General features: G+C 68.1%; 54 protein-coding genes (2 of these 54 only partly in view). 24 read left to right on the top strand and 30 right to left on the bottom strand.

All coding sequences use genetic code 11. The features are described from left to right. Positions 1-24 carry the start of a transglutaminase-like cysteine peptidase gene (locus ABGI63_RS10255; protein ID WP_349742325.1) on the bottom strand. Its footprint begins 636 nt before the window's first position, so the window shows 24 of its 660 coding nt (coding positions 1-24); the start codon lies at positions 22-24; its stop codon lies off the left edge, out of view. Between the two features lie 159 nt (positions 25-183). Here ABGI63_RS10255 and ABGI63_RS10250 point away from each other — a divergent pair, with 159 nt between their 5' ends. After that, positions 184-1,050, top strand: a complete 867-nt coding sequence (locus ABGI63_RS10250) for an HDOD domain-containing protein (protein WP_349742324.1) — start codon at positions 184-186, stop codon at positions 1,048-1,050. 17 nt (positions 1,051-1,067) lie between these two features. Here the strand turns inward: ABGI63_RS10250 and ABGI63_RS10245 are convergent, their stop codons facing one another. Genes ABGI63_RS10245 through ABGI63_RS10230 form a run of 4 tightly spaced genes read right to left on the bottom strand, consistent with a single transcriptional unit; the run spans position 1,068 to position 2,703 of the window. Beyond that, positions 1,068-1,532, bottom strand: coding sequence for a DUF6152 family protein (locus ABGI63_RS10245; protein WP_349742323.1), 465 nt, complete (start codon positions 1,530-1,532; stop codon positions 1,068-1,070). Positions 1,533-1,544: 12 nt separating this feature from the next. Then, a complete protein-coding gene (locus ABGI63_RS10240) occupies positions 1,545-1,964 on the bottom strand; it encodes a hypothetical protein (protein ID WP_349742322.1) in 420 nt (139 codons plus the stop codon). Positions 1,965-1,972: 8 nt separating this feature from the next. Then, positions 1,973-2,335 carry a VOC family protein gene (locus ABGI63_RS10235; RefSeq protein ID WP_349742321.1) on the bottom strand — a complete coding sequence of 121 codons (363 nt, stop codon included), beginning with the start codon at positions 2,333-2,335 and terminating at the stop codon, positions 1,973-1,975. After that, the gene (locus ABGI63_RS10230; RefSeq protein WP_349742320.1) at positions 2,332-2,703 is read right to left on the bottom strand and encodes an ankyrin repeat domain-containing protein; all 372 of its coding nucleotides are present in this window, start codon (positions 2,701-2,703) and stop codon (positions 2,332-2,334) included. The genes ABGI63_RS10235 and ABGI63_RS10230 overlap by 4 nt, the downstream gene beginning before the upstream one ends. A gap of 99 nt (positions 2,704-2,802) precedes the next feature. On the opposite strand from ABGI63_RS10230, the gene ABGI63_RS10225 reads away from it, so the two are divergent. Then, complete coding sequence (locus ABGI63_RS10225) at positions 2,803-3,402, top strand: hypothetical protein (protein ID WP_349742319.1); 600 nt, start codon at positions 2,803-2,805, stop codon at positions 3,400-3,402. On the opposite strand, the gene ABGI63_RS10220 is transcribed toward ABGI63_RS10225, so the two are convergent. Next, positions 3,390-4,307, bottom strand: a complete 918-nt coding sequence (locus tag ABGI63_RS10220; protein WP_349742318.1) for a LysR family transcriptional regulator — start codon at positions 4,305-4,307, stop codon at positions 3,390-3,392. The genes ABGI63_RS10225 and ABGI63_RS10220 overlap by 13 nt on opposite strands. A gap of 89 nt (positions 4,308-4,396) precedes the next feature. Between ABGI63_RS10220 and ABGI63_RS10215 the strand changes: the two genes are divergently transcribed. Further along, positions 4,397-5,032 (top strand): FMN-binding negative transcriptional regulator, encoded by a 636-nt coding sequence (locus tag ABGI63_RS10215; RefSeq protein ID WP_349742317.1) that lies wholly within the window; start codon positions 4,397-4,399, stop codon positions 5,030-5,032. Between the two features lie 48 nt (positions 5,033-5,080). On the opposite strand, the gene lpdA is transcribed toward ABGI63_RS10215, so the two are convergent. From lpdA to aceE, 3 genes are read right to left on the bottom strand one after another with little or no spacing between them, the layout of a single operon-like run. Next, entirely contained in the window at positions 5,081-6,871 is a 1,791-nt protein-coding gene (gene lpdA, locus ABGI63_RS10210; protein ID WP_349742316.1) for a dihydrolipoyl dehydrogenase, read from the bottom strand. A 16-nt stretch (positions 6,872-6,887) separates the two neighbouring features. After that, positions 6,888-8,531, bottom strand: a complete 1,644-nt coding sequence (gene aceF / locus ABGI63_RS10205; RefSeq protein WP_349742315.1) for a dihydrolipoyllysine-residue acetyltransferase — start codon at positions 8,529-8,531, stop codon at positions 6,888-6,890. Between the two features lie 25 nt (positions 8,532-8,556). Beyond that, positions 8,557-11,268 carry a pyruvate dehydrogenase (acetyl-transferring), homodimeric type gene (gene aceE / locus ABGI63_RS10200; protein WP_349742314.1) on the bottom strand — a complete coding sequence of 904 codons (2,712 nt, stop codon included), beginning with the start codon at positions 11,266-11,268 and terminating at the stop codon, positions 8,557-8,559. 158 nt (positions 11,269-11,426) lie between these two features. Between aceE and ABGI63_RS10195 the strand changes: the two genes are divergently transcribed. From ABGI63_RS10195 to ABGI63_RS10180, 4 genes are all read left to right on the top strand, one after another. Continuing rightward, positions 11,427-13,979 (top strand): PAS domain-containing sensor histidine kinase, encoded by a 2,553-nt coding sequence (locus tag ABGI63_RS10195; protein WP_349742313.1) that lies wholly within the window; start codon positions 11,427-11,429, stop codon positions 13,977-13,979. Further along, positions 13,976-14,599, top strand: coding sequence for a response regulator transcription factor (locus tag ABGI63_RS10190; RefSeq protein WP_137944538.1), 624 nt, complete (start codon positions 13,976-13,978; stop codon positions 14,597-14,599). The genes ABGI63_RS10195 and ABGI63_RS10190 overlap by 4 nt, the downstream gene beginning before the upstream one ends. Positions 14,600-14,661: 62 nt before the next feature. After that, complete coding sequence (gene folD, locus ABGI63_RS10185) at positions 14,662-15,522, top strand: bifunctional methylenetetrahydrofolate dehydrogenase/methenyltetrahydrofolate cyclohydrolase FolD (protein WP_349742312.1); 861 nt, start codon at positions 14,662-14,664, stop codon at positions 15,520-15,522. Positions 15,523-15,526: 4 nt separating this feature from the next. Beyond that, entirely contained in the window at positions 15,527-17,539 is a 2,013-nt protein-coding gene (locus tag ABGI63_RS10180; RefSeq protein ID WP_349742311.1) for a M3 family metallopeptidase, read from the top strand. A gap of 54 nt (positions 17,540-17,593) precedes the next feature. Here ABGI63_RS10180 and ABGI63_RS10175 read toward each other — a convergent pair whose 3' ends face one another. Continuing rightward, positions 17,594-18,094 carry a DUF192 domain-containing protein gene (locus ABGI63_RS10175; RefSeq protein WP_349742310.1) on the bottom strand — a complete coding sequence of 167 codons (501 nt, stop codon included), beginning with the start codon at positions 18,092-18,094 and terminating at the stop codon, positions 17,594-17,596. 153 nt (positions 18,095-18,247) lie between these two features. On the opposite strand from ABGI63_RS10175, the gene ABGI63_RS10170 reads away from it, so the two are divergent. Next, positions 18,248-19,159: a dienelactone hydrolase family protein gene (locus ABGI63_RS10170; RefSeq protein ID WP_349742309.1), complete on the top strand. Its 912-nt coding sequence runs from the start codon at positions 18,248-18,250 to the stop codon at positions 19,157-19,159. Positions 19,160-19,187: 28 nt separating this feature from the next. On the opposite strand, the gene ABGI63_RS10165 is transcribed toward ABGI63_RS10170, so the two are convergent. From ABGI63_RS10165 to ABGI63_RS10155, 3 genes are all read right to left on the bottom strand, one after another. After that, entirely contained in the window at positions 19,188-21,461 is a 2,274-nt protein-coding gene (locus ABGI63_RS10165) for a TonB-dependent receptor (protein ID WP_349742308.1), read from the bottom strand. 242 nt (positions 21,462-21,703) lie between these two features. Then, positions 21,704-22,891: an MFS transporter gene (locus tag ABGI63_RS10160; protein WP_349742307.1), complete on the bottom strand. Its 1,188-nt coding sequence runs from the start codon at positions 22,889-22,891 to the stop codon at positions 21,704-21,706. Then, positions 22,888-24,360: a DNA recombination protein RmuC gene (locus ABGI63_RS10155; protein ID WP_349742306.1), complete on the bottom strand. Its 1,473-nt coding sequence runs from the start codon at positions 24,358-24,360 to the stop codon at positions 22,888-22,890. The genes ABGI63_RS10160 and ABGI63_RS10155 overlap by 4 nt, the downstream gene beginning before the upstream one ends. Positions 24,361-24,492: 132 nt before the next feature. On the opposite strand from ABGI63_RS10155, the gene ABGI63_RS10150 reads away from it, so the two are divergent. Further along, positions 24,493-25,074, top strand: a complete 582-nt coding sequence (locus ABGI63_RS10150) for a P-loop nucleotide/nucleoside kinase family protein (RefSeq protein ID WP_349742305.1) — start codon at positions 24,493-24,495, stop codon at positions 25,072-25,074. On the opposite strand, the gene ABGI63_RS10145 is transcribed toward ABGI63_RS10150, so the two are convergent. Then, positions 25,069-25,464 carry a VOC family protein gene (locus ABGI63_RS10145; protein ID WP_349742304.1) on the bottom strand — a complete coding sequence of 132 codons (396 nt, stop codon included), beginning with the start codon at positions 25,462-25,464 and terminating at the stop codon, positions 25,069-25,071. The two genes, ABGI63_RS10150 and ABGI63_RS10145, sit on opposite strands and share 6 nt — an antisense overlap. Before the next feature lie 184 nt (positions 25,465-25,648). On the opposite strand from ABGI63_RS10145, the gene ABGI63_RS10140 reads away from it, so the two are divergent. From ABGI63_RS10140 to ABGI63_RS10120, 5 genes are all read left to right on the top strand, one after another. Beyond that, the gene (locus tag ABGI63_RS10140; RefSeq protein WP_349742303.1) at positions 25,649-26,020 is read left to right on the top strand and encodes a hypothetical protein; all 372 of its coding nucleotides are present in this window, start codon (positions 25,649-25,651) and stop codon (positions 26,018-26,020) included. 53 nt (positions 26,021-26,073) lie between these two features. Then, complete coding sequence (locus ABGI63_RS10135) at positions 26,074-26,481, top strand: GNAT family N-acetyltransferase (RefSeq protein WP_349742302.1); 408 nt, start codon at positions 26,074-26,076, stop codon at positions 26,479-26,481. 135 nt (positions 26,482-26,616) lie between these two features. After that, positions 26,617-26,892, top strand: coding sequence for a VOC family protein (locus ABGI63_RS10130; protein ID WP_349742301.1), 276 nt, complete (start codon positions 26,617-26,619; stop codon positions 26,890-26,892). Then, positions 26,889-27,515 carry a 3'-5' exonuclease gene (locus ABGI63_RS10125; RefSeq protein WP_349742300.1) on the top strand — a complete coding sequence of 209 codons (627 nt, stop codon included), beginning with the start codon at positions 26,889-26,891 and terminating at the stop codon, positions 27,513-27,515. The genes ABGI63_RS10130 and ABGI63_RS10125 overlap by 4 nt, the downstream gene beginning before the upstream one ends. Positions 27,516-27,531: 16 nt before the next feature. Next, entirely contained in the window at positions 27,532-28,119 is a 588-nt protein-coding gene (locus tag ABGI63_RS10120) for a DUF1877 family protein (RefSeq protein ID WP_349742299.1), read from the top strand. A 43-nt stretch (positions 28,120-28,162) separates the two neighbouring features. On the opposite strand, the gene ABGI63_RS10115 is transcribed toward ABGI63_RS10120, so the two are convergent. From ABGI63_RS10115 to ABGI63_RS10105, 3 genes are read right to left on the bottom strand one after another with little or no spacing between them, the layout of a single operon-like run. Continuing rightward, complete coding sequence (locus tag ABGI63_RS10115) at positions 28,163-29,005, bottom strand: HpcH/HpaI aldolase/citrate lyase family protein (protein WP_349742298.1); 843 nt, start codon at positions 29,003-29,005, stop codon at positions 28,163-28,165. Continuing rightward, positions 29,002-30,165 carry a CaiB/BaiF CoA transferase family protein gene (locus ABGI63_RS10110; RefSeq protein ID WP_349742297.1) on the bottom strand — a complete coding sequence of 388 codons (1,164 nt, stop codon included), beginning with the start codon at positions 30,163-30,165 and terminating at the stop codon, positions 29,002-29,004. The genes ABGI63_RS10115 and ABGI63_RS10110 overlap by 4 nt, the downstream gene beginning before the upstream one ends. A gap of 13 nt (positions 30,166-30,178) precedes the next feature. Then, positions 30,179-31,153 (bottom strand): Bug family tripartite tricarboxylate transporter substrate binding protein, encoded by a 975-nt coding sequence (locus ABGI63_RS10105; protein ID WP_349742296.1) that lies wholly within the window; start codon positions 31,151-31,153, stop codon positions 30,179-30,181. A 129-nt stretch (positions 31,154-31,282) separates the two neighbouring features. Between ABGI63_RS10105 and ABGI63_RS10100 the strand changes: the two genes are divergently transcribed. After that, positions 31,283-32,206 carry a LysR substrate-binding domain-containing protein gene (locus ABGI63_RS10100; RefSeq protein ID WP_349742295.1) on the top strand — a complete coding sequence of 308 codons (924 nt, stop codon included), beginning with the start codon at positions 31,283-31,285 and terminating at the stop codon, positions 32,204-32,206. Between the two features lie 22 nt (positions 32,207-32,228). Here the strand turns inward: ABGI63_RS10100 and ABGI63_RS10095 are convergent, their stop codons facing one another. The 7 genes from ABGI63_RS10095 to ABGI63_RS10065 form a co-directional block, all read right to left on the bottom strand. Then, complete coding sequence (locus ABGI63_RS10095; RefSeq protein WP_349742294.1) at positions 32,229-34,244, bottom strand: putative bifunctional diguanylate cyclase/phosphodiesterase; 2,016 nt, start codon at positions 34,242-34,244, stop codon at positions 32,229-32,231. 163 nt (positions 34,245-34,407) lie between these two features. Then, complete coding sequence (locus tag ABGI63_RS10090) at positions 34,408-36,432, bottom strand: 3'-5' exonuclease (RefSeq protein WP_349742293.1); 2,025 nt, start codon at positions 36,430-36,432, stop codon at positions 34,408-34,410. Next, positions 36,429-37,424, bottom strand: a complete 996-nt coding sequence (locus ABGI63_RS10085) for a 2-hydroxyacid dehydrogenase (RefSeq protein ID WP_349742292.1) — start codon at positions 37,422-37,424, stop codon at positions 36,429-36,431. The genes ABGI63_RS10090 and ABGI63_RS10085 overlap by 4 nt, the downstream gene beginning before the upstream one ends. 28 nt (positions 37,425-37,452) lie before the next feature. Continuing rightward, positions 37,453-38,850 (bottom strand): sodium:proton antiporter, encoded by a 1,398-nt coding sequence (locus tag ABGI63_RS10080; protein ID WP_349742291.1) that lies wholly within the window; start codon positions 38,848-38,850, stop codon positions 37,453-37,455. A 5-nt stretch (positions 38,851-38,855) separates the two neighbouring features. Continuing rightward, the gene (locus tag ABGI63_RS10075) at positions 38,856-39,569 is read right to left on the bottom strand and encodes a nitroreductase (protein ID WP_349742290.1); all 714 of its coding nucleotides are present in this window, start codon (positions 39,567-39,569) and stop codon (positions 38,856-38,858) included. Then, the gene (locus ABGI63_RS10070) at positions 39,566-40,009 is read right to left on the bottom strand and encodes an acyl-CoA thioesterase (protein ID WP_432767392.1); all 444 of its coding nucleotides are present in this window, start codon (positions 40,007-40,009) and stop codon (positions 39,566-39,568) included. The genes ABGI63_RS10075 and ABGI63_RS10070 overlap by 4 nt, the downstream gene beginning before the upstream one ends. 13 nt (positions 40,010-40,022) lie before the next feature. Beyond that, positions 40,023-40,949, bottom strand: coding sequence for a histone deacetylase family protein (locus ABGI63_RS10065; RefSeq protein ID WP_349742288.1), 927 nt, complete (start codon positions 40,947-40,949; stop codon positions 40,023-40,025). A 255-nt stretch (positions 40,950-41,204) separates the two neighbouring features. On the opposite strand from ABGI63_RS10065, the gene ABGI63_RS10060 reads away from it, so the two are divergent. Then, complete coding sequence (locus ABGI63_RS10060; RefSeq protein WP_137944515.1) at positions 41,205-41,759, top strand: phasin family protein; 555 nt, start codon at positions 41,205-41,207, stop codon at positions 41,757-41,759. 104 nt (positions 41,760-41,863) lie between these two features. Here the strand turns inward: ABGI63_RS10060 and ABGI63_RS10055 are convergent, their stop codons facing one another. Further along, positions 41,864-42,499: an LON peptidase substrate-binding domain-containing protein gene (locus tag ABGI63_RS10055; protein WP_349742287.1), complete on the bottom strand. Its 636-nt coding sequence runs from the start codon at positions 42,497-42,499 to the stop codon at positions 41,864-41,866. A 197-nt stretch (positions 42,500-42,696) separates the two neighbouring features. On the opposite strand from ABGI63_RS10055, the gene ABGI63_RS10050 reads away from it, so the two are divergent. Next, positions 42,697-43,425: a substrate-binding periplasmic protein gene (locus tag ABGI63_RS10050; protein ID WP_349742286.1), complete on the top strand. Its 729-nt coding sequence runs from the start codon at positions 42,697-42,699 to the stop codon at positions 43,423-43,425. A 10-nt stretch (positions 43,426-43,435) separates the two neighbouring features. On the opposite strand, the gene ABGI63_RS10045 is transcribed toward ABGI63_RS10050, so the two are convergent. Beyond that, complete coding sequence (locus ABGI63_RS10045) at positions 43,436-44,368, bottom strand: patatin-like phospholipase family protein (protein ID WP_349742285.1); 933 nt, start codon at positions 44,366-44,368, stop codon at positions 43,436-43,438. Between the two features lie 293 nt (positions 44,369-44,661). Between ABGI63_RS10045 and ABGI63_RS10040 the strand changes: the two genes are divergently transcribed. Both ABGI63_RS10040 and ABGI63_RS10035 read left to right on the top strand, forming a co-directional pair. Then, a complete protein-coding gene (locus ABGI63_RS10040) occupies positions 44,662-45,129 on the top strand; it encodes a hypothetical protein (protein WP_349742284.1) in 468 nt (155 codons plus the stop codon). Between the two features lie 64 nt (positions 45,130-45,193). After that, entirely contained in the window at positions 45,194-45,523 is a 330-nt protein-coding gene (locus ABGI63_RS10035) for a cupin domain-containing protein (RefSeq protein WP_349742283.1), read from the top strand. On the opposite strand, the gene ABGI63_RS10030 is transcribed toward ABGI63_RS10035, so the two are convergent. Continuing rightward, on the bottom strand, positions 45,524-46,063 hold the full coding sequence (locus ABGI63_RS10030; RefSeq protein ID WP_349742282.1) for a DUF1993 domain-containing protein: 540 nt from the start codon (positions 46,061-46,063) through the stop codon (positions 45,524-45,526). It abuts the gene before it with no gap. Between the two features lie 41 nt (positions 46,064-46,104). On the opposite strand from ABGI63_RS10030, the gene ABGI63_RS10025 reads away from it, so the two are divergent. Continuing rightward, positions 46,105-47,034 carry a DUF4399 domain-containing protein gene (locus ABGI63_RS10025; RefSeq protein WP_349742280.1) on the top strand — a complete coding sequence of 310 codons (930 nt, stop codon included), beginning with the start codon at positions 46,105-46,107 and terminating at the stop codon, positions 47,032-47,034. Positions 47,035-47,044: 10 nt separating this feature from the next. Here the strand turns inward: ABGI63_RS10025 and ABGI63_RS10020 are convergent, their stop codons facing one another. The 3 genes from ABGI63_RS10020 to ABGI63_RS10010 all read right to left on the bottom strand — a co-directional run bounded on the left by ABGI63_RS10020 (position 47,045) and on the right by ABGI63_RS10010 (position 50,805). Beyond that, a complete protein-coding gene (locus ABGI63_RS10020; RefSeq protein ID WP_349742279.1) occupies positions 47,045-50,011 on the bottom strand; it encodes an HD domain-containing phosphohydrolase in 2,967 nt (988 codons plus the stop codon). Positions 50,012-50,106: 95 nt separating this feature from the next. Next, on the bottom strand, positions 50,107-50,247 hold the full coding sequence (locus ABGI63_RS10015; protein WP_171018094.1) for a hypothetical protein: 141 nt from the start codon (positions 50,245-50,247) through the stop codon (positions 50,107-50,109). A gap of 48 nt (positions 50,248-50,295) precedes the next feature. After that, a complete protein-coding gene (locus ABGI63_RS10010; protein ID WP_349742278.1) occupies positions 50,296-50,805 on the bottom strand; it encodes a DUF1993 domain-containing protein in 510 nt (169 codons plus the stop codon). A gap of 71 nt (positions 50,806-50,876) precedes the next feature. On the opposite strand from ABGI63_RS10010, the gene ybiB reads away from it, so the two are divergent. The 4 genes from ybiB to ABGI63_RS09990 form a co-directional block, all read left to right on the top strand. Further along, the gene (ybiB, locus tag ABGI63_RS10005) at positions 50,877-51,830 is read left to right on the top strand and encodes a DNA-binding protein YbiB (protein WP_349742277.1); all 954 of its coding nucleotides are present in this window, start codon (positions 50,877-50,879) and stop codon (positions 51,828-51,830) included. 76 nt (positions 51,831-51,906) lie between these two features. Further along, a complete protein-coding gene (locus ABGI63_RS10000; protein ID WP_137940931.1) occupies positions 51,907-52,677 on the top strand; it encodes a sulfite exporter TauE/SafE family protein in 771 nt (256 codons plus the stop codon). A gap of 7 nt (positions 52,678-52,684) precedes the next feature. Then, positions 52,685-54,382, top strand: coding sequence for a nitrite/sulfite reductase (locus tag ABGI63_RS09995; RefSeq protein ID WP_349742276.1), 1,698 nt, complete (start codon positions 52,685-52,687; stop codon positions 54,380-54,382). An 11-nt stretch (positions 54,383-54,393) separates the two neighbouring features. Further along, positions 54,394-54,781, top strand: partial view of a DUF934 domain-containing protein gene (locus ABGI63_RS09990; RefSeq protein WP_349742275.1) — the 5' portion only. Its footprint extends 110 nt past the window's final position; the window shows 388 of its 498 coding nt (coding positions 1-388); its start codon is at positions 54,394-54,396; the stop codon falls past the right edge of the window.

Genomic DNA, 54,781 nt, shown 5'->3' with positions numbered 1-54,781 from the left:
CACCGCCGAGCGGTATTCCTGCATGGGAGCGCGCCAACGGTGGAGGTTCTGGACTTTGGCCTGGGCCATACTTCGTTGCACTTTACCGTGCGACCTCGCCTGCGCCGCCTCCTGCGGCCGCGCAGCCCGGATAATCAGCGGCAACAATCCTCGGCAGACGCGCTTGATGCGCGTCTTGCGCTTATGAATTCCCAATCGATACGTCAAGAGCTGGACAGCGCCCGCCGCAATGGCCCGCTGCGCCAGATCCATATTCCGCCCTGTCCGGAGCTGCTGCAGCGGCTGCAGGCCGCGATGGCCCATGCCGAACCCGACCTCAACGAGGTGGCCCGGATCGCGGCCAGCGATGTCGCGATGTCGGCCACCCTGCTCAAGCGCGCCAACAGCCCGGTCTACAAGGAGCCCGGCGGTCTGCCCTGCACCACCGTGGGGCAAGCAATGAACCGCATCGGACTCGACGAAACCGCGGCGGTGATGACGGGCTTTTTGCTGCGCAACACCATCCCGGTCAACAGCCCTCATCTGCTGCGCTTCTGGGAGCGCTCCAGCAAGCGCGCGGTCGCGATGGCCTTCATCGCCCGCCAGCTGGCCGGGCTGTCGCCCGATCTGGCCCACACCTACGGGCTGTTCTGCCATGTCGGCATGCCGGTGCTGCTGCAAAGCGTGCGCGGCTATGGCTCGACCATGGTGGAGGCGGCCGCCCGCATCGACCGCCCCTATATCGCCACCGAGAACGCCAATCACAAGACCGACCATGCGGTGGTCGGCGCGCTGGTGATACGGGCCTGGAATATGGCGCCGGAGCTGATGTCCGCGATCCGGCTGCACCATGACTTCGAGTCACTGGGCCATGCCGGCATCGACCCCGACGTCCACACGCTGGTGGCGGCCGGCCTGGTGGCCGAGCACCTGATGCGCCGCCACGAGGCCCTGCCCGAAGACCTGGACTGGGCCGTCAACCATGCCGCCGCGCTCGACTGGCTGCAGATCGACCTGGACGAGGTCGAGCAATGGGACGAGCTGCTGCGGCCGCTGCTGGACGAGGCTTAAACCTAGACCCTGAGCGCTCAGGCCGGCGAGGAGCGCAGGCCGTAGACCTTGTCGCCGAGGAATAGATACTCGGCGCGCAGGATCGCCTCGCCCTTCTCGCCGCTGAAGCTGAAGCCCAGCACACCCACGGTCGCGCCGGGCTTGATCTCCTCGACCCCCCAGGCCGCCAGCCGGGTCAGCGGCGCCAGCTCGATCTGCCATTGGCGGTCGCGACGGGTCGGCAGTTGGGCCTTGGCGAGCAGGGCCGGGCCGTCCACTGCCGCGCTCTGTCTGGGCAGCACACGCTGCTTCAGATCGGCCGGCAGCCGCGGCTTCTCGGGCAGCTCCAGCACCAGCTCGCCATGCGGGTTGCGCCACATCACCTGGGTCGCGCGGCCTTCGAGATAAAGCGGGCGCTCCTGGTCGAAGCTGCTCCAGCCATGGTGGGCCCAGGCCGGCAGGGTCAGGCCCAGTCCGGCGGTCAGCACAAGTCGTCGATCCATCGCGCGTCTCCTTCAGGCGTAAGCAATCCATCGGCCGCAGATGATGACAGCCATCCAAAACCCCAGTGACAGCATGCATTGCAGCCGGGCCAGCCCGTCATCGGCCGACACGCCGCTGCGGGCATGGAAAAAGGCCGCATTGCCGCCGGCCAGGCAGATCAGCAGCAGCTTGAGGCGGAAGGCCGGATTGGCCAGCAACTCCTGCGGCTGGGTCGCGAACATGGTCAGCCCGGTGGCGGCGCACAGACCGAAACCGAGCAGGGCCGGCAGCAGGGTCAGCCGCGCCAGCGCCGCCGCCGGCAGCTCGCGCGCCAGGCCCAGCGCCCGCAATTCGAACACCAGCAGGCCACCGAACAGCATCGCGATGCCGACGATGTGCACGGCCTCCAGCGCCGGATAGGCCCAGGGGTGGGAGGCCAGGCCTTGCAGCACGGCGCGACTCAGCCGGGGTACTGGACCAGCTGCAGCTGGTTGCCGGCCGGATCGACCAGGGTGGCCAGCCAGCCACCCCAGGGCTGCTGCTCGGGCGCACCGCTGAAGGGCACACCCGCCGCACGCAGTTCGGCATGGCGGGCGCGGATGTCGGCAGCGACAAAGGACAGGCCGGTGAAGCGGCCCACCAGGGCCTGCTCCGGCGCGTCGCTCGCCACGCTCTCCAGCACCAGATCTGCCGAGCCGGCATCGAAGACGCAATAGCCGGCGCCGGCATCACCGTGCTTCAGCTTGAAGCCCAGCGTCTGCTGATAGAAGACCTGGGCCGAGACCAGATCGCGCACAAACACGCGCACGGCGGCGAGCCTCATGGGCTGATGCTCCGTTGACGCGGTGAATGCAGGGCCTGCAGCCAGCGCCGCCAGAAGCCGGCCTGCGGCGGCACCAGCTCGGCCTGCGGGTCGATCAAGCGAAGCAGCTCGGCGCTGCGCCGGTGGCGGGCCGCCTGCAGCGGCGTCATACCGTCGGTCTCGGACAGCAGCTGCCGGTCGGCGCCGTAGTCCAGCAGCAGGGCCGCCGCTTCCTGCTGGCCGGCCAGGATGCAGGCCACCAGCGGCGTGCTCATGAACTCAGGGTGCTGATAGTTCGGGTCCACGCCCGCGCGCAGGTGGTAGCGCAGCAGCTCGATATCGCCATCGACCGCCGCAGCAAACATCTCTTTCCAGTCTCCGCCCGACATGGCCGCCTCCCCTGCTTTGCCGTCCCGTGCTTGTACCACCGCCGGCAGCTCGCCGGAAAGCCCCGGCGCGCCGATCCGGCCCGTGGACAATGCGCAAGCATGACCATCGCTCTTGGACGCATCGCCGGCGGCAGCCTGGCCCGCCGACGCGGGGTCTTGCTGCTGCTGATCGCGCTGCTGGCGCTGCCGCTGGGCTGGCGCCTGTTCGGGCCGCGCGGTGTCGATGTGGAGCTCACGCGCAAGACCTGGCGCTTCGAGATCAAGGTCGAGAAACGGGTCGATGAAAGCGGCTCCGCCTGGTGCGAGGAGATGCCGGCCGGCGCGCGCGAAATCGAGCGCCGCCGGCTGGACGCCCCCGGCGGCGGCGCCGACCATTGCCGCTTCATGCAGCCGCAATGGCGCAGCCAGTACACAGTGCGCTCAGAAGGCGACGCGAGGACGCCGGCGCAATGGCCGCAGCCGGTGCTCAGCGAGCTGCCGTCGGACCGGCTCGGCGCCCAGCGATTGGGTCAGCGCCAGGCCTTCTTCGAGGTGCATCTGCGCGCCGACGAGGGTCAGGTCTGGACCTGCAGGCTCAGCGAGGCGCACTGGTCGGCACTGGCGCTGGGCACCAAGCTGCGGCTGCAGATCGATCGCCGGGGCGTGGCGGACTGCGCGAGCCTGGTGCCACGCGCTCCTGCGCCGACTCAGTCCGGCTGAGGTCGCTGCCCCTCCAGCAAGGGCAGCCAGGCCCGTGTGCCCTCGTACAGATGATCGAACAGCGCCTTGATGCGCGGCACGGGGCGCAGCTCGACGCGGGTCAACAACCAGAGTTCGCTGCGCCAATCGCGCGGCGGCTCGAAGACGCGCCGCAGGTTCGGATCGGCGTCGCCGAGATAGCAGGGCAAGGCGCCGAGACCGACGCCAGCGCGCAGCAACTGACGCACATTGACCAGCGAGTTGGTCCGCATCGCCACCTGGCGCGCCAGGCCCTGGCGCTCAAGCCAGCGGGCCGAGCTCAGATGGGCCAGTTGCTCGTCGACACCGACCCAGGGCAGGCTGTCGAGCCGGTCCGCATGCACGCCGCCGAGCTTGCGTGAGCAATAGACCGTGGCCTCGACCCGCGCCAACCGCCGCCCGACCAGGGACTCCGGCGGCTTGCCGCCCGAGCGCAGCGCAACATCGATCGCCCCCTGCTGCACATCGTCCATCGCATTGCCGCTGCCCAGGCTCAGCTGGACCTGGGTGCGCGCCTGGTAGCTTGCCAGCAGCGGCGGCAGCAGCTCCTGCATCCAGGTATCGGCCGCGCTGAGCCGCACCAGACCGCCGGGCCAGGCCTGCCGGCCGCGCAGGCCTTCAGTGACCGTCTGCAGCTCGCTGCCCATGCGTTGCGCGAACTCGACCAGCTCGGCCCCGGCGCGGGTCGGTGCGTAGCCTGCACGCAGCCGCTCGAACAGCTGCACGCCCAGACGCGCCTCCAGTGCGCGCAGGCGCCGGAACAGGGTCGCATGGCTCACCCGGCCGGCCTCGGCGGCGGCGGCGAGACGCCCATGGCGGGCAATCTGCAGCACCACGCGCAGATCATCCCAATCGAGGTTGGAATTGGCAGCAGTGGAAACGGTCATATTTGCAATGCTAGCGTTCAAATCTGCCGATCTGCGCCAGGTCTTGCGTTTCTAGACTGCGAGCATCGCAACCGCAGCACCGAATCCCCATGTCGATGTACGAAAGCCTGCCCTTCCAACCTGCCGCCGACAGCGAGATCGAGCGCCTGGTCGCCGCCCATCCGCTGGCCACCCTGGTCAGCAGCGACGCGGGCCGCATGCTCGCGACGCCTCTGCCGCTGATACTGCAGCGCGATGCGGACGGCAGCCGTGTCTTCATCGGACATCTCGCCCGTCGCAACCCGCAGCACGAGATGCTCAAGCGCAATCCGAGAGCGCTGGCGACCTTCACCGGCGCACAGGGCTATATCGCCAGCAGCTGGCTGCGCAACCGCCGCTACGCGCCGACCTGGAACTACGAGTTCGTGCAGTTCGAGCTCGATGTGGCCCTCATCGACACGCCCGAGGAAACGCTGTTCGCGCTCGACACGCTGATCGAGCATGTCGAGGCACCCTACCCGAACCCCTGGCGCAGCGCCGAGATGGGCCCGCGGCGCGAGCAGCTCGCGCAATACATCGTGCCCTTTCGTGCGCGCGTGATCGAGGCTCGCGCGCAGTTCAAGCTCGGCCAGGGCGATTCGAGCGATGCATTGGCGGACACTCACGCGGCACTTGCGCGCTACGGGCAGTTCGAGCTGGCCGAGGCGATGCGCAGGCATGAGCGACTCCTTGCCGCGCAAGGCTGACAAGAAAAAAGGCCGGCAATGCCGGCCCTTCTGACGAGGCGGATGAACTCAGCGCCGCGCCGGCGGCACATCCGTGCAGGAGCCGTGCGCCACTTCCGCCGCCAGGCCTATGCTCTCGCCCAGCGTGGGATGCGGGTGGATGGTCTTGCCGATGTCCACCGCATCGGCGCCCATCTCGATGGCCAGGGCGATCTCGCCGATCATGTCGCCGGCGTGGGTGCCGACGATGCCGCCGCCGATGATGCGGTGCGACTCTTCGTCGAACAGCAGCTTGGTGAAGCCCTCGTCGCGGCCGTTGGCGATGGCGCGACCGGAGGCCGACCAGGGCAGCAGGCCCTTCTTGACCTTGATGCCCTTGGCCTTGGCCTCGTCCTCGGTGATGCCGACCCAGGCCACTTCCGGATCGGTGTAAGCAACGCTCGGGATCACGCGCGCATCGAACTGGGCCTTGGCCAGCTTCTCGTCGCCCAGCAACTCGCCGGCAATCACCTCAGCTGCCACATGGCCCTCGTGCACGGCCTTGTGCGCCAGCATCGGCTGGCCCACCAGATCGCCGATCGCGAAGATGTTGGCGACATTGGTGCGCATCTGCACATCGACCGGGATGAAGCCGCGGTCGCTGACGATGACGCCGGCCCTGTCGGCGGCGATCTTCTTGCCGTTGGGCGTGCGGCCCACGGCCTGCAGCACCAGGTCATAGACCTGCGGCTCCTTCGGTGCGCCCTCGCCCTCGAACGTGACCTTGATGCCCTCGGGCGTCGCTTCCGCGGCCACCGTCTTGGTGTTGAGCATGATGTGGTCGAAGCGCGGCGCGTTCATCTTCTGCCAGACCTTGACCAGATCGCGATCGGCGCCGGTCATCAGCGTGGGCAGCATTTCGACCACATCCAGCCGTGCGCCCAGGGTCGAGTAGACCGTGCCCATCTCCAGGCCGATGATGCCGCCACCGACGATCAGCATGCGCTTGGGCGCCGTGTTCAGCTCCAGCGCGCCGGTCGAATCGATGACGCGCGGATCGTTGGGCATGAAGGGCAGGCGCACGGCCTGAGAACCGGCCGCCAGGATGATGCGCTTGAACTTCAGCGTCTGGGTCTTGCCGGTCTTCTCCTGGCCCTCGCCCGCCGTCTCTTCGACGCTCAGGTGATTCGCATCCAGCAGCGAGCCGTAGCCACGCACCACCGTGACCTTGCGCATCTTGGCCATCATGGCCAGACCACCGGTCAGCTTGCCGATGACCTTCTGCTTGTGCTTGAGCAGCTTGGGCAGCTCGACGGTGGGTTCGCTGAAGGTCACGCCCAGATCGGCGAAGTGCTTCACCTCGTCCATCACGGCCGCGACGTGCAGCAGGGCCTTGGACGGAATGCAGCCCACGTTCAGGCACACACCACCGAGTGTGGTGTAGCGCTCGACCAGGGCGACTTTCAGACCCAGGTCGGCGGCGCGGAAGGCGGCCGAATAGCCACCAGGGCCGCCGCCCAGCACGATCACGTCGTACTCGCCGTCGGCACTGCCCGCAAAGCTGGCAGCCGTCGGCGCCGTGACGGGTGCAGCAGGCGCTGCTGCCGGAGCAGCCGCAGGTGCGGGCGCTGGCGCAGCCGCTGCATCCGACTCCAGCATCAGCACCAGCGTGCCGGTATTGACCACGTCGCCGATCTTGAGCTTCATCTCCTTGATGACGCCCGCATGGGTCGAGGGGATCTCCATCGAAGCCTTGTCGCTCTCGACGGTGATCAGGCTCTGCTCGACCTTGATGGTGTCGCCGGCCTTGACCATCACCTCGATCACAGCCACATCCTTGGAGTCGCCGATGTCCGGGACCTTCACTTCAATCAATGCCATGTTTTTCGCTCCCGTTTCAGAGTGCAATGCGGCGGAAGTCCGCCAGCAAGGACGCGAAATAGACATTGAAGCGGGCCGCAGCCGCGCCGTCGATCACGCGGTGGTCCCAGCTCAGGCTCAGCGGCAAGATCAGGCGCGGCTGGAAGGCCTTGCCGTCCCAGATCGGTTCGATGCTGCTCTTGCAGACGCCCATGATGGCGACTTCGGGGGCGTTGATGATGGGGGTGAAGTACTTGCCACCGATGCCGCCCAGCGACGAGATCGAGAAGCAGCCCCCGCTCATGTCGGCAGGCCCCAGCTTGCCGTCGCGTGCCTTCTTGGCCAGCTCGCCCATTTCCTGGCTGATCTGGAAGATGCCCTTCTTGTCCGCGTCCTTGATGACGGGTACGACCAGGCCGTTGGGCGTGTCGGCCGCGAAGCCGATATGGAAGTAGTTCTTCAGCACCAGGGTGCCGTCACCGTCCAGCGAGCTGTTGAACTCGGGGAATTTCTTCAGCGCCGCGACGGCCGCCTTGATCATGAAGGCCAGCATCGTGACCTTGATGCCCGACTTCTCGTTTTCCTTATTGGTCGCGACGCGGAAGGCTTCCAGCTCGGTGATGTCCGCATCATCGTGATTCGTCACATGCGGAATCACAACCCAGTTGCGATGCAGATTGGCGCCGCTGATCTTCTTGATGCGCGACAGCTCCTTGCGCTCGACCGGGCCGAACTTCTCGAAGTCGACCTTGGGCCAGGGCAGCAGGCCCGGGAGAGCGCCACCGGCGGCAGCGGCCGGGGCGGCGGCCTTCTGCGCGGCGGTCTGAACGCTGCCGGCCATCACGGCCTTGACGAAGCCCTGCACATCGGACTCGGTGATGCGGCCCTTGGCGCCCGAGCCCTTGACCTCGGCCAGCGGCACACCCAGCTCGCGTGCCAGCTTGCGGATGCTGGGCGAGGCATGCGGCAGCTTGCCGCTGGGGGAGCTCGGCTCATGGGCGGGCAAGGCAGCCGCAGCCGCTGGCGCGGCAGCGGCAACAGCCGGTGCCGGTGCGGGTGCGGCAGCCGGTGCAGGTGCCGCAGCCGGTGTCGCAGCGGCCGGTGCCGGGGCAGCGCCCTTCACCTCCAGCAACGCCAGCAGCGTGCCCTTGGCCACCTTGTCACCGACCTTGACCTTCAGGTCCTTGATCACGCCGGCGTGCGAGGACGGGATCTCCATCGAGGCCTTGTCGCTCTCGACCGTGATCAGGCTCTGCTCGACCTTGACGGTATCGCCGGCCTTGACCATCACCTCGATCACGGCCACTTCGTCGAAGTCGCCGATGTCGGGCACGACCACTTCGACCGTGCCGCTGGCGGCCGGCGCGGCAGCGGGTGCCGGCGCAGCAGCCGCTGGAGCGGGCGCCGCGGTGGCTGCCGGTGCCGGGGCCGGCGCAGCCGCGCCCTCGGCTTCCAGCAGCAGCACAACGCTGCCCTCGTTGACCGTGTCACCGATCTTGACCTTGATCTCCTTGACGACGCCGGCGCCCGAGCTGGGGATCTCCATCGAGGCCTTGTCGCTCTCGACGGTGATCAGGCTCTGCTCGGCCTTGACCGTGTCGCCCACCTTGACCAGCAGCTCGATGACCGCCACGTCCTTGACGTCCCCGATGTCCGGGACCTTGACTTCTACCAATGCCATGTGTTGTCTCCGCGAGGCCGCTGAATCAAGCGTACAGGGGGTTGATCTTGTCGGCCTTGATGCCGTACTTCGCAATCGCCTCGGCCACCTTGGCCAGCGGCAGCTTGCCTTCGTCGGCCAGCGACTTGAGCGCCGCCACGACGATGTAGTGGCGGTTGATCTCGAAATGCTCGCGCAGCTTGTAGCGGAAATCCGAGCGGCCGAAACCGTCGGTGCCCAGCACCTTGTAGCTGCGACCGGCCGGAATGAAGGCGCGGATCTGCTCGGCGTAGTTCTTCATATAGTCGGTCGACGCGATCACCGGGCCGCTGGTCTTGGCCAGCTGCTGGGCGACGAAGGAGACACGCGGTGCCTCGGTCGGGTGCAGCAGGTTCCAGCGCTCGGCGTCCTGGCCGTCACGAGTCAGCTCGTTGAAGCTCGGGCAGCTCCAGACATGGGCGCTGACGCCCCAGTCGGCTTCCAGCAGCCTCTTGGCGGCCTGGCTCTCACGCAAGATGGTGCCGGAGCCTAGCAGGTTGACGACCGGCTTGCCCGTGTCGCCGGCCTGGTCCAGCAGATACATGCCCTTCAGGATCTGCTCCTCGGTACCAGCATGCAGACCCGGCATCGGGTAGTTCTCGTTGAGCAGCGTGATGTAGAAGTAGACGTTCTCCTGCTGCTCGACCATGCGCTTGAGGCCGCTGTGCAGGATCACCGCCACTTCGTGGGCGAAAGTCGGGTCGTAGCTGATGCAGTTCGGGATCGTGCCGGCCAGGATGTGGCTGTGGCCGTCCTCGTGCTGCAGGCCTTCGCCGTTCAGCGTGGTGCGGCCCGAGGTGCCGCCGAGCAGGAAGCCGCGCGCCTGCATATCGCCGGCGGCCCAGGCCAGGTCGCCGATGCGCTGGAAGCCGAACATCGAGTAGTAGACATAGAACGGAATCATCACGCGGTTGTTCGTCGAGTACGACGTTGCCGCAGCGATCCAGCTGGCCATGCCACCGGCTTCGTTGATGCCCTCCTGCAGGATCTGGCCGGCCTTGTCCTCGCGGTAGTACATCACCTGGTCCTTGTCGACCGGGGTGTAGAGCTGACCCTTGGGGTTGTAGATGCCGATCTGGCGGAACAGGCCTTCCATGCCGAATGTGCGCGCCTCGTCGACCAGGATGGGCACGGTGCGCGGGCCCAGCGCCGGGTCGCGCAGCAGCTGGGTCAGGAAACGCACATAGGCCTGCGTGGTCGAGATCTCACGGCCCTCGGCCGTCGGCTCCAGCACCGCCTTGAAGGTGTCCAGCGGCGGCACGGTAAAGCTCTCCTCGGCCTTGACGCGGCGCTGCGGCAGATAGCCGCCCAGGGCCTGGCGGCGCTCGTGCAGATAGCGCATCTCCGGCGTGTCCTCGGCCGGCTTGTAGTAGGGCAGCTTGGGCAGCTCGCTGTCGGGGATGGGGATGTTGAAGCGGTCGCGGATGTACTTGATGTCCTCGTCCGACAGCTTCTTGGTCTGGTGCACGGTGTTCTTGCCCTCACCGGCCTTGCCCATGCCATAGCCCTTGACGGTCTTGACCAGCAGCACGGTGGGCTGGCCCGTGGTGTTGTGATGGGCAGCATGGAAGGCCGCATAGACCTTCTCGGGCTGGTGGCCGCCGCGGCGCAACTCGAACACCTCCTCGTCGCTCATGTGCTCGACCAGCTTCGCCGTCTCCGGATACTTGCCGAAGAAGTTCTTGCGCACGAAAGCGCCGTCATTGGCCTTCATGGCCTGGTAGTCGCCGTCCAGCGTCTCCATCATCAGTTGCTTGAGCTTGCCGCTCTTGTCGCGCGCCAGCAGGGCGTCCCAGCCATTGCCCCACAGCAGCTTGATCACATTCCAGCCGCTGCCGCGGAATTCGCTCTCCAGCTCCTGCACGATCTTGCCATTGCCGCGCACCGGGCCGTCCAGGCGCTGCAGATTGCAGTTGACGACAAAGACCAGGTTGTCGAGGTTCTCGCGGGCGGCCAGGCCGATCGCACCCAGCGACTCGGGCTCGTCCATCTCGCCGTCGCCGCAGAACACCCAGACCTTGCGATTGGCGGTGTCGGCAATGCCGCGGGCATGCAGATACTTCAGGAAACGCGCCTGGTAGATCGCCATCAGCGGGCCCAGGCCCATCGAGACGGTCGGGAACTGCCAGAACTCGGGCATGAGCTTGGGATGCGGATAGCTGGACAGACCCTTGCCGTCCACCTCCTGGCGGAAGCTGTCGAGCTGGGCCTCGGTCAGGCGGCCCTCCAGATAGGCACGGGCGTAGATGCCGGGCGCGCTATGGCCCTGGATATAGAGCAGGTCGCCGCCGTGGCCCTCGCTCTCGGCGTGCCAGAAATGGTTGAAGCCGGCGCCGAACATGCTGGCCACCGAAGCGAAGGAGCCGATATGACCGCCCAGATCGCCGCCGTCTTCCGGGTTCAGGCGGTTGGCCCGCACCACCATGGCCATCGCGTTCCAGCGCATGAAGGCGCGCAGGCGCTTCTCGATCGCGATATTGCCCTGGCAATGGGCCTGCTGCTCCACCGGGATGGTGTTGACATAGGCGGTGTTGGCCGAGAACGGCACATCGATGCCGGCCTGACGGGCATGGCCGATCAGGGTCTCAAGCAGGAAATGCGCGCGCTCACCGCCCTCTTCGCCAATCACGGCGGACAGGGCGTCCAACCACTCCTTGGTTTCCTGGGCATCGGTGTCGTTGGCGGCGGCGCCAAGAAAAGATTGCGGCTGCGCAGACATGCTTGTCTCCTTTTATTGAGGGCTGACTCTAAAAGCGTTTCGCGCGGAGTGTCGCACAAGTTCGCAACACTCCCAAATTGCGCGAGTGCATTCCGCATAATGAAACAACAGGGAATGCGCCGAGGCTGGGGCCTGGCTGGCGCCGGGATAATCGGGCCATGCTTTCCCGCCTCGCCATCAAGGGCGCGCTGCGCCGCGCCACTCTCCCGCTACAGCGCCTGATCGCCACCTGGTGGCGGCGCCAGTCGCCGTCGCGCCAGGACCGCTTCGCCACGCTGGGCCCGCTGATCTCGGTGATGCTCTTCCTCGCGGCCATCATCCTGGCCTTCTGGTATCTGCGTAACGAGGAGATCGAGCGCGAGGCCGAGGCCGTCAAGCGCGACACCGAAATCGCCCAGCAGCAGATCCGGCTGCGCCTGATCGAGAACCAGGAACAGCTGGTGCGCATCGCCCGGGAGATCGTCACCCGCGCGGTCGATGCCCACGAATTCACCGCCCAGGCCTCGGCCTTTGCCCGCGACCGGCCCGAGATCACCCACGTCACCTGGCTGAACAACCAGCGCAAGCGCCGCGCCAGCGTCAGCGCCGCCGGCTTCCAGGCCGAGAGCCTGATGGGCGACGACGGCCGCGACCCGTCGATGCCGATGGCCGAGCGATCCAGCGCGCCCGAGCTGGCCTTCCAGGCCGCCAAGGACAGGCGCCAGCCGACCTATTCGCTGGCCTTCAACGATTTCAACAACCTGACCGTGTTCCAGGTCCAGGTGCCCTTGATCGACCGCAGCGGCTTCTCGGGCGTGTTGATCGCCGAATACTCGGTCGAGGCGCTGCTGCGCTACTCGGTGCCGTCCGAGGTGGCGGCCCGCCATCCGGTGGCGGTGCTGGACGGCCGCGAGCAGATCGTCAGCAGCACCGTGACACCGATGCCGGGCCAGCGCCTGCAGCGCGCCTCCATCATGCATGACGTGCCGCTGGCGCCGGCGCTGAACGGACTGATCCTGCGTGGCCAGGGCTACCGCACCTCGATCGGTCTGATCTCCAACACCTTGTTCTGGATGGTGGTCGCGCTGTCGGTGCTGACCGTGTGGATGCTCCTGGGCACCTGGAAGCATATGCGCCGGCGCCTGCAGATCCAGACCGCGCTGTCCAGCGAGACCAACTTCCGCCGCGCGATGGAGAACTCCATGCTGACCGGCATGCGGGCCATGGACATGGAGTCGCGCATCTCCTATGTGAACCCGGCCTTCTGTGCGATGACCGGCTTCTCCGAGGCCGAGCTGATCGGCCGCAAACCGCCCTTCCCCTACTGGCCCACCGACCGCTACGAGGAGAACTCGCGGCTGCTGCAGCAGGAAGTCCAGGGCCGCAGCCCCTCGGGCGGCGCCGAGGTCAAGGTGATGCGCAAGGACGGCACCATCTTCGATGCCCGCATGTATGTCTCGCCACTGATCGACCCCAAGGGCAAGCAAAGCGGCTGGATGACCTCGATGACCAATATCACCGAGGCCAAGCGCGTGCGCGACCAGCTCAGCGCCTCGCACGAGCGCTTCACCACGGTGCTGGAAGGCCTGGACGCGGCGGTCTCGGTGCTGTCGGTGCAGCAGGGCGAGCTGCTGTTCGCCAACCGCAGCTACCGGCTCTGGTTCGGCGCCGACCCCAAGGGCCATGCGGTGCTGGCCGGCAGCCAGCTGGGCCGCGGCGAGGCCGAACCGGAAACGGACGAAGAGGTCGACGACTACGGCGGCCTGCCGGCCCAGCAGCTGACCGAGGTCGGCTCCGACCCGCGCGAGGTCTATATCGACACCTTGGAGATGTGGTTCGATGTGCGCGCCCGCTATCTGCAGTGGACCGACGGCCGCCTGGCCCAGATGCTGATCGCCACCGACATCACCGCGCGCCGCCACGCCGAGATGCTGTCGGCGCAGCAGGCCGAGAAGGCGCAGGTGACCAGCCGGCTGATGACCATGGGCGAGATGGCCTCCAGCGTCGCCCATGAGCTGAACCAGCCGCTGACCGCGATCACCAACTACTGCAACGGCATGGTCTCGCGGGTGCGCAACGACGCGATCCAGAAGGACGATCTGCTGGCCGCGCTGGAGAAGACCGCCAAGCAGGCCCAGCGCGCCGGCCAGATCATTCACCGCATCCGCAACTTCGTGAAGCGCAGCGAGCCGCAGCGCCAGGCCTCCAGCGCGCCCGAGATCATCGAGGACGCGGTCGAGCTGGCCGGCATCGAGCTGCGCCGCCGCAATGTCGCGATCCACACCTATGTGGCCCAGCGTCTGCCGCCGCTGATGGTGGACCCGATCCTGATCGAGCAGGTGGTGCTGAATCTGTTGAAGAACGCCGCCGAGGCGATCGACAACGCCGGCCTGCCGGTGTCGCGCCGCCACATCGAACTGAGAGTGATCCCTAAACACACGCCCGAGCTCGGTGGCCATATCGAGTTCAGCGTCACCGATATGGGCCCGGGCCTGCCCGAGGAGGTGATCGAGCGCATGTACGAGGCCTTCTTCTCGACCAAGGCCGACGGACTGGGCATAGGCCTAGGGTTATGCCGGTCCATCGTCGAGTCCCACCAGGGCCGGATCAGGGCCGAGAACTTATACAATGGTGCGGCTATTGTGGGGTGCCGGTTCGCCTTCACCATCCCGGTAGACATCCCGCGCCCCGAGCCCTCGGGCACTGCTACGAACACTGCTGCGACACCATGAGTCTGATTCCGAAGAAGGGTAACGTCTACGTTGTTGACGATGACGAGGCCGTGCGGGATTCCCTGCAATGGCTGCTGGAAGGCAAGGACTACCGCGTCAAGTGCTTTGACTCCGCCGAGAGTTTCCTGAGCCGCTACGACCCGCGCGAAGTGGCCTGTCTGATCGCCGACATCCGCATGGAAGGCATGAGCGGTCTGGAGTTGCAGGACCGCCTGCTGGAGCGCCGCAGCCCGCTGCCGGTGGTCTTCATCACCGGCCACGGCGATGTGCCGATGGCGGTGCAGACGATGAAGAAGGGCGCGATGGACTTCATCGAGAAACCCTTCAAGGAAGACGAGCTGCTGGCCCTGGTCGAGCGCATGCTGGACCAGGCCCGCAACGCCTTCTCGACCCATCAGGAAGCCGCCAGCCGCGACGCCCTGCTGTCGCGCCTGACGACGCGCGAAGCCCAGGTGCTGGAGCGCATCGTCGCCGGCCGCCTGAACAAGCAGATCGCCGACGACCTGGGCATCAGCATCAAGACGGTGGAGGCGCACCGCGCCAACATCATGGAAAAGCTCAACGCCAACACGGTGGCCGATCTGCTGAAGATTGCGCTCGGCGCGCCGGCCAAGGCCTGAATTCGAATGACCACTGACGAGGCCGCTGAATGCGGCCTCGTTGCATTTCCGGAAGCACAAACATGACCGCACAACTGATCGACGGCAACGCCCTGTCCAAGCAAATCCGCGCCGAGGTGGCGCAACGCGCGGCCGCGCTGACGGCTCAAGGGCTGAAGCCCGGCCTGGCTGTGATACTGGTCGGGGAAGACCCGGCCAGCGCCGTCTATGTGCGCAACAAGGTCAAGGCCTGCGAGGAGTACGGCCTGCACTCGGTGCTCGAGAAGTACGAGGCCACGCTGAGCGAGGCCGAGCTGCTGGCCCGCGTCGAAGCGCTCAACAATGACCCCAGCATCCACGGCATCCTGGTGCAGATGCCGCTGCCCAAGCACATCGACCCGCACAAGGTCATCGAAGCGATCTCCTCCGCCAAGGACGTGGACGGTTACTCGGTGCTGTCGGCCGGCGAAACCCTCACCGGCCTGCCGGGCTTTCGCCCCTGCACGCCCTACGGCTGCATGAAGCTGATCGAGAGCACCGGCGTGTCGCTGAAGGGCAAGCATGCGGTCGTGATCGGGCGCAGCAACACCGTCGGCAAGCCGATGGCCCTGTTGCTGCTGCAGGCCAATGCCACCGTCACCGTCTGCCACAGCGGCACGCCGGACATCGGCGCCTTCACCCGCCAGGCCGATGTGGTCGTCGCCGCGGTCGGCAAGCGCAATGTCTTGACCGCCGACATGGTCAAGCCCGGCGCCATCGTGATCGATGTGGGCATGAACCGCAACGACGAAGGCAAGCTCTGCGGCGATGTCGATTTCGCCAGCGTCAAGGAAGTGGCCGGCTGGATCACCCCGGTGCCCGGCGGGGTCGGGCCCATGACCATCACGATGCTGCTGGTCAACACGCTAGAGTCGGCCGAACGTGTCGCCGCCAACAAGGCCTGAAGCCATGACGAATCCGCTGCTCTCCACCGCCCCGCTGCCGGCCTTCGCCAGCATCAAACCCGAGCACATCCAGCCGGCCATCGCCGAATTGCTGGCCCAGGCCCAGGCGGCGCTGAACACGGCCACGGCCGAGGACACACCGGCCGACTACGACACGCTGGCCCGCATCCTCAGCGTCGCGACCGAGCGCCTGGGCCATGCCTGGGGCGCCGTCGGCCACCTCAACGCCGTCGCCAACACGCCCGAGCTGCGCGAGGCCTATAACGCGATGCTGCCGCCCGTCACCGAGTTCTACACCGGCCTGGGTGCCGATGAAAAGCTCTATGCCAAGTACAAGGCCATCAAGGCCACGGCGGCCGGCCTGAACCCGGCCCGCCAGCAGGCGCTGAAGCACTGGATCCGCGACTTCGTGCTGTCCGGCGCCGAGCTGCAGGGCGCCGCCAAAGAGCGCTTCGCCGCGATCCAGGAGCGCAGCGCCGAACTCGCGCAGAAATTCTCCGAGCATGTGATGGACGCGACCGACGGCTTTGCCTACTACGCCAGCGCCGAGGAGCTGGCCGGGGTGCCGCCGGATGTGGTCACGGCCGCCCGCGATGCCGCTGCCGCCGAGGGCAAGGACGGCCACAAGCTGACCCTGCATTTCCCGGTCTATATGCCGGTGATGCAGTACGGCACCGACCGCGCGCTGCGCGAGAAGCTCTACCGTGCCTACGTGACGCGCGCCAGCGAGTTCGGACCTGCCGAGCTCGACAACAGCGCACTGATGCAGGAACTGCTGATGCTGCGCCAGGAAGAGGCGCAGCTGCTGGGCTTCCGGAACTTCGCCGAGGCCTCGCTGGTGGCCAAGATGGCCAGCTCGCCGGCCCAGGTGCTGGACTTCCTGCGCGACCTGGCGGGCCGTGCCCGCCCCTTCGCCGAGAAGGACCTGGCCGAGCTGCGCGCCTTCGCCGCGCAAGACCTGGCCCTGGCCGAGATGCAGGCCTGGGACACGGCCTTCGTCTCCGAGCGCCTGAAGGAGGCCCGCTATGCCTTCAGCGACCAGGAGGTCAAGCAGTACTTCACGCTGCCGCGCGTGCTGCAGGGCCTGTTCGACATCATCGAGCGCCTGTTCAATGTGAAGATCGTCGAGCAGGCCGCCGAGGTCTGGCACGACACCGTCAAGTTCTATCGCCTGGACCGCCAGGGTGAACTGGTCGGCCAGTTCTACCTGGATCTCTACGCCCGCCCTGGCAAGCGCCCCGGCGCCTGGATGGACGAGGTGCGCAGCCGCTGGGCGCGGCCCGAGGGCGTGCAGCAGACACCGGTGGCACAGATGGTCTGCAACTTCGCCTCGCCGGTCGGTGACAAGCCGGCCCTGCTGACGCATGACGATGTCACGACCCTGTTCCACGAGTTCGGTCACGGCCTGCACCATCTGCTGACCCAGGTGAACGAGCTGGGCGTGTCGGGCATCTCCGGCGTCGAGTGGGATGCGGTGGAGCTGCCCAGCCAGTTCATGGAGAACTTCTGCTGGGAATGGGAGGTGCTGCAGCAGCTGACTCAGCATGTCGACACCGGCGCGCCGCTGCCGCGCGCGCTGTTCGACAAGATGACGGCCGCGAAGAACTTCCAGAGCGGGCTGCAGACCCTGCGCCAGATCGAGTTCTCGCTGTTCGATATGCGCATGCATGCCGAGGTGGGCAGCGAAGCCGGCATCCAGAGCCTGCTCGACGAGGTGCGTGCCGAGGTGGCGGTGCTGCCGCCGCCGCCCTTCAACCGCTTCCAGCACAGCTTCTCGCACATCTTTGCGGGTGGCTATTCGGCCGGCTACTACAGCTACAAATGGGCCGAACTGCTGAGCGCCGACGCCTGGAGCGCCTTCGAGGAAGAAGGCGTGTTCAACCCGGCCACCGGCGAACGCTTCCTGCAGAGCATCCTGGAAGCCGGCGGCGCCCGCGACGCGATGGACAGCTTCAAGGCCTTCCGCGGCCGCGAGCCCAAGATCGACGCACTGCTGCGCCACCAGGGCATGAGCTGAGGCGAGCCGGTCGGCCCGCCCGCCCTGGGGACGGGTGGGTCGCCCGGACAGAATTCAGGTCGTCAGGTCCAGCGCCATGCCGGGCTTGAGCCGCAGCAGCTTGACCATGCCGGCGCGCAGGCGCAGCGCCGAGCTGGCCCGGCTGCAGCTGACGAAACGCCAGGGCGGCACCCGCTTGGCAACCCGGGCGATGGTGCCGTCGGCCTTCAGGAACACCACGTCGACCGCATGCCACAGGCCCAGGGTATGGACCACATTGCAGGGCGCCAGCCAGAGGCCGCAGGCGTCGCCCAGGCGGCGGTCACGCCAGGGGGCCAGCGAGCTGAGCCAGCGGTGCCGGACCTTGCGCACGCTGTAGGCGGTCAGCCGGCCGTTGAGCTTGAGCGGCAGGTTGGGAGCAGAAAGCCTCACGAGCCCGGCCGGGCGCGGCAGTTCCGACGGCGCGGTGGGTTCGGGCACGGTGTCGCCGGCATCGCCCGGTGGCGCCTCGCGGTCCACCAGGCGCCAGCCCTCGGACGGCAGCGCGACGCCGGATTGGGAGGCAGATTCGCTCATGGGGGAAGGATTGCGTGCAAAAGGCCGCCACCTTAGCGGAGGCCGTGCCAAAGAGCACCGGCTCAAGTCGCAAGAGTTGTAGCAAATTGCTCGCAGCCCCGCTCACGCCGCCTTCACGGCCCGCTTTCTATGCTGATGCCAACAAGGCCGCATATGAAACGACGCACAAGGATCGCCATGGGACTGCTCGGTGGAATCGCGCTGATCGCCGCGCTGTGGTGGAGCCTCTTCGGGCTCAAGCCCTACCAGATCAGCGCGGCCGAGCTCCAGGCCCGCTATGCCTACAGCCCGCCGCAAGACCTGGCCCTGAAGCTGGCGCCGATCAAGGCGCTGGCCCAGGACTTCAGCTTCACCAGCTTTGACGGCAGTATCGTCAACGGCCGCATCAGCTACCCCAGCGATCCGACCACGGCCAGCGCCCCCTTCCCGCTGCTGATCGCGATGCATGGCATGGGACGCAGCCATTGGCGCTGGTGGCAGGCCGAGTACAAGGGCGGCAAGACCCTGGAGCACACCCACAAGCTCACCGAGCTGGCCCTGCAGCGCGGCCATGCGGTGATCGCCATCGACGCCCGCCGCCATGGCGAACGCAAGAACCCCAAGGTCGATATCGAACAGCTGATGGACGATCTGCACCTCTGGGGCGGGCGCGAACCCTATGAGGCCATGCTGGTGGACACGGTGCGCGATCACCGGCTGCTGCTGGACTGGGTCACCCGTCTGCCGCAGATCGATGCGCGCCACATCAAGGCCACCGGCTACAGCATGGGCGGACAGAACGCGCTGCTTCTGGCCGGGGTGGACGCGCGGGTCGGCGATGTCGCCGCCATCGCGCCCATCCTGCTGGACGACAAGCTGGCCGCCGTGGCGGTCAAGAATCTGCTGCCCGGCCTGGCCGACAAACGGGTCTGGCTGCTCAGCGCCGACAAGGATGAGTACACCGACAGCAGCGCCTACCTGAGCTTCTTCGCGGCCCTGGGCGGCCCGGGCAAGAAGCATCTGCGCTTTGCCGGCGGCCACATCCTGCCGCCCGACTATGTGGAGCAGCTGCGCGACTGGTTCTGAAGACCGCGCGCAGCCGCTGTGCCCAGGCTCAGTAGGTGGCCTTGAACTGCAGGCCGTAGCTGCGCGGCTCGTTCACGATGCCGGTCAGGTTGTTGAACGCGATGGCGGCCACGGTCTGGATATGGTTGGTGATGTTGCGCGAGTAGGCGGCAATCTCGTACTTGCCATTGTTCCAGCCGTAGCCCACACGCAAGCCGCCTTCCAGTGCCGCCTTGGCGCGGTACTCGACCGCCTCGTAGGCAAACATGTTGTACTTGTCCTTGTAGGCCCAGTCGGTCAGCACAGACAGCTCGCCGGCACCAAGTTCGGTGCTGTACTTCAGTGTCCAGTTCCAGACGACCTTGGGCGCGCGCGGCAGCGGGTTGCCATTGATGGAGACGATCTTGTCGCTCGGATTGGTGCCAGCCTTGATCGGATCAAGCAAGGTGCATGGTGCGCCGCAGGTTTGTGTGAAGAGGTCAGCGTCCTTGATCTTGGTGTCGTTGTATGAGAAGCCCAGCGTCGTGCGCCAGTTGCGAGCGATGATCGCCTGGGCATCCAGCTCGAAGCCCTGGCCTTCGGCCTTGGCGACGTTCAGCAGCACATTCTGGTTGACTTGGCCGCTGCTGGCGGTCAGCTGCATGTCCTTCATGCGGTACTTGAACACGGTGCCGCTGAGGCGGGCGGTGTTGTCCAGCAGGTCCGTCTTGAAACCGGCTTCGACGGACAGCACTCTTTCAGACTTGGCCTGAGAAAGCGTATCTCCAAACAGCACGCGGCCCTGAATGGACGGCGCGCGATAGCCGGTCGCGGCCCGGGCAAACAGGCTGGTGGCCTTGTCCAGGTTGTAGTTGGCCCCCAGGTCCCAGCTCCAGTTGGTCGACTTGGGACGGGTGGTCAGCGGACCGACGTTGGCACCGCCAAACGGGGTCTGAGTACGGGACGCCTCGAAGTCTTTTTTGTCATCGGTGTAGCGCAGCCCGCCGCGAATCTTGAAGTCGGTCGTCACGGCATAGTTCAGATTGCCGAATGCGGCCCAGGACTTGGCCTCTTGGTACTGCACCGCATAGCCGTTCTGCGGGTCACCGGCGGCAAATGTGTCGAAGTTGAAGCTGTCCACTTGCAGCTTCTCGTTGAAATAGTAGAGCCCGGCGATCCACTGCAGCGGGTCGCTGGTATTGGATTGCAGCCGGAACTCCTGCGTGGTCTGGCGCAGGTAGGGGATGCCGTCGGCGGTCTGCGCGTCGAAGGGAATGTTCGCCTTCTGGCCGCCGTAGTCGGGGCCTGAGGGCGGCGCGAAGGAGGCGCCAAAGCCACCGTCGACGTCGCCTCGGCTGTAGAACTTGGCACGGTCATGGGCGGTGATCGAGTACAGCGACATGCCGCCGAAGTCCCAGCGCAGCCGCGCGCTGACCTCGCTGGAGCTCAGCGTCTGAGAGTTGTAGCCGTCGGTGGGGTAATAGCTGTAGTCGAAGCCGTCCACCAGGTCGTTGGTGCCCTGCTTCATGATGTTGGCGCGGAAGGTCGTCGCCGAGCCCTTGTAGTCGCGCGCCTGAACCTTGAACAGGCCCGAGAAACTGCCGTTCTTGTAGGCAGCCTGCAGACGCATGGCCTTGTCGGTGTAGCCCTCGAGGTCAGAGGTGGCACCGGGCAGCGGGTTGTGCACACGGTCGTCCTGGCGCTGCACGAGACCGGCCGCGCGCATCTGCCAGTCCTGGCTCAGCGGCACGTTGACGGCGGCTTCGACGTTGACCGCGTTCCAGCGGCCGTAGCTCAGATTGGCATAACCCTCCAGGCGCTTGCCCGGCTTGGCGGAGTCGAACTTCATCACGCCGGCCGGCGAATTGCGGCCGAACAAAGTACCCTGCGGGCCGCGCAGCAACTCGACCTGCTCCATATCGAAGACCGGGAAGCCCTTCAGCGCAATGCTCTCCTGAACGACGTCGTCATAGACCAGCCCCACGGGCTGGGACGCATTCATGTCGAAATCGATATTGCCCAAGCCGCGCACGTAGAAACGCGGGAAGGTGCGACCGTAGTCGGACTCGATGTTCAAGCTAGGGACGCGTCCCGACAACGCACGAATGTCCTGCCCGCTGGCGTTGTAGGCCTCCAGCTCCTCGCCCTTCATCGCCGAGATCGACATCGGCACATCCTTCAGGTTCTCGACCCGGCGGCTGCCGGTGACGATCACGGCCTCCAGCTGGGTGGCGTCCTTCTTGGACTCGGCCGCAGGTGCGCTGCTTTGCGCTTGAGCCACGGGGAACGCGGAGGCCAGCGCGAGCGCAATCAGGCTCGGGCTGAAGGTACGGTGGTATGTCATCGCTGAATCCGGTTGAGGGCGGTCGCATCGATATGCCGACCTGCTCCATGCGCCGCCGTGGCCGCTCACGAGGCAGGCCGACACGGCCTAAAATGACCGCAAACGTTTGCTGTTGCGGTGCAACCAATCTAGCCACGGCGCCCGGTGCCGTACATCGGGATAGTCGCTATACGCACGAAAATCGCGCGGCAGCCACACCCAGGAAAACCAGCATAGGCACGGCTACCCGCCGGGTACGCGGTTCAGGACTCGGCGTCGCGAGCCCGTGCGATGCGCGCGGCCGCCGCCTGCGCGGCCAGCAGCAGGGCCGCCATCAGCCATAGCGGCGCAGCGGCGGTGGTCGCGGCCGCCAGCAGGCCGAAGCCGACCGGCATCGCGATCGTCGCGCCATTGGTCGCCAGCATGCGCAGGCCCAGGGCCTGGCCGTGGCGGTCCGCCGGCGTCACCTGGTGCAGCATCGCCAGCACCATCGGCTGGACCGAGCCCAGCGCCATGCCCAGCAGGGCCGAGCCCAGCATCAGCCCCGGCGTGCCCGGCAGCCAGGCATAGACCATCAGCATCACGGTGGCCAGGGCCATCGCGGCGCGCAGCGCCTTCAGCTCGTCCAGATGCTGGGCCCAGCGCACGATGGCCAGGCGCACCACGGTGGCGGCCACCGCAAAACTGCCCAGCACCAGGCCGATGCTGGAGGCCGACAGGCCGCGGGCATGCCCCACCACCGGCACGACAAAGCTGTGCGCATCCCAGGCAGCGGACAGCACGATATTGAGCAGCAGCAGGTTGCGCAGCGCCGGCTGGCGCAGCAGGTCCCAGGCGGGCCGGGCGGCAGCGCCCGCCTGGGCCGAGGTCTGGCGCGGCGCATGGCGCGGCACCCGCAGCGCAAAACCCCAGGCCAGCAGCGGCAGCAGCACCGCCAGCGCAAAGGCGGCGCGGAAGCTGACATGGTCGATCAGCACGCCGGCCGCCACCGGCGCCAAGGCATTCGACAGCGCCGGTCCCAGCGCCACCCAGCTGAACACCCGCTTCAACTCGGACGGGTTGTCGGCCATCAGCCCGGCCTCGCGCTGCATCGCCACCGCCGCGACGCTGATCGCGCCGCCGCTGAGCAGGCAGCTGAACGTGATGGCCCACAGCGACTGCGAGCCCAGCGCCACCAGCGCTCCCAGCAACGCCATCAGCACGCCGATGCCGACCGGCCGGTGAAAGCCGTGTCGATCGGCCAACCGGCCGGCCCACAGCGACAGGAACAGCGGCGCCAGCGCGAACAGGCTCAGCAGCACGCCGACGGTCCACTCGCCATAACCCTGGTCCAGCACCCACAGGCTGGCCGCCACCCGCGTGACGGCCATGCAGGCATGGACCGCGATCAGCGTCGCGATCAGCCAGGGAAAGGCCAGGCGCAGATCGGCCGGTTCGGCAGCACTCGTCAAGAGGCGTCGCCCTCATCGCCCTCGTCGGCGCTCTCGGGCAGGCCCAGCTTCAGCAATTTCTGCGTCGCCTCGTCGGGCAAGGCCTCGACGCTCTTGAGCTTGCGCGTCATCGCGCGGGTGCGGGTCTCGGCCGCATCGATGGTGTTGCTGGCCTCCTCCAGCTTCTTCTTGGTCTTGGCCAAGACATCGCCGAACTTGCCGAACTCGGTCTTGACCGCGCCCAGCACCTCCCAGACCTCGGCCGAACGTTTCTCCAGCGCCAGGGTCCGGAAGCCCATCTGCAAGCTGGTCAGCGTGGCCAGCAGGGTGGTCGGGCCGACCAGCATCACCTTGTGCTCGGTCTGCAGGGCCTGCATCAGGCCGGGCCGGCGCAACGCCTCGGCATACAGGCCCTCGGTCGGCACGAACAGCATGCCGAAGTCGGTGGTGTGCGGCGGCGCGATGTATTTCTCGCGGATGGTCTTCGCCTCCAACCGCAGCCGGCTCTCGATGGCCTTGCCCGCCGCCTCGACACCGGCCGCATCGGCGCGCTCCTGCGCCTCCAGCAGGCGCTCATAGTCCTCGCGCGGGAACTTCGCATCGATAGGCAGCCACAGCGGCTTGCCGTCATCGCGCTGGCCCGGCAGCGCAATCGCGAACTCGACCCGCTCGGCGCTGCCCGGAATCGTCGCCACGTTCGACGCGTACTGCTCGGGCGTGAACACCTGCTCCAGCAGGCCGGCCAGCTGCACCTCGCCGAAGATGCCGCGCGTCTTCACATTGGTCAGCACCCGGTTCAGCGAGCCGACATCGCGGGCCAGGTTCTGCATCTCGCCCAGGCCCTTGTGCACCTGCTCCAGCCGCTCGGCCACCTGCTTGAAGCTCTCGCCCAGGCGCTGCTCCAAGGTGGCATGCAGCTTCTCGTCGACGGTGGCACGCATCTGCTCGAGCTTCTTCTCGTTGTCCTGCTGGATCGCGGTCAGCCTTTGCTCGACGGTCTGGCGCACCTCGGCCAGTCGCAGTTCATTGGCCTGCGACAGCGCCTTCAGCTGCTCGCTCATCGTGTCCGACAGGCGCTGCATCGCCTGGGTCTGGGCCTGCGCGCCGCGCAGCGCGGCCGCGTCCTGCGCCTCGCGGGCCGCCAGCGCCTGGGCCGACAGCGATTGCTGCAGGCCGCCCAGCTGCACACGGAAGCTGTCGATCTGCTCGTTCTGCGTGCGCGCCACATCGCCGCCCTGGGTCAGCAGGGTCTGCTGGAACTGCGCCAGGGTGGCCAGCAATTCCTGGCGGGTGCCGCCGGCGCTGCGGGTCAGCTCGTCGCGCAGCGAACGCTCCAGCCGCTCCGAACTCTGCTGCACCACCGGCGCCAGCAAAGCCGCCAGCTCGGCGCCCTGCTCCTGCCGACGCCGCTGCTGCGCCCACGCCAGCCACAGCAACAAGACAAGCACCAGGGCCAGCAGGCCCAGCAACAAGACATCGATCAAGCTCATCGCCGGATTGTCTCAGGCGCGCAGCACGGCGCCGGCAGCGGTGGGCGGCTTGCGAATGGAAGCGCGTGAGCAGATCGAGCACCGCCTCTGCAGGTCGCGGCCCCTGCCAAGCTCGTCTGCGCCTAGACTGATGTGCAGATCAGGCTCGATAGTGTCGTGTCGCGCCGGCTAGCCACCCAGCGTCATCAGGCCTGTACCCGCACAACGATCGCCGCCATGCCAAGCACCAGCCCAACGCTCCACTTCTTCTGCGGCAAAGCCGGGGCCGGCAAGACCACCGCCGCCGCGAAGCTCGCGCGGGAGCTCGATGCGATCCTGTTGTCCGAAGACATCTGGCTGATGCGTCTGTTTGGCGATCAGATGCAGACCTTCGATGACTACATCCGATTCTCGAAGAAGCTCAAGAGCGTGATCGGACCGCTGGCCGTGGACTTGCTGCGCGCCGGAAACTCCGTGGTGCTGGATTTCCAGGCCAATACCAAGCCCGGCCGCGCCTGGTTTCGTTCCCTGTTCGAACAGGCCGGCGCCGCTCATCTGCTGCATGAGCTGAGGACCTCGGACGAGACCTGCCTGGCCCGCATCGCCCAGCGCAATATCGAGCGGCCGGAAGGCTCCCATCAGCTCAGCGAGGAGGACTTCCACCACGTCTCGTCCTTCTTCCAGGCGCCGGAAGCGGCCGAGGGCTTCAACATCAGGATCCACCACGCCTCATGAGCGAGGCGCCGGGACGAGATCCTCATGCAGGCACAGGTAATTGCCTTCCGTGTCCTTGAACCAGGCCGCCTTCTCGGCACCCAGCACGCAGACATGGTTGACGGTCTTGAAGTCCGGGAAGTCGTAGTCCTCGAACACGACGCCCGAGCGTTTCAAGGCCTCGATGCTTAGCGCGATGTCCGCCACCTGGAAGCTGATCGCGGTGTGCTCGGCCTTGGTACCGTCCGGCTTCGGGAACAGCGCCAGCGTGCTGCCGCCGACCCGGTAGACGAACTTGCCGTCCGGCCTGAGCCCGCCCGGCACCAGCCCCAGGCGCATCTCGTAGAACTCACGCGCCCGGGCCATGTCGATGACCGGGAGCATCGTCGTCACCGCAGCATTTGCCAGCATATGCAGTCCTTTCGCCGAGCGCTCAGAGGCTGGCAGCGCGGCGGCCGAGCCACCCAGGCGCGCCGGACCAGCAGCCAAGCATAGGACGGAAAACGGCTGGTTCAAAGAGCGCCCTGCCGACCTCCCGGATGACCCGAAGCTCGGTTAACGTCGGCCCGACCATCCACCCTGGCCGCACCCCTCCATGCTTCTCGTCGCCACCGCCCTGCTGCTGCTCACCGGCCTCGCCCACTCCTATCTCGGCGAACGCTATCTGCTGATGCGCCTGTTCAAGCGCCAGGAGCTGCTGCCCAAGCTGCTGGGCGGCACCGCGTTCACGGTAGGCACGCTGCGTTTCGCCTGGCACCTCACGACGGTGGCCTGGTGGGGCCTGGCCTGGCTGGTCTTCGCCGCCGGCCAGGGCGAGATCGGCCGCGACCAGGTCCTGACCGTGGTCGGCATCACCGCCCTGCTGTCCGCCGCCTTCCCGCTGTACTTCACCCGCGGCCGGCACCTGTCCTGGCCGGTCTTCATACTCGTCGGTGTGCTGGTGCTGATGGCCCGGGACGCACCCTGAACAGCCCGGAACACAACTCGCCAGGCGACCGAACAACGCAACTCACCGATCCGATGACCACACCTCTTGTTGAGTACCGCCACGAGCACCCTCTCGATCCCGTCGATGTCGCGCGTGTTTTCGATCGCTCGGGCATCAAGCGCCCGACCCAGGATCTGCCGCGTATCGCGCGCATGTTTGCCGCGCCGAGCCTGGTGCTGTCGGCCTGGGTCGAGGGCCGGCTGGTCGGCCTGGCTCGCTCGCTGACCGACCAGGCCTACTGCTGCTATCTGTCCGATCTCGCCGTCGACAAGGACTACCAAGGCCTGGGCATCGGCCGCGCGCTGGTCGAGCGTACCCAAGCGCTGATTGGCGACGAGGTGTCGCTGATCCTGCTTGCCGCGCCCAATGCCATGTCCTATTACCCGGCGCTGGGCTTCCAGCTCGCCGACAATGCTTTCGTCATCCGGCGCAAGCGCTGAAAAGAACATGAACGCACAACCGCTGATCACCGTTCAAGATGTTCAGGCCAGCAGCCGCTGGTACCAGGCCGTGCTGGGCGCGGAGAGCGGGCATGGCGGGCCGGAGAGTACGAGCAGATCGTGCATGGCGGCGTGATGATTCTGCAGCTGCATCACTGGGACGCCCATGAGCATCCCCATCTGGGCGATCCGGACCTCAGACCCTATGGCAACGGCGCGGTGCTGTGGTTCCAGACCGAGGCCTTCGACGCGGCGATCACGCGCATTGCCGCGCTGGGCGCGACGGTTCTCGAGGCGCCCAAGGTCAACCCGCTTGCCGGGCACCGGGAGGTCTGGCTGCGGGATCCCGATGGCTATACCGTCGTGATCGCCGGGCGCTACGGCGACCTGGGCCCCGGGGCGGCACCATGAGCCCACGCAAGGAACACCCGACCCGCGACGAGATCGCGCTGCTGCCGCCCTTCCCCGGCCTGACGCTGGAGCGCATCCATCTGCTGCGCGGCGAGGCCGATCTCGCGGCGGCCGAGGCGGACATCCGGCGCGAACGCCAGATCGGCTTCGACACCGAGAGCAAGCCGACCTTCACCCGCGAGGCCGTCTCCGACGGCCCGCACCTGATCCAGATTGCCTTGAGCGAGCGCGCCTTCATCATCCAGATCGACGCCCGGCCGCCGCTGGACTTCCTGAAGCGTGTCATCGAGTCCGAGGAGATCCTGAAGATAGGCTTCGGCCTGGACTCCGACCGCGGCCCGCTGCTGCGCAAGCTGGGCCTGCAGCTGCGCGGCAGCGTCGAGCTGTCGCGGCTGCTGCGCCAGCAGCTGGGCTACCGGCAGGACCTGGGCGTCAAGGCGGCGGTGGCCGCCGTGCTGGGCCAGCGCCTGAGCAAGTCGCGCAAGGCCACCACCTCGAACTGGGCCGCCGCGACGCTGAGCCCCAGCCAGCTGACTTACGCGGCCAATGACGCCTTCGCCGCGCTGCAGGTGTTCCGGGCGCTGGGCTCGGCGGCGCCCCATTCGCCACAACAACACAGTTGAACGGAGGGAATCGATCATGGGAGTCTGCTTTCTCGCCTATGCCGTCGCCGATCACCACGTCGAGCGGCTGCAGGCCGAGCCACCGCTGGTCTGGCGCCTGCTCGAACCGGAAGACGAGGCCGTCTATCTGCGCGAGATCGGCTTCAACGCCCGGCCCTCGCTCTGGGCCCGGCTGACTGGCAAGGCCGCCGCAGCGCCGCCGCCGGTGCCGTCGCTGAACTTTGCCGAGCAGGAGATGCGCATGCTCGATCTCGACAAGTCCTGGGACGGGATCAACACCTGCCTGAAGGCGCTGGCGCCGGGCGCGCCGAACTTCTTCGAGGACGGTGAGCCGATCGGCGCGATCGAGGTCGGCTACGGGCCGGCGCTCTGCCTGCGCAGCGCCGCGATGGCGCGCATCGCCGCCGCCTACGCCGGCATCGACGCGGCCGCACTGATCGAGGTCAGCCAGCGCGTCGATATGGACGACGCCTACCTCAGCGCGCTGTGGCGACGCCAGGACGCCGAGTCCCAGGCCTATCTGAGCGAGAACTTCGCCGAGTTGCAGGACTTTTTCCAGCACACCGCCCGGCATGGGCTGGGCGCGGTGATCCAGGTCAGCTGAGCGACGGCGCCAGCCGGGCGATGCTGGCCGCCGAGCCGCAGCGCTACTCCGCCAGCGCCAGCCAGCGCTGTGCCTGCAGCACCACCGGCCGGTCTATCATGCGGCCGTCCAGCTGCAGGGCCGCACCGCCGGCCGCCGCGTCCGCCTCGACCACGCGGCGGGCCCAGGCCAGCTCGGCGCTGCCGGGCCGCAGGCCCGCATGCACGCCGTCGATCTGGCGCGGATGGATGCACAGCTTGGCGCCAAAGCCGTAGCGTCGCGCGCGCTGGCAATCGGCCAGCAGGCGCTCGGCATCGTCGGTCTGCACGGTCACGCCATCGATGGCCGGCGCCAGGCCGGCCAGCCGCGTCTGCATCGCCAGCGCAAAGCGCAGCGGCGCCAGCTCGGCCTCGTCGGCGCCGCAGCTGATGCCGGTATCGGCCATGAAGTCGATATGACCCAGCACCAGGCGCAGCACGCCGGGCGCAGTGGCGATCTCGGCCAGGGCCTGCCAGCCGCGCGCTGACTCGATCAGGGGCAGAAGGGGCAAGGGGCAGGCCTTTGCCAGCCGCGCCAGCGCCAGCGCCGACTCGACCTTGGGGCACATCACGCCGGCCAGCCCCGGCAGGCGCGCCAGCAGCGCCAGGTCCAGCGGCCAGTCGGCGCCGCCCTCGGCATTGATGCGCAGCAGCAGGGGCCGGCCCTGGACCTGCAGCTGCGGCCACTGCGCCGCGATGTCCAGACGGGCCGCCGCCTTGTCGGCCGCCGGCACGGCGTCTTCCAGATCGAGGATCACGGCATCGGCGCCGCTGGCCAGGGCCTTGGCAAAGCGCTCGGGCCGGTTGCCGGGCACGAACAGCAGGCTGCGCACCTGGGCCAGCGGGCGCGCTCGCAGGCCGGTGTTCATCGCCCGCCCTCCAGGCCCAGCTCGCGCAGGATGGCCTCGTTGTGCTCGCCCAGCGCTGGAATGGCCTCCATGCGCGGGCTGTAGGCCGCATTGGCGCCCGGCGGCAGCAGCGCCTTGATCGGGCCGGCCGGCGAGTCGACCTCGGTCCAGCGCTGGCGGGCGGCCAGCTGCGGGTGCGCCCACAGCTCAGCCATGCTGTTGACATCGGCATTGGCGATCTGGGCGCGGTCCAGGCGTTCGCGCAGCTGGCTGCTGCTCAGCGTCGCGAAGCAGGCCAGGATCAGCGCGCGCAGCTCCTCGCGGTGGCTGTTGCGGGCCGCGTTACTGGCAAAGCGCGGCTCGCCGGCCAGCCCGGGCTGCTCCAGCACCAGCGCGCAAAAGGCCTGCCATTCGCGCTCGTTCTGCAGGCCCAGCATCACGGTGCGGCCGTCGCCGGCCTGGAAGGGACCGTAGGGATAGATGGTGGCGTGGGCGGCCCCCAGGCGCGGCGGCGGGCTCGCGCCCTGGTAGGCGTAGTACAGCGGATAGCCCATCCACTCGCTCAGCGCCTCCAGCATAGACACATCGATGTGCGAGCCCTCGCCGGTCCTGGCGCGCAGCAGCAGGGCCGAGAGAATGTTGGTGTAGGCATACATCGCGGCGGCGATGTCGGCGATCGAGGCGCCGGCCTTGACCGGATCCTCGGGCGTGCCGGTGACCGACAGAAAGCCGGCCTCGGCCTGGATCAGCAGGTCATAGGCCTTGCGGTCGCGGTAGGGGCCGTCGTTGCCATAGCCCGAGATGTCGCAGACGATCAGGCGCGGGTAGCGCCGGCGCAGCGTCGCGGCATCCAGGCCCAGCCGCGCGGCAGCGCCCGGCGCGAGGTTCTGCACGAACACGTCGGCCTTGGCCAGCAGGGCCTGCATCACGGCATCGGCGGCCGGGCTCTTCAGGTCCAGCGCCAGGCTTTCCTTGGAGCGATTGACCCAGACGAAATGCGAGCATTGCCCGGCCACCCGGCTGTCGTAATGGCGGGCGAAGTCGCCGTCGCCGGCGCGCTCCACCTTGATGACCCGCGCCCCCTGGTCGGCCAGCTGGCGGGTGCAGAACGGCGCGGCAATCGCGTGCTCGAGCGAGACGACGGTGATGCCATCGAGCGGGCGGGGGCGTTCGGTGCTCATGATGGGCGGCCCCTCAGTCGATCTTGGCGCCGGAGCTCTTGACGAGCTTGCCCCAGCGGGCGATGTCTTCCTGCAGCAGCGCGGCGAACTGGGCCGGCGTCGCGCTGGCCAGCTCCACCCCCTGGGCGCTCAGTGCGGCACGGGTCTCGCCATGCTGCAGCACGCTGGCCATCGCCTCGCCGAGGCGGCGCTCCACCTCCGCCGGCACGCCGCGCGGCGCGAACAGCCCCACCCACAGGGTGCCGGCATAGCCCGGCACCTTCTCGCCGATGGCCGGCACCTCGGGCAGGGCCGGCGAGCGCTGCGGCGAGCTCACGCCCAGGGCCAGCAGCCGGCCACTCTTCAGATAGCCCAGCACCGAGGGCAGGCTGGCGAAAGCCATCGGCACCTGGCCGCCGATCACATCGGTCAGCGCGGGCGCCACGCCCTTGTAGGGGATGTGCTGGATGTCCAGGCCACCCATGCTGTTGAGCATCTCGCCCAGCAGATGGTTGAGCGTGCCGTTGCCGGCCGAGGCGTATTGATAGACGCCGGGCTTGGCCTTCACCAGCTTCAGGAAATCGTCCAGGTTCTTGGCCGCGAAACCGGGTGTCACCACCAGCACATTGGGCACCGAGCCGACCAGCGCGATCGGCACGAAGTCCTTCACCGGGTCGAAGCCCGGCGATTTGTAGACCGCCGGGTTGATGGCCTGGCTGCTGCTGATGGTCATCAAGAGCGTGTAGCCGTCCTTGCTGGCCCGGGCCGCCAGCTGGGTGCCGATATTGCCGCCCGCCCCGACCCGGTTCTCCACCACCACCGTGCCCTTGAGCGTCTCGCCCAGGCGCTGGCCGACGATGCGGGCCACGATGTCGTTCGTGCCGCCGGCATTCTGCGGCACGATCAGGGTGATGGGCTTGGCCGGGTAGTCGCTGGCCAGCGCCACGCCGCCGCACAGGCCCAGCAGGGCCGCGCACAGCGTGCGACGCATCAGTTGGTGGGATGTCATGGCTTGTCTCCGTGTCTCGGTGGGGTTGGAATGCCAGGATCTTGGCCGCTGCCGGCCTGCGCAACAATGCCAATGTTTGGAGACAAGGCTTCCGATTTCCGGAAGCCAGGAGCGCCGGAGACCTCTGCGATGCGTCTGAGCCTGAGCGATCTGCGTCTGTTCGTCGTGGTGGCCGAGCAGGCCAATCTGACCCATGCCGCCGCGCTGGTTCATCTGTCGCTGACGGCCACCAGCACCCGCATCCGCGCGATCGAGGAGCAGGCCGGCATGGCTCTGCTGGAGCGGCAGGCGCGGGGCGTGCGGCTGACGCCGGCCGGCGAAGCCTTCGCCCACCACGCCAGGCTGATGCTGCAGCAGGCCGAGTCGCTGCGCGCCGAGCTGCAGGAGTATGGCGGCGGCCTGCAGGGCCATGTGCGGGTGTTCGCCAACACCACGGCGATGACCGAGTTCATGCCCGAGATCCTGGCCGGCTTTCTGACCGCGCAGCCGCGTGTCACCGTGGGGCTGAAGGAGCATGCCAACCACGAGATCGCGCGCGGCGTGCGCGAGGGCCGGGCCGATCTGGGCATCGCGGCCGGGGCCGTCGATCCGCAGGGGCTGGACGCCTTCCACTTCGCCACCGACCGCCTGGTGCTGGTCTGCGCGCGCCGCCATCGGCTGGCGCGGCGCGCCAAGGTGGCGCTGGCCGAGGTGCTGGGCGAGGCCTTTGTCGGCATGCACGAGGACAGCACGATCGCGCGCTTCCTGACCCGCGTGGTCGAGGAGATGGGCATGGCGGCACCGAAGCTGCGCGTCCAGGTCAGTAGCTTCGATGCGATGTGCCGCATGGTTGAGGCCGGTGTCGGCCTGGGGCTGGCGCCGGAATCGGCGGCGCAGCGTCATCAGGCCGCCGGCATGGGCATCGCGCTGGTGGCGCTGAAGGACGACTGGGCGCTGCGCCAGCGCTATCTGCTGACCCGCCAGGGCCAGCGCCTGCCGGCCTATGCCCATGAGCTGATCGCGCGCATCTGCACGCACCACGGGACGGTGTGGCCGGGTCCGGTCCGGCCCTAGCGTCGGGCCAGGGCCCCAGGACTCAGGCCGGACTCAGCGCCGCCGGCACCGTGTCCGACAGGTCCTTCAGACTGCCCTGCCGTATCAGCGCCTCCCAATGCCCGGGCCGTTCCGGCCGGCCGTAGAGATAGCCCTGCAGGCCCTGCACGCCCAGCGCCTGCAGGAACAGCAGCTGCGGCACGGTCTCGACCCCCTCGGCCACCACCTGCAGCCGCAGGCTGTGGGCCAGCGACACCACCGAGCGCACGACCCGCTCGCGCCGCGCGTCGCCGGGCAGGCTGCGCAGAAAGCTGCGGTCTATCTTCAATACATCGATGGGCAGATCCACCAGCTTGGCCAGCGAGGAATAGCCGGTGCCGAAGTCATCGATGGCAATGCGAAAACCGGCCTCGTGCAGGCGCTGCAGCTGCTGCAGCGCCTGGGCCGGCTGGCGCGCCAGCGCCGACTCGGTGACCTCCAGCTCCAGCTGCGCCGGCGGCACGCCGTGGCGGGCCAGGCCGGCCTGCAGGATGGCGAACAGCTCATCCCGCTCCAGATCGCGGGCCGAGAGATTGACCGCCAGATGGCAGCGCTCCACCGGCAGGCCCTGGGTCCGCCACTGCGCCAGCTGGGCGCAGGCCGCGTCGATCACCCAGTCGCTGATGCCGCCCACCAGGCCGCAGGCCTCGGCCACCGGGATGAAGTCCACCGGCGAGACCGCGCCCAGCACCGGGCTGGTCCAGCGCACCAGGGCCTCGAAGCCCAGCAGCTGGCCATCGGGGCGCAGCTTGGGCTGGTAGAGCAGGTGCAGCTGCTGGCCGGCCAGCGCCTGCGGCAGCTCGGCCTCGATGGCCATGCTGCGCGCCACCGCCCGCGCGGTGGCGGCGTTCAGCAGCACCAGGCCGTCATGGGTCTCGCGCCAGCGCGGGTCCTGCCCCATGTCCAGCGCCAGCTCGGCGCAGCGCAGCAGCTCGGCACCGTCGGCACCGGGCTGGCGCGCCAGCAGATCGGCGCTGGTCACCAGGCCGAAGGCCAGCTCCAGCGCCACGCTCTGCTGAGCCGCCTGGCCATGCTGAGGCAGCCGTGCGCGCAGGCCGGCCACCAGCGCCAGCACCGCGGCCTCGTCCAGCGAGTCGGCCGCCAGCGGCAGCAGCAGCGCGATCACCGAGCCGCGCACCCGCGCCGCCCGGGCCCCGGCCGGCAGCACAGCTCGCAGCTGGCGCACGAAATGCCGCAGCAGCTCGTCGCCGGCGGCGACGCCGTAGCGCGCATTGAGCTGGCGCAGATTGCACAGGCGCAGCGTAAGCAGCGCCAGCGGCGGCGCGGCGCCCGTGCAGCAGGCCTGAAGCCTGCGGATGCAATGGCCGCGGTTGGGCAGGCCGGTCAGCGGGTCGTGCCAGGTGGCCCAGGCCTCGCGGCGCACCGAGCCGCGCAGCTGGGCCTCGGTGCGGCGCATGCCGTCCACCAGGCGGAACACCGCCAGCGGCAGGCACAGATTGAAGAACATGAACAGCGCCGCATGCACGTAGAACAGCGAGCCCGGCAGCCGCACCTGCTGCTGCGGCAGCTGCGGCGCCTGGAAGCCGCTGACCGCCAACAGGAAGAACAGACTGTTGAACAGCATCAGCGCCAGCCCGAGCCGCCAGCTCAGCAGCAGGCCCGCGACCATCGGCGTCATATAACTGACCACATAGCCCAGGCGCGAGAGCTCGGGCTGGCTGCCGGTGGAGACGGTGATGCCCAGCCCGGCCATATAGATGGCCGCCAGCAGCAGCAACACCCCGCCCCGGCTGCGCTGGCGCGCGCGGCCAATCGATGCGCCCAGCAGGCCCAGCACCAGCAGCACGATCACCACCGCCCAGGGCTTGCCCAGGCGCAGCGCCAGCACCGCGCTGTGCAGCCCGACCCCGGCGCCCAGCACCGCGCAGGCCAGCAGCATCACGCGCAGCGCGCTGAGCTGCACATCGGCCGGGCCGGCGCGGCCGGGCGCCGGCTCGGCCATCACCCAGGCGCGCAGGCGCCCCGCCAACAACAGGATCCAGGAGCTCGCAGCGGTCATAGGGTGCACCGGGGGCACCACGACCAGGCCCGGTCAAGACCTGGCCCCTCACGCGGCCCACCCGATCAATTCGGTATGTGTTCTGTTGCTGACAACGGTGTCATTGGCGCCAATATATCAAGACCCGACCCTCGGCGGCACCCCGTGCTCGGGGGCTGTGGTCTCAGGGCAGCGCCGCGAGGAAAGCGCTGGGCCGGGCGGCCGGCACCATCAGGCTCAGGCGCTGGCGGGCCCGGGTCACGGCCACATAGAAGAGATTGCGCTCGTCGGCCAGCTCGGCGCGGGCCTGCGGAAACACGCCCTGCTCCAGATAGGGCAGCAGCACATGCTCGAATTCCAGGCCCTTGACATGGGCGGCGCTGGCCAGCGTGATGGCCGGCAGCGCCAGCTTGTTGGAGCGCACCTTGCCGGCCGCATGCTCGGCCAGGCGCTGGGCATTGGCCTCGTCCAGCGCCTGCAGCCGGCGGAAGAACTCGAGCACCGAGTCCTGCTGGCGCGCCGCCGCCAGCAGGCCCTGCATATGGCGCTGCACCTCGTCGCGGCGCTGCTGCTCGACGAAGACCGCACGGGCAAAGGCCGGCATGTCCAGCGCGGCCAGAAAAGCCTCGAAACCCTCGCCCTGGCGCGCGCTGGCCAGCGCCAGCTCCAGGCGGCGACGCACCGGCGCCGGCGAGCGCGCCATCACATGGCCGCTGAACAGGCTCTCGATCACGCGCTCGCTCTCGGCCGCATGGCCGGCGGCCTCGCGCACAAAGGCATCGGCCGATTCGTGGTCGGGGTCGTCCTCGTCGACGATACGGGCCTGTGTCATCTCGAACAGCGCGGCCGGGATCAGCGCGCGCGTCGCGGCGCCGCCCAGCGTGTCGAGCCGGCCGCTGGCGATCGCGTAGACGCTGCGCACGAACAGCACCTCGGGGCGCTGCAGATAGCTGCCGAAGCCCATGAAGCGGTGGGGGATGCCGTGGGCATGCAGCGCGTTCTCGATCAGCACCGATTGCGACTCGTGGCGCAGCAGCACCGCGCAGCTGGCGTACACCGCCTCGCGGCGCTGCTCGCGGCGCCAGCGCTGCAGCGCGGCCACCAGCACCTCCTCGCAACTGGGCTGGTCGGGCTCGCCGGGGCCGCCATAGCTCAGGGTCTGCAGCTCGGTGCTGCGCTCGGCGGCCGCGCGCACCGGCTTGCCGGTGTGCCGGCTCATCCAGCCGGCCACGCTGGCGCCGTAGCGGAAGCTCTGGCTCAGCGGCAGGCGCTGCACGCTGCGGCCGGTTTCCTGGTCCAGGGCCTGACCCATGAAGCGGGCATCGGCGCCGCTGTGCTGGTGGATGACCTGGTGGCGGTCGCCGACGGCACAGAACAGCGGCGCCGGCTCGCGCCTGAGCAAGGCCTTCAGGATCGTGAACATGGCCTCGTTGCAGTCATGCATCTCGTCGACGAAGAGCTCGTCGAAATCGCCCAGCGGCAGCGCCGGCGTGTCGGGGTCGAGCAGCAGCCGGGCCAGGTCGTAGCTGGCGTCCAGCGGGCCGCGGAACAAGGGATGGTCCTCGCCGGCCGGCCAGCGCAGCGCCTCGTAGCTGCGCAGCATGCGCAGCAGGCCATAGTCCAGGCCCAGTTCGTCGGCGGCGTAGTCGGGGCTGTCGCCGCTGTCGGCCGGGTGCAGCTCCAGCAAGAGCCGGCCCTTGATGCCCTCGATGCGGCGCAGGAACTGGCCGACATAGGCATCGCTGCCATAGGTGGGGGGATTGAGTTCCTCGGGGTAGCGCTCTACGGGATTGTCGGCGGCGTCGGCGACGGCCTGCCAGACATGGGGCTTGAGCTGCTCGGGCCGGCTCAGCGACTGCACCGGGCGGCGCGCATCGCGGCCCTCCAGCCGCTTCAGCACGGCCGTGGCATAGGCATCGCAGCTCTCGATGCGCAAGGCAGCCAGCGGCTCGGGCGCCACGCCGATCAGGCGCAGGGTCTGGCGCAGCGCCAGCACCGCCGTGGGCGTGAAGGTCAGCGCCAGCATGGAGCGCGGGTCGGTGCCCAGCGCCAGCGACTCGGCGATGCGCAGCGCCAGCGTGCTGGTCTTGGCCGCGCCGGCGGCCGCCTCGATCAGCAGGGTCGGCTGGGCCGAGGTCTGGATGCGCAGCTGCTCCTCGGTCGGCGCGAAGGCCTGGGTGACAAAGCGGGCGGTTTTTGGGAGGCTCAAGCGGGCGACCTGTTCAGCACTTCGGGGTTCAGCGCGGTCGGCGGCGTGCCACCGCTGAGCGCCGCGATCAGATTGTCGACGGCCAGATGGCTCATCGCGCGCCGGGTCGGGATCGAGGCGCTGGCGATATGCGGGGTCAGCACCACATGGCGCGCGGCCAGCAGGTCGGCATGCACCTGGGGCTCGCCCTCGAACACATCCAGGCCCGCTGCGGCGATCGTGCCGGCCGCCAGCGCGCGCGCCAGCGCGGCGTCGTCGACCACGCCGCCGCGGGCGATATTGGTCAAGGTCGCGCTCGGCTTCATCAGCGCCAGCTCGCGCTCGCCGACCATATGGTGGGCCGCCGGGCTGTAGGGCACGACGATGATCAGATGGTCGGCCCGCCGCAGCAGCTCGTCCTTCTCGACCCATTGCGCGCCCAGCGGCGCGGCGATCTCGGGGGCCAGCTGCGAGCGGTTGTGATAGATCACCGGCATGCCGAAGCCCAGATGGCCGCGCCGTGCGATCGCCTGGCCGATGCGGCCCATGCCCAGGATGGCCAGCGTCGCGCCATGCACATCGCTGCCGGCGAACATGTCATAGCTCCATTTGCTCCACTCGCCACGGCGCAGGAAATGCTCGCTCTCGGTGATGCGGCGGGCCGTGGCCATCATCAGCGCAAAGCCGAAGTCGGCCGTGGTCTCGGTCAGCACATCGGGCGCATTGCTGACCAGCACGCCGCGCGCGCTGCAGGCCGGCACATCGATATTGTTGTAGCCCACCGCCATCGTGCAGACCGCGCGCAGGTCCGGGCAGGCGTCCAGCAGCCGCGCGTCGATCTTCTCGGAGCCGGTGATGTAGACGCCGGCCACGCCCTGCAGGCGCTCGATCAGCTGGTCCTGCGACCAGACCTCGTCGGCCTCGTTGCTCTTGACATCGAAATGCGCGCGCAGCCGCTCGACGACGTCGTCGAAGGTCTTGCGCGCCACCAGCACCTTGGGCTTGTCAGTCATCGTCTTGTCTCCTGTGGATAGGCCCGCGTCAGCGGAACCAGATGAAACTCATCAGCACGAACAGCGGGACCAGCACCGCGCCGGACCAGGCCATATAGCCAAAGAAGCTGGGCATCTTGATGCCGCGATCCTCGGCAATCGCCTTGACCATGAAGTTGGGGGCGTTGCCGATATAGCTGTTGGCGCCCATGAAGACCGAGCCGGCCGAGATCGCGGCCAGGGTCGGTGCCAGCGTCGTCATCAAGGCCTGCGGGTCGCCGCCGGCCAGATTGAAGAACACCAGATAGGTGGGTGCATTGTCGAGGAAGGACGACAGCACCCCGCTGAACCAGAAATAGGCCCAGGGCAGCGGCTGGCCGTCGGGGCCGGTCACCGCGCGCGCGACGGCCGCGAACGCGCCCTGCTCGCCGGCCTTGAGCATCGCCAGCACCGGGATCATGGTCAGGAAGATGCCGATGAAGAGCTTGGCCACCTCCTGCATCGGGGTCCAGGAGAACTGGTTCTTCTCGCGCAGGGCGCGGGGCGTGATCGCCAGCGACCAGGCTGTCACGGCCAGCAGGCCCGCGTCGCGCAGCAGGGCCTGCAGCTCCAGCTCGGTGCCGAGGATGCTGAAGGCGATGCCGGGCTTCCACAGGCCGCTCATCAGCACCAGCGCGACGACGAGCGCCAGCGGCAGGAAGTTGATGCCGCCCTCGATGCCGAAGCCGGGAGTATCGGGGGTCGGGTCTTGCCGGGTGACGCCTTCGCGGCGGTACCAGTAGCTGTCGATCAGATAGAAGATCAGCAGCAGCGCGGCGATCAGCGACAGGGTTTCGGGGAAGATGTGGCGGGCGGTCCAGAAGAAGTCCACCCCCTTCAGAAAGCCCAGGAACAACGGCGGATCACCCAGCGGCGTCAGCGAGCCGCCGGCATTGCTGACGATGAAGATGAAGAACACCAGCACATGGGCGACATGGCGGCGGTTGTCATTGGCCCGTATCAACGGCCGCACCATCAGCATCGAGGCACCGGTCGTGCCCATCACGCTGGCCAGCGCCGCACCGATCAGCATCAGCCCCACGTTCAGGCCCGGGCTGCCGTGCAGATTGCCGCGCACAAAGATGCCGCCGGCGGTGGTGAACAGCGCGCACAGCAGGATGATGAAGGGCAGGTACTCGGCCACCAGGGTGTGGGCCAGCACGCCGGCCGTGGCGCCCAGGCCCTGCGTCGCGGCAAAAGGCAGCAAGAAAGCCAGCGCCCAGGCGGCGGCGATCTTGCCGTAGTGGTGGTGCCAGATCCTGGGCAGGGCCAGCGGCATGATGGCGATCGACAGCAGCATGCCGGCGAAGGGGATGCCCCAGAGCGCGCCGAAGGCGCGGCCGTCAAGATCGGCCGCCTGGGCCAGCGGGGTCAGCAGGGCCAGGCCCAGCGCAGCGAGCCGTCGCATGGGTCCTAATCTTCGATGAAGCGGGTGAAGCCGGCCACCGGCTCGCGCTCGGTGATCAGGCTGTTCTCGGTGGCGGCCGGGTCGGCATGGCCCAGCGACATGCCGCAGACCAGCATCTGGGTCGGCTTGAGCTGCAGCTCCTCGGCGATGACGCGGTGGAACTGCGTGAAGGCCGCCTGCGGGCAGGTGTGCAGGCCGCGGCCGCGCGCGGCGATCATGATGTTCTGCAGAAACATGCCGTAGTCCAGCCAGCTGCCCTGCTGCATCACCCGGTCTATCGTGAACATCAGGGCCACCGGTGCGTCGAAGAAGCTGTAGTTGCGGCCATGCTGCTCATGCATGCGGACCTTGTCGCCCTTGGCGATGTTCAAGAGGCCGTACAGATCCCAGCCGACCTTGCGGCGCCGGTCGATATAGGGCGAGGCCCATTCGCGCGGATAGTAGGCGTACTCCTCGCTGTGGGTGGCCAGCTCTTCCGGGTCGTCGTAGACGGCCAGGATGCGCTCGGACAGGCGCTGCCGGGCCACGCCGGTCAGCACATGGACCTGCCAGGGCTGGGTGTTGGTGCCCGACGGTGCGCGCGAGGCCACCCGCAGAATGTCCTCGACGAGCTCGCGCGGCACCGGGGTCGGCAGGAAGGCGCGCATCGAATGGCGGCTCTCGATGGCCGCATCGACCGCAGCGGCGGCCTCGGGCGAGGGTTTGTCAAACAGGCTCATGGGCTCAGTCCTTGCAGGGCTTGAAGGTAGGGGGCCGGCAGCTCGGCTACCGGGCGACGTGTCTCGCGGTCCACATAGACATGGACGAAATGGCCGCGCGCCGCGCAGAGCTCGGCGCCCTCGGCGAACAGGCCGATCTCGTAGCGCACGCTGGAGCGGCCGCGCTGGCTCACGCGCAGGCCGGCGTCGATCGCCTGCGGAAAGGCCAGCGAGTCGAAGAAATTGCAGTGAGTCTCGACCACCAGGCCGATCACCGCGCCGCCATGGAGGTCCAGCGCGCCGGCGGCGATCAGGTACTGGTTGACGGCCGTGTCGAACAGGCTGTAGTAGACGACGTTGTTCAGATGGCCGTAGATGTCGTTGTCCATCCAGCGGGTGCCCAGACGGACAAACTGGGCATAGGCCTGGCGGCCCTCGGCCTTAAGTCGGTTCTCGCTCATGGCCCGCATTCTTTCATCTGCCGGCGCGCCACTGCGCCCAGCTGTGCGCCGCCTCGCTCAGGGTATTCACCTGCACGGCCACCGTGGTGTTCAGGTCATGGCCATAACCACCGGCCATGCTCAGCGCCACCGGAATGCCGCGCTCGCGCAGCTGCTGCAGCACGCGGCGGTCGCGCTCGCGCAGGCCGGCCTCGCTCAGCTTGAGCCGGCCCAGGCGGTCGCCCTCGTGCGGATCGGCGCCGGCCAGATAGAAGGCCAGCTGCGGCGTGCAGCGGCGCCAGACCTGGTCCAGGGCCTGGTCCAGCGCGGCCAGATAGGGCTGGTCGCTGCAGCCATCGGGCAGCTCGACATCCAGATCGCTGGCCTCCTTGCGGAACGGGAAGTTCTTGGCCCCGTGCATCGAGAAGGTGAACACCGACTCGTCGTCTCGGAAGATCGCCGCCGTGCCATTGCCCTGGTGCACGTCCAGATCGATCACAAGCACGCGCAGCAGCCGGCGCTGGCTGCCATGCCATTCGGCCTGCATCAGCCGCGCGGCGACGGCCACATCATTGAACACGCAATAGCCACTGCCCTTGTCGGCATAGGCATGGTGGGTGCCGCCGGCCAGATTGGCCGCCACGCCCTCGGTCAGTGCGGCGCGCGCGGCCATGATGGTGGCGCCCACCGAGCGGCGCGAGCGCTCGGCCATCGTGGGCGACCAGGGAAAGCCGATCTCGCGCTGCTGGGCGGCCGTGAGCCGGCCCAGCAGCACCGCGTCCATATAGTCGGGCGTGTGAACCAGGGCCAGCTCGCCCTCGCTGGCGGCCTCGGCCGGCACCAGCCGCAGCGGGCCGGGATCGCGCTCCAGCCGCTCGCGCAGCATCCGGTACTTGGACTGCGGGAAGCGGTGGCCCGGCGGCAGGGCCAGGCTGTGGGCGTCGGCGTGAAAGGCTTGCATCGGCAGCGACGATAGCGGTTTTGGCCTCACCGCGTCGCCCGGGCGTCACGCCCCGGTCATGCGCCGGCCCGATGCTGTGCCGGACGGCGGATTTAGGAATAGCCCTCTACTTTGCTGCAGTGCAACAAATAACGCTTGCAATCATTCGCCGCCGCCCTATACTTCGTTTCATGTTGCGGTGCAGCAAAAGTACACGGCAACACCGGATGCAAGTTCGTATCCACCTGACATCAACCCGTCTTTAGGAGCCAATCCATGCTGACCGCAGAACAAGTTTTCGCCGCCCACAAAGCCAATGTCGAGACCCTGTTCGGTCTCACCAACAAGGCCTTCGAAGGCGTTGAGAAGTTGGTGGAACTGAACTTGCAAGTCGCCAAGACCGCGCTGGGCGAAGCCGCCGAGACCACCACCGCCGCGCTGTCGGTCAAGGACGCTCAAGAGCTGCTGGCCCTGCAATCCACGCTGCTGCAGCCGAGCGCCGAGAAGGCCGCTTCCTACAGCCGTCATCTGTATGACATCGCTGCCGCCACCAATGCCGAAGTCGCCAAGGTGGCCGAAGCCCAGCTGGCCGATGTGCAGAAGAAGTTCGCCGCCGTCGTCGACAGCGCCGCCAAGAACGCCCCCGCCGGCACCGAGAGCGCCGTCGCTCTGGTGAAGTCGGCCGTGGCCGCCGCCAGCAACGCTTTCGAGTCGGTCCAGAAGGCCGCCAAGCAAGCCGCTGACGTCGCCGAAGCCAACTTCCAGACCGTCACCAACTCGGCGGTCAAGGCCACGCAAACGGCGGCCCGCAGCGCCAAGCGCGCTTCCTGATTTCTTCAGTTGTCTCCTCGGCACCCATCGCAAGCGCGGCTTGCCAAGTGCCCTTCAAACCCGGTGCCTGCACCGGGTTTTTTTACGTCCGGCGCGGCCTGCTGTCAGTCCGGTGTGATGCCCAGCCCCTCCAGCTGGTCGGCCACCAGCTCCAGGCGCAGCAGCGGATTCTCCAGCTGCATCAGGCGCTGCTTCTCGTCGGCCGGCAGCGGCAGCAGCTCGCACCAGCGATTGGCCAGCCAGCCGCAGTCGTTCCATAGATAGGGCGGCTGGATCGGCAGCTCGGCCGCCGCCGCGCCCAGCTCCAGCCGGTGCAGCAGGCCCTGCAGCAGGCGCGCCGCCGGCCTCAGGTCGGCCGGCACCGGCACCGCGCCGTCCTCATTGATCAGCTCGGCCTCACCCATCCACAAGCCATGCGGCAGGCACTCGCTGCTGTGCAGCCTGAAGCGCTGGCCGCCGCGGCACAGGATCTGCATCAACCCGGGCTGTGGGCGCTCGAACAGGCCGATATGGGCCAGCGTGCCAATCTCCTGGAAGCGTTCGCGCACAAAACCGCCGTCGTCCGACCCGCTGGCGCGCTGGCGTACCTCGCCGCCGTCGATCAGGGCCACAACGCCGAAGGGCTCCCCTCGCTCATGGCAGCGCTTGACCATGTCCAGATAGCGCGGCTCGAAGATGCGCAAGCCCAGCCGTCCGTCCGGGAACAGCAGGGACTGCAGGGGAAACAGCGGAATTTGCATGGTGGCGCCAGCATAGCCGGCCGGGCAGGCCCGCGTGCGGCGCCACCCATTCCGGGGACAAAAGAGCGGCCAAGGCCGGCGCGAGCTGACGCATCATCGAAGGCGTCGACAGGGGAGAACAAGAATCAACCGTTCCCAGGTCCACCATGTGCCCGTCTTTGCTTGCCGTTCGCCGGCTTGGCCCGATCCTCTCGGGCTTGTTGTTGTCGCTGCTGTGCGGCGCCGCGCTGGGCGCCGACCCGTTGATCGCCGTCGAGGACGACTGGCCGCCCTATGCCTCACAGGGGCCGAACGGCGAGCCGCAGGGCTTCGCGGTCCGGCTGGTGCAGGCCGCGTTCGCGACCCAGGGTGTCGCGGTGCGCCTGCAGGCCGTGCCCTTCGCCCGGTGCATGCGCTACGCCAGCGACGGCCAGGCGGCCGGCTGCTTCAACGCCACCATCACGGCCGAGAACCGGCCGCTCTACCACTGGCACGAGCCGGCGATGTTCGAGGAGGAGCTGGCCATCTTCGCGCGCGCCGATGCGCCGGCCACCGAGCTGGCTCTGGCCGATCTGCGCGGCACCAGCGTCGGCTACACCAATGGCTACACCTACCCGACCGAGTTCATGCGCGACCCCTTGATCAAGCGCCAGGCCGCCACCTCGGACCAGCTGCTGCTGCGCATGCTGGTCAGCAAACGGGTCGACTACATCCTGCTCAACACCATGCCCGGCCTGCTGCGCATCCGCGCCAGCCCGGAGCTGGACGGCAAGGTCAAGCGCGTCGGCCGCCTCTCGCTGGACGGCTTCTGGATCGCCTTCTCGAAAACCCATCCGCAGGGCGAGCAGCTGGCGCGGCAGTTCGGCCAGGGCCTGCAGGAGCTGCGCCGCAACGGCAGCTACCAGCGCATGCAGGCCGAGTTCAGGCGCGAGCTGGGCTTGCGCTGAGTCGGGTGGCTCAGCGGGTCTTGGCCTCGATGCGCTGGCGCAGCTGCGGCAGCAGGGCCTGCGCCGCCTCGCGCCCGACCTGGATGGCGCGCCGGCGCGCGGTGAAGTCGGCGCTGCCTATGCCCAAGAGCCGGGGCTGCAGCACCAGATCAGCCTCGCGCAGCTCATAGCTGTTGATGCTGCGGCTCATGATGGCAAAGGTCTGCAGCAGCATGCGCATCGCATCGCCCAGCGGCTTGTCCTCTGGCGGCGAGATGATGTCCACCGCGATCACCAGGTCCGCCCCCATCTGGCGCGCATAGCGCACCGGCACCGGCGCCACCAGCCCCCCGTCCACATACTCGCGCCCGGCGATCTTGACCGGCTGGAACAGCGCCGGCACCGCGCTGGAAGCGCGCACCGCCGTGCCGGTATCGCCGCTGCGAAACAGCACGCCCGAGCCGTCGGCCAGATCGGTGGCGACGATGCCCAAGGGCATCGCCATCTGCTCGATCGTCCTGTTGCCGGTCTTCTCGCGCATGAAGCGCGCCAGCGCCTCGCCACGTATCAGGCCACGGCCGGGAAAGGCCCAGTCGGTGATCGCGCCCTCGTCCATCGCCTCGGCCAGCGCGGCCATCTGCTTGCCGTTCATGCCGGAGGCGTAGAGCGCGGCCACCAGCGAGCCCGCCGAGGTGCCGGCCACCAGATCCACCTTGATGCCGGCCTCCTCCAGCACCTGGATCACCCCGATATGGGCAAAGCCGCGCGCCGCGCCGCCGCCCAGGGCCAGACCGATGCGAGGAGGCTTGGGCGGCGGCTTGGGGCCGGGCGGGGTCGAGTCGATCGGCGCGGGGGCCGGGGGCGGGGAGGATTGAAAGCTGGAGCACGCCGTCAGCGACAGGGCTGCGGCCATGACCAGGCGACGGCGTGAGCGCTCGCGAGCCGACAAGGGATTCAAAGACATCAGGGGATTCTAGGAGGCCACCCGATGTCACCGGGCCGGACTGCCCAGGAAAACACCAAGCACGAGAAAGCCAGCCCAGATGCAAAATTCGGTAACAACAAGGCCGGCATGCGAACCATTGCGCCAGAGCCTCGAGAAGAAAAACATTCAGCGGAGGATTCCCCATGCATGCCCAGCCGGCTCGCTAAGCAGCGACGTCGTCCCACGTTCCCGTCGACACCCTTCCACGCCATTCGCAGGCGGGCGCTAGCCTACCGCTGCTAACAATTTCCCTCACTCTAGAAACCCAGTTCATGACAAAGAAGACCGTCCTCATCCTCGCTGGCACTCTGGCGCTCACCGGCTGCGCCTCCATCGTCAATGACTCCACCCAGCCCATGAGGATCGAGACCAAGAGCAGCTCCGGTCAAGCGGTCGCGGGTGCCGAGTGCAAGATCTCGAACGACTACGGCTCCATCACTGCGAAGTCCGGTGACACAGCCCAGGTGCGACGCTCCAGCAAGGACTTGGACATTACTTGCAAGCACCCTGACAACCCCGAGGCGGTGGCTCGCGCCATCTCGCGTGCCAACGCAGGCCTGGCCGGCAACATCCTGTTTGGCGGCGGCATCGGCGCCATCATCGACCACAACAAGGGCACGGCCTACACCTATCCGACATGGGTGCAGCTGGTGTTCGGCAAGTCGCTGGTGTTCGATCGTTCGGTCGAGAAAGACGGCCAACCCGTGCTGGGCACCGAACCGGCTGTCGCGTCCAAATAATCGCCGCGAGGTCCGGTCGGTCGGGGCCACAATCAGAGCATTCCTGCTCTAGCCGGAGTCCGACATGGCCCTGACCCACGCCAAGCACGGTCAATTGATCGACCTCAAGCCGCTGGCCGATGAGCGCACCGACAGCCCCAGCACCAGCCTGATCAAGACCGGGCAGCTGCAGCTGATGCATGTGGTGCTGCACGCCGGCCAGCAACTGCCCGAGCACAAGGTGGCCGGCGAGATCAGCATCCAGTGCCTGGCCGGGCGGGTGCAGCTGCGCACGCCGGGCATCACGACGCCGCTGACGGCCGGCCAGCTGATCGTGCTGAGTGCCGGCGAGCCCCACGCGCTGGTGGCCGAGCAGGACTGCTGCCTGCTGGTCACGCTGGTGCTCAAACACTGACTAGAAGCTGAAGCCTTCCGGGTAGCGGTGCCAGCCGTCGAAGTCCGGTTTGCCCAGCGGCACGCCGGCCTGACGCAGCAGCGCATAGGCCATGCCCAGATGGAAGAAGAAGTTCGGCAGCGCATAGAGCTGCAGGAACTCCGCCGACTCCAGCTCCAGCCAGGCCTCGCCGGCCTGGGTCCGCAGACGCCGACCGGCCGCGGCGCGCATCGCCGCAGCGTCCAGACTCTCGACAAAGGCCAGCGCGCGCGCCAGACGCGCCTGCAGCTCGGCCAGGCTTGCCGCATCGCCCTGCCCCAGAGCCGGCATCTCGACCCCGGCCAGCGGCGCGCAGGCACGCTGGGCGAAACCGGCCGCCGTGTGGATCTGCTGGGCCAGATTGAACATGCCGGGTGCCAGCCGGGTCTGCAGCAGCGCGGCCTCGCTGCCGCCGGCGGCATCGAGCTGCGCAGCCGCCTTGTCCAGCCAGGCCTGCGCGCGGCGCAGATAGCGGGCCAGCACCGGCACCGCGGCGGCGTAGAGATCAGGAGACGAGCACATGGGACAGAGTGTAGGACGGCCAAGCCCAAGGCTCGGCCACAATGACAGCCATCGCAACCACGTCTGCCGGCATGTCGCAACGCCCCGTCCTTCACCGTCTGGCCATCACCGCCCTGGCCTGGACGCTGGCCCATGCCGCCTGGGGCCAGGCCTTGCCTGCCGACGCACTGGCCAAGCGCTGCTGGCTGTCTCACACGGCCGAGCGCACCGCCGTCGATCTGCGCGAGCCGATGGCCGTGCGCTTTGGCAATCTGCGCGATGGCTATGTGCTGCGCTCGCCCTTCTGGGTCGATTTCGGCATCCGCGGCATGGGCGTGATCCCGGCCGGCAACAAGAACGACCGCGCCGGCCACCATCATCTGCTGATCAACACGCCGCTGCCGCGCAACCATCAGGCCGCCATCCCCTTCTCCGACACGCACAAGCACTTCGGCAAGGGCCAGACCGGCGCCGAGATCAGCCTGCCTGCGGGCAAGCACCGGCTGCGCCTGCTGTTCGCCGACCATGAGCACCGGCCCTACTTCGTCTACAGCCGCGAGATCACGGTGGAGGTCAGCGGAGCCCGCACGGCCGCGCCGCTGAGCATTGACCCCCAGCGCTTCGAGGAGACCTGCGCCGCCTGGTATCAGGACCAGATCAGCGCGCCACGCCCGAGCACGCCGGCGGTCTACATCAGGAACCTGCGCGACCAGGAGCCGGTCGCCAGCCCCTTTGTACTGAGCCTGGGCGTGATCGGGCCCGGCGTCGCGCCGGCCGGACAGAAGATCGCCAACACCGGCCATTTCGCGCTGACCGTGCTGCGCAGCGGCAGCGCGGTGCAGCGCCTGGCGCTCGGCGACGGCCGCACCGAAACCACGCTGGACCTGCCCAAGGGCGACTACGAGATCGAGGCGCGCTTTCTGGACGCCGAGGGTCAGGTCTTGCTGAAGGCCGCGCCGCTGCGCGTCACGGTGAGTCGTCAGGAGCGCTGAGCGGACGCGCTCAGGCCAGCGCGGCCTCCAGGTCGACCGCGTCGATCTGCTCCGGGTGCATGAAGCGCCGGGCATAGTCCAGATAGACGCCCGAACGCAGGAACAGCTCGAACAGCTCGGCATCGATATGCTGTTCGCGCCGCATCCTGGCCATGATGTCCAGCGCCTGCGACAGGCTCTTGCCCTTTTTATAGGGCCGGTCGTCGGCGGTCAGCGCCTCGAACACATCGGCGATCGCCATCATGCGGGCCTCGATGCTCATCTGCTCGCGCCGCAGCCCGCGCGGGTAACCGCTGCCGTCCATCTTCTCGTGATGGCCACCGGCGATCTCGGGCACGCGCCGCAGATGGCGCGGGAAGGGCAAGGCCTCCAGCATGCGGATGCTCTGCACGATGTGGTCGTTGATCTTGTAGCGCTCCTCCTCGGTCAGCGTGCCGCGCGAGATGCTGAGATTGTGGAGCTCGCCGCGGTTGTACAGATGCTCGGGCTGCCTGAGCTTGAAGCCCCAGCGGTTCACCTCGGGCAGGTGCTCGGCGGCCGGCCGGGGCAGCACATGCTCGGGCTTGTCGGCCAGCAGCCGCTCCTGCACCGGCAGCGCGGCGGCCGGCGTGGCGGACTGGCGCCGCCGCTCGCCATTGGAGACACCCAGCCGGTCGTCCAGCGTGCGCAACCAGCTGCGCGCGCCGATCTCTCGCAGCCTGGCCTGCTTGTCGGGCGACAGGTACTCGCCGCCCTCGTTGCAGGCCGCGACAAAGGCGAACTCGGCATCCAGCAGGGTGTGTACCGGGGCCAGGTCTTGCCGCACACGGGCCAGTTGCTCGGGCGTCAGCGCGCGTTCGCACAGCGCGATCTGGGCGTCGCGCTTGAGCACCTCGAAGCGGGTGCGGATCTCGTGGATGCGGTCGTGCAGGGTCTCCAGCTTGGTGGCCTTGTCGACGACGAACTCCGGCGTCGTGACCTTGCCGCAGTCATGCAGCCAGGCAGCGATATGCAGGGCCTCCCACTGTTCCTCATCGAGCCGGAAGTCGGCAAAAGGACCGTCGCTGGCCTCGCAGGCGGCCCGCGCCAGCATCTTGGTCAGCTCGGGCACGCGCTGGCAATGCGCGCCGGTGTAGGGGCTCTTGGCATCGATGGCGCCCGCTACCAGCTGGATGAAACTCTCCAGCAGGTCCTTGCGGGCGCGCAGCAGCTGCTGGTTGTCCAGCGCCGCAGCGGCCGTGCCGGACAGCGCCTCGATGAAGGCCACCCGCGACGGCGACAGCGTGTCACCCTGGCCGTGCTCGCCCGGCACAAAGCTCAGCGACAGCGCACCAACGGTCTCGCCCTGCCGGTTCTTCAGCGGCAGGGCCATCAGCCGAAAGCGTGAGCTGCTCAGGCGCTGGAACAGGCCCGCATAGACCTGCACATGGGCCGGATTGTCCCAGCTGATGTCGACAAACACCGTGCGCCCCTGCCGCACCGCCTGCACGGCGGCCGAGGGGCTGGCGGCATCGTCGAGCGACCACGACATCAGCGCCGCGCTGTCACCGGGCGCATCGAACACCCGCGCGGCGGCCGGCTCCAGGCGCAGGCCATCGGCGCTCAGCAGGTGCACCGCGCCGCCGGTGGCCTCGGCCACCGAAATGGTCTCGGTCAGGATGCGTTCGAGCAGGCGATCAAAGTTGCGCTCGGCCGACAGCGCGCTGGAGATTTCCAGGAAGCGCCGCAGCGCCTGCTTCATGCCGGTCATCGCGATGGCCAGCCGGTCGACCTCGCGGATGCGGCTGCGCGCCGGATCGGGGCCGCTGAAATCGAAGCGCCGGATCGCCTCGGCCTCGCCGGCCAGCTGCTCCAGCGGCTTGGCCACCAGATTGGCGGACCAGTGCACCAGGGGCAGCATCAGCAGCACGATGCCGGCGGTGATCAGCATCGACAGGCGCCGGGCCTGGATCGCGTCGGCCTGCAGCTCATCGCGCGGCGCGGCGATCAACAGGGTCAGCGGCGCGCCGGCACCGTGGTCCAGCGCCTCGACGCGGGTCACCCATTCGCGCCCGTCCAGCTCCAGCAGCCCGCCGACCGGCGCGCCACCGGCATGCAGGCGCTGCCACAAGGCCGTCAGCACCGGTACACCCAGCTGCTCGACCTGCAGCAGCTTGGGCGAACCGTCCTGGGGCCGCACGCTGAGCCGCTCCGGCCGCGGGTAGGCCAGCACCGCACCCTGGGCATCGAGCACCATCAGCTCGGCCGACGGCGTGATCTGCTGACGCGCCAGCATCGCCGACAGCGAAGCCAGGCTGACATCGACACCGGCCACCGGCCGGGTGCCGGCAGCTGAGCCACCGGTAGCACCGGCGCTGGCCAGCGTCAGGCCGACCTCGCGGGTCGTGAAGAACAGATAGGGCAGCGTCTGCAGCACGGCGCGGTCGGGGTTCTGCGCCTGCGCAAACCAGGGCCGGCGACGCGGGTCGAAGTCATAGTCGGCCTGCTCGCGCCGCGCCAGCAAGGCCAGCCCGGCGTCGTAGAAGAGATAGGCGCCCTGGACGGCGGGGCCGTCGCGGTTGACCGACTGCAGCACAAAGGCGGCCTGCTCCGGCGCACGCAGCAGCGCGCGCAGCTCCGCGCCGGCGATGCGGCGCAGCAGCACGAAAGAGCCATTGGGGGTGCCGCCGTAGACGGCGGACAGCGAGGGGTTCTGCTGCAGCGCCGCCGCCAGCAGCGGCAGCTGGGCCAGGCGGCCCGCATGGTCGGGCGCCGTCAGCAGGCCGCTGCGGGCCAGCAGGGCCGCCGTGGTGCGAGCGGGCCGCAGCTCGCCTTCGATGACGGCCAGCGTCTCGCGGCCGACCCGCGCCGAGGTGTCGGCCGCAAAGGCCAGCATGCGCTGTTCGCTGGCGCGCAGCTGATAGCTGGCCAGGGCCGCGTAGAGCAGCAGCACCATGCCGATCATGATGATCGACAGGGTCAGATAGATCGAGCGCGGCTGCGGGGACAAAAGCTTCATGAACTCCTCCTGCGCCCGATCAGGCCGAAGCCACCAGCAGCGGTCAAGCTGCTAACTCTTGCAGGCCGCGGCCTGCGCGCCACAAGCCTCGCGGCCTACTTCTTTTTCTTGCTGCGATCGGGCACCACGGTGGTGATGCTGGGCATCACCGCGCCGGCCGAGATCGGCTTGGGCGGCGAGCTGTCCTTCTTCGGCTTCTTGCTTTCCTTATTGCTTTTCTGCTGACCTTTGGCCATGGGGCGCTCCTTGTTCTGTGATGGATGGGTTCAGTGTACGGACCTGCTTCAGTACGCGCCCATATAGTCCTTCTTGCCGACCTCGACCCCGTTGTGGCGCAGGATGTCGTAGGCCGTCGTGACATGGAAGAAGAACTGCGGCAGGCCGTAGTGCAGCAGATAGTGCTGGCCCGTGAAGCGGCGCTCCTTGGGCGTGCCCGGGCGCAGCACGATCTCGCGGCCGGCCGCCTCGGCGAACTGACCCGGCGACACGCCGCCGATGAAGTCCAGGGTCTTGGCAATGCGGGCCTGCAGCTCGGCAAAGCTCTGCTCGCTGGCCTCGTAGCTGGGCACCTCGACGCCGGCCAGGCGCGCGCAGACGCCGGCCGCGAAGTCACAGGCGATCTGCACCTGCCGGGTCAGCGCGAACATATCGGGGAACAGCCGAGCCTGCAGCAGGGCCGCCGGCTCGATAGCGCGGGCCGCAGCATGGGCCTCGGCCTTGGCCAGCACATCGGCCAGTCCGCCCAGCATTTGTTTGAAGATGGGGGCGGAAGCTTCGTAGATCAGGGCTGACATGGCGTGGACTCACTCGATGACAAAGTCGCGATCATAGGAGGCTCTGCAAGGCAGCCCTCTAAACTGTGGGCATGTCATTGCCTCTGCAGCTCGCCCCCATCATCAAGGAAATCGGCCGCGGGGCGCGCGGCGCACGCGACCTCGACGAGGCCCAGGCCGAGGCGCTGTTCGGCGCCATCCTCGATGGCCAGGTGCCCGAGATGGAGCTCGGCGCCATCCTGATCGCGATGCGCATCAAGGGCGAAAGCCAGGCCGAGCTGGCCGGCTTCGTGCGAGCGATGCAGGCGCGCACCGCCCGCGTCGAAGTGCCGGCCGGGCCGCGCTGCGTGCTGCTGCCGACCTTCAACGGCGCGCGCAAGCAGGCCAATCTGATGCCCTTGGTGGCCCTGCTGCTGGCGCGCGAGGGCGTGCCGGTGCTGATCTTCGGCCGGCATGATTTCGACAGCCGCGAGAGCCCATTCGCGCTGCTGGACGCGCTGGGCCTGCCACGGGCCAGCAGCCTCGCCGAGGCCAACACCCAGCTGAGCGAGCGCCGCCTGGCCTGCCTGCCGCTGGCCGCGCTGAACCCCGGGCTCGATGCCCTGATGGCGCTGCGCCCGCGCCTGGGCCTGCGCAACAGCGGCCACAGCGTGGCCAAGCTGCTGGATGCCGCGCCGGGCCGCAGCGTGCGGGTCGTCGCGGTGACCCACCCCGAGTATCTGGACAGCATGGGCCAGGCCCTGCTGCCGCTGAGCCTTGGGGATGGCCGGGCCCTGCTGATGCGGGCCAGCGAAGGCGAGGCCTATGCCCATCTGCGCCGGCGCGCCCAGCTCTACGGCTTTGCCGAGGGCCGCCGCTTCGATCTGCACCCGGCCGACACCGCGGACATCGACTGGCCCTTGTCGCCCGACTGCGAGGCGGCCGCCAATGCCGCACGGGTCCAGGCCATGCTGGACGGCCGCGCGCCGCTGCCGCCGCGCATTGCCGAGCAGGTGCAGGCCCTGATCCGGCTTTCCACATCGGCTCATATGCTTATTCACGAATAAGCAATCTACGAATTTGTAGTTCCTATATATATAAAGCTTCCATACAGTCCGCCACCTAGACTGCCTGGGAGCGGATTTGTTCGACTGGATAGCAATTGCGAGCGGTTTTGGCGTCGGCGTCATCGTAGGGATCACCGGCGTCGGCGGCGGCTCGCTGATGACGCCGCTGCTGCTCTCGGTCTTCAAGCTGAACCCGGCCGTGGCCATAGGCACCGATCTGTGGTTTGCCGGGCTGACCAAGGTCAGCGGTTCGGTGGCCCATGCGCGCCACGGCCATGTCAAATGGGGCATCACCGCGCTGCTGCTGGCCGGCTCGATCCCGGCCTCCATCGCCACCGTCGCCCTGATGCACAGCACCGGCGTCACCAAGGGCTGGGCCGAGGCGCTGACCTTCTCGCTGGGCATCGCGCTGCTGCTGACCGCCGTGGTCGTGGCCTTCAAGAAGTCCTGGCAGGCCCTGGGCCTGCGGCTGGAGCGTGTCATCCCCGCATCGCGCAAGCCGGCGCTGACTGTGATCTCGGGCGTGATCCTGGGCGTGCTGGTCTCGCTGTCCTCGATCGGTGCCGGCGCCATCGGCGCGACCCTGATCCTGCTGATCTACCCGCGCCTGGAGGCGCGCTACATCGTCGGCAGCGATATCGCGCACGCCGTCCCTCTCACCCTCGTGGCCGGCATCGGCCACGCCACCCTGGGTCATGTCAACTGGGCGCTGCTGGTGCCGCTGTTGATAGGCTCGATGCCCGGCATCTGGCTGGGCGCCCAGCTGACCCGCCGCCTGCCCGACGGCGTCGTCCGCACCCTGCTGTGCGGCTCGCTCCTGATGGCGGGCTGGAAAGTCATTCACTGATCTCGCTATGTACGCCTATACCGACTTCGACCGCCAGTTCGTCCGCGCCCGCGCCGCGCAGTTCCGCGACCAGCTGGAGCGCAACCTCGCCGGCAGCCTGTCCGACGACGAGTTCCGCCCGCTGCGCCTGCAGAACGGCTGGTATGTGCAGCGCCATGCGCCGATGCTGCGCGTGGCCGTGCCCTATGGCGTGCTGTCCGCCCAGCAGCTGCGCCAGCTGGCCCATATCGCGCGCACGCATGACCGCGGCTACGGCCATTTCACGACGCGCCAGAACCTGCAGTACAACTGGATCCCGCTGGTCCAGTCGGCCGATGTGATGGACCTGCTGGCCGATGTGGACATGCACGGCATCCAGACCAGCGGCAACTGCATCCGCAATATCACCAGCGACGGCATGGCCGGCGTCGCGGCCGACGAGATCGTCGACCCGCGCCCCTATGCCGAGGTGCTGCGCCAGTGGAGCACCCTTCATCCCGAGTTCGCCTTCCTGCCGCGCAAGTTCAAGATCGCCATCTCGGGCGCTCTGGAAGACCGCGCCGCGATCGCCTGGCACGACATCGGCCTGCAGCTGAAGAAGAACGAGGCCGGCGAGGTCGGCTTCCAGGTGCTGGTCGGCGGCGGCATGGGCCGCACGCCCATCGTCGGCCAGGTCATCAACGAGTTCCTGCCCTGGCAGCAGATCCTGGTCTATATCGAGGCGATCGTGCGGGTCTACAACCGCTACGGGCGCCGCGACAATATGTACAAGGCCCGCATCAAGATCCTGGTCAAGGCCGAGGGTCAGGCTTTCTTCGACGCGGTCAACAAGGAGTTCCAGGAGATCCTGGCGCTGGACGAGGGCGGCCGCGAGCACATCATTCCGCAGGCCGAGCTGGACCGTGTCGCGGCCAGTTTCGTCGTGCCGGCCGGCGTCGCCGCCCTGCCCGCCATCGACATCTTCCAGGGTGTGCCGGCCAAGAGCGCCTACCAGCGCTGGCTGGAACGCAACGTCCACGCCCACAAGCTCGCCGGCTATCGCGGCGTGACCCTGTCGCTGAAGCGCCTGGGCATCCCGCCGGGCGACGCGACCGATGCCCAGATGGAGGCCGCGGCCGATCTGGCCGACCGGTTCAGCCACGGCGAGCTGCGCGTGACCCATGACCAGAACCTGCTGCTGCCCTGGGTGCTGGAGAGCGAGCTGCCGGCGCTGTTCGAGGCCGCCAAGGCCAATGGCTTCGCGACGCCCAATATCGGCCTGCTGACCGACATGATCGCCTGCCCCGGCGGCGATTTCTGCGCGCTGGCCAATGCCCGCTCCATCCCGGTGGCCGAGGCCATCACCGAGCGTTTCCAGGATCTGGACGAGCTCTACGACATCGGCGACATCGACCTGCACATCAGCGGCTGCATCAACAGCTGCGGCCACCACCACAGCGGCCATATCGGCATCCTCGGCGTCGACAAGGACGGCAGCGAGTGGTATCAGATCACCCTGGCCGGCTCCGACGGCTCGACCATCTCCGGTGGCGCCCAGGTGGGCAAGGTGATCGGCCCTTCTTTCGCGGCCGACGAGGTGCCCGATGTGATCGAGTCCGTCGTGCAGACCTATCGCGCGCAGCGCCAGGCCGGCGAGCGCTTCATCGACACGGTGCGCCGTGTCGGCATCGAGCCCTTCAAGGCCCCTGCCAACGCCCAGCGCACGCTGACCGCCGCCGCTCACTGAGAACGATGACCATGAAGTTTGTTGACCACCACCCCCAGGAGCCCTGGCACCGCGTCGTCGGCGAGGACGGCCCCAAGCCCGATCCCGATCCGGCGCCCCATCTGCTGCTGACGCTGGAGCAATGGCATGCCGTGCGCGATCACTGGCCGGCCGGCCTGGCGACCGCCGTCGAAGTGCCCAATGACCATGCGATCGAGGACCTGGCCGGCGACCTGCCGCGCCTGGCAATGATCGTCTTGAAGTTCCCGAAGTGGGTGGACGGCCGCGCCTACAGCCAGGCCCATCTGCTGCGCTCGCGCTACCGCTACGCCGGCGAAGTGCGCGCCTGCGGCGAGGTGCTGGTCGATATGCTGCCGTTGCTGGCACGCACCGGTTTTGATGCGGTGCAGCTGCGTGCCG

This window comes from Roseateles cavernae (assembly GCF_040187885.1).
GTDB classification, from domain to species: domain Bacteria; phylum Pseudomonadota; class Gammaproteobacteria; order Burkholderiales; family Burkholderiaceae_C; genus Roseateles_E; species Roseateles_E cavernae.
Note: the sequence above shows the minus strand (reverse complement) of the source record. Positions and strands in the feature narration are given on the sequence as shown.

Coding starts and splice junctions, on each gene's coding strand:
- ABGI63_RS10250 (WP_349742324.1), top strand. CDS start 184: ATGAATTCCCAATCGATACGTCAAGAGCTGGACAGCGCCCGCCGCAAT.
- ABGI63_RS10245 (WP_349742323.1), bottom strand. CDS start 1,532: ATGGATCGACGACTTGTGCTGACCGCCGGACTGGGCCTGACCCTGCCG.
- ABGI63_RS10235 (WP_349742321.1), bottom strand. CDS start 2,335: ATGAGGCTCGCCGCCGTGCGCGTGTTTGTGCGCGATCTGGTCTCGGCC.
- ABGI63_RS10230 (WP_349742320.1), bottom strand. CDS start 2,703: ATGTCGGGCGGAGACTGGAAAGAGATGTTTGCTGCGGCGGTCGATGGC.
- ABGI63_RS10225 (WP_349742319.1), top strand. CDS start 2,803: ATGACCATCGCTCTTGGACGCATCGCCGGCGGCAGCCTGGCCCGCCGA.
- ABGI63_RS10220 (WP_349742318.1), bottom strand. CDS start 4,307: ATGACCGTTTCCACTGCTGCCAATTCCAACCTCGATTGGGATGATCTG.
- ABGI63_RS10215 (WP_349742317.1), top strand. CDS start 4,397: ATGTCGATGTACGAAAGCCTGCCCTTCCAACCTGCCGCCGACAGCGAG.
- lpdA (WP_349742316.1), bottom strand. CDS start 6,871: ATGGCATTGATTGAAGTGAAGGTCCCGGACATCGGCGACTCCAAGGAT.
- aceF (WP_349742315.1), bottom strand. CDS start 8,531: ATGGCATTGGTAGAAGTCAAGGTCCCGGACATCGGGGACGTCAAGGAC.
- aceE (WP_349742314.1), bottom strand. CDS start 11,268: ATGTCTGCGCAGCCGCAATCTTTTCTTGGCGCCGCCGCCAACGACACC.
- ABGI63_RS10195 (WP_349742313.1), top strand. CDS start 11,427: ATGCTTTCCCGCCTCGCCATCAAGGGCGCGCTGCGCCGCGCCACTCTC.
- ABGI63_RS10190 (WP_137944538.1), top strand. CDS start 13,976: ATGAGTCTGATTCCGAAGAAGGGTAACGTCTACGTTGTTGACGATGAC.
- folD (WP_349742312.1), top strand. CDS start 14,662: ATGACCGCACAACTGATCGACGGCAACGCCCTGTCCAAGCAAATCCGC.
- ABGI63_RS10180 (WP_349742311.1), top strand. CDS start 15,527: ATGACGAATCCGCTGCTCTCCACCGCCCCGCTGCCGGCCTTCGCCAGC.
- ABGI63_RS10175 (WP_349742310.1), bottom strand. CDS start 18,094: ATGAGCGAATCTGCCTCCCAATCCGGCGTCGCGCTGCCGTCCGAGGGC.
- ABGI63_RS10170 (WP_349742309.1), top strand. CDS start 18,248: ATGAAACGACGCACAAGGATCGCCATGGGACTGCTCGGTGGAATCGCG.
- ABGI63_RS10165 (WP_349742308.1), bottom strand. CDS start 21,461: ATGACATACCACCGTACCTTCAGCCCGAGCCTGATTGCGCTCGCGCTG.
- ABGI63_RS10155 (WP_349742306.1), bottom strand. CDS start 24,360: ATGAGCTTGATCGATGTCTTGTTGCTGGGCCTGCTGGCCCTGGTGCTT.
- ABGI63_RS10145 (WP_349742304.1), bottom strand. CDS start 25,464: ATGCTGGCAAATGCTGCGGTGACGACGATGCTCCCGGTCATCGACATG.
- ABGI63_RS10140 (WP_349742303.1), top strand. CDS start 25,649: ATGCTTCTCGTCGCCACCGCCCTGCTGCTGCTCACCGGCCTCGCCCAC.
- ABGI63_RS10135 (WP_349742302.1), top strand. CDS start 26,074: ATGACCACACCTCTTGTTGAGTACCGCCACGAGCACCCTCTCGATCCC.
- ABGI63_RS10130 (WP_349742301.1), top strand. CDS start 26,617: ATGATTCTGCAGCTGCATCACTGGGACGCCCATGAGCATCCCCATCTG.
- ABGI63_RS10125 (WP_349742300.1), top strand. CDS start 26,889: ATGAGCCCACGCAAGGAACACCCGACCCGCGACGAGATCGCGCTGCTG.
- ABGI63_RS10120 (WP_349742299.1), top strand. CDS start 27,532: ATGGGAGTCTGCTTTCTCGCCTATGCCGTCGCCGATCACCACGTCGAG.
- ABGI63_RS10115 (WP_349742298.1), bottom strand. CDS start 29,005: ATGAACACCGGCCTGCGAGCGCGCCCGCTGGCCCAGGTGCGCAGCCTG.
- ABGI63_RS10110 (WP_349742297.1), bottom strand. CDS start 30,165: ATGAGCACCGAACGCCCCCGCCCGCTCGATGGCATCACCGTCGTCTCG.
- ABGI63_RS10105 (WP_349742296.1), bottom strand. CDS start 31,153: ATGACATCCCACCAACTGATGCGTCGCACGCTGTGCGCGGCCCTGCTG.
- ABGI63_RS10100 (WP_349742295.1), top strand. CDS start 31,283: ATGCGTCTGAGCCTGAGCGATCTGCGTCTGTTCGTCGTGGTGGCCGAG.
- ABGI63_RS10095 (WP_349742294.1), bottom strand. CDS start 34,244: ATGACCGCTGCGAGCTCCTGGATCCTGTTGTTGGCGGGGCGCCTGCGC.
- ABGI63_RS10085 (WP_349742292.1), bottom strand. CDS start 37,424: ATGACTGACAAGCCCAAGGTGCTGGTGGCGCGCAAGACCTTCGACGAC.
- ABGI63_RS10080 (WP_349742291.1), bottom strand. CDS start 38,850: ATGCGACGGCTCGCTGCGCTGGGCCTGGCCCTGCTGACCCCGCTGGCC.
- ABGI63_RS10075 (WP_349742290.1), bottom strand. CDS start 39,569: ATGAGCCTGTTTGACAAACCCTCGCCCGAGGCCGCCGCTGCGGTCGAT.
- ABGI63_RS10070 (WP_432767392.1), bottom strand. CDS start 40,009: ATGAGCGAGAACCGACTTAAGGCCGAGGGCCGCCAGGCCTATGCCCAG.
- ABGI63_RS10065 (WP_349742288.1), bottom strand. CDS start 40,949: ATGCAAGCCTTTCACGCCGACGCCCACAGCCTGGCCCTGCCGCCGGGC.
- ABGI63_RS10060 (WP_137944515.1), top strand. CDS start 41,205: ATGCTGACCGCAGAACAAGTTTTCGCCGCCCACAAAGCCAATGTCGAG.
- ABGI63_RS10055 (WP_349742287.1), bottom strand. CDS start 42,499: ATGCAAATTCCGCTGTTTCCCCTGCAGTCCCTGCTGTTCCCGGACGGA.
- ABGI63_RS10045 (WP_349742285.1), bottom strand. CDS start 44,368: ATGTCTTTGAATCCCTTGTCGGCTCGCGAGCGCTCACGCCGTCGCCTG.
- ABGI63_RS10040 (WP_349742284.1), top strand. CDS start 44,662: ATGACAAAGAAGACCGTCCTCATCCTCGCTGGCACTCTGGCGCTCACC.
- ABGI63_RS10035 (WP_349742283.1), top strand. CDS start 45,194: ATGGCCCTGACCCACGCCAAGCACGGTCAATTGATCGACCTCAAGCCG.
- ABGI63_RS10030 (WP_349742282.1), bottom strand. CDS start 46,063: ATGTGCTCGTCTCCTGATCTCTACGCCGCCGCGGTGCCGGTGCTGGCC.
- ABGI63_RS10025 (WP_349742280.1), top strand. CDS start 46,105: ATGACAGCCATCGCAACCACGTCTGCCGGCATGTCGCAACGCCCCGTC.
- ABGI63_RS10020 (WP_349742279.1), bottom strand. CDS start 50,011: ATGAAGCTTTTGTCCCCGCAGCCGCGCTCGATCTATCTGACCCTGTCG.
- ABGI63_RS10015 (WP_171018094.1), bottom strand. CDS start 50,247: ATGGCCAAAGGTCAGCAGAAAAGCAATAAGGAAAGCAAGAAGCCGAAG.
- ABGI63_RS10010 (WP_349742278.1), bottom strand. CDS start 50,805: ATGTCAGCCCTGATCTACGAAGCTTCCGCCCCCATCTTCAAACAAATG.
- ybiB (WP_349742277.1), top strand. CDS start 50,877: ATGTCATTGCCTCTGCAGCTCGCCCCCATCATCAAGGAAATCGGCCGC.
- ABGI63_RS09995 (WP_349742276.1), top strand. CDS start 52,685: ATGTACGCCTATACCGACTTCGACCGCCAGTTCGTCCGCGCCCGCGCC.